At 60.4% G+C, this 45,878-nt stretch carries 43 protein-coding genes and 4 pseudogenes; 15 read left to right on the top strand and 32 right to left on the bottom strand.

The genetic code is table 11. From position 1 onward, the window contains the following. Nucleotides 1-119: 119 nt before the first annotated feature. The 3 genes and pseudogenes from AC3WKX_RS27510 to AC3WKX_RS27500 form a co-directional block, all read right to left on the bottom strand. A pseudogene (locus AC3WKX_RS27510) lies at nt 120-377 on the bottom strand (thiamine pyrophosphate-binding protein); the annotation flags it as partial. Between the two features lie 143 nt (nt 378-520). After that, the gene (locus AC3WKX_RS27505) at nt 521-1,870 is read right to left on the bottom strand and encodes an MFS transporter (protein ID WP_102606371.1); all 1,350 of its coding nucleotides are present in this window, start codon (nt 1,868-1,870) and stop codon (nt 521-523) included. Between the two features lie 69 nt (nt 1,871-1,939). After that, nucleotides 1,940-3,679 (bottom strand): IlvD/Edd family dehydratase, encoded by a 1,740-nt coding sequence (locus AC3WKX_RS27500; RefSeq protein ID WP_102606372.1) that lies wholly within the window; start codon nt 3,677-3,679, stop codon nt 1,940-1,942. A 197-nt stretch (nt 3,680-3,876) separates the two neighbouring features. Between AC3WKX_RS27500 and AC3WKX_RS27495 the strand changes: the two genes are divergently transcribed. Further along, on the top strand, nt 3,877-4,545 hold the full coding sequence (locus tag AC3WKX_RS27495; protein ID WP_102606373.1) for a GntR family transcriptional regulator: 669 nt from the start codon (nt 3,877-3,879) through the stop codon (nt 4,543-4,545). 121 nt (nt 4,546-4,666) lie between these two features. On the opposite strand, the gene AC3WKX_RS27490 is transcribed toward AC3WKX_RS27495, so the two are convergent. The 4 genes from AC3WKX_RS27490 to AC3WKX_RS27475 all read right to left on the bottom strand — a co-directional run bounded on the left by AC3WKX_RS27490 (nt 4,667) and on the right by AC3WKX_RS27475 (nt 9,708). Further along, the gene (locus AC3WKX_RS27490; protein WP_102606374.1) at nt 4,667-5,647 is read right to left on the bottom strand and encodes a nucleoside hydrolase; all 981 of its coding nucleotides are present in this window, start codon (nt 5,645-5,647) and stop codon (nt 4,667-4,669) included. A 14-nt stretch (nt 5,648-5,661) separates the two neighbouring features. Continuing rightward, nucleotides 5,662-6,651, bottom strand: a complete 990-nt coding sequence (locus AC3WKX_RS27485; RefSeq protein ID WP_256579844.1) for a LacI family DNA-binding transcriptional regulator — start codon at nt 6,649-6,651, stop codon at nt 5,662-5,664. A gap of 218 nt (nt 6,652-6,869) precedes the next feature. After that, nucleotides 6,870-8,204, bottom strand: coding sequence for an OprD family outer membrane porin (locus AC3WKX_RS27480; protein WP_102606376.1), 1,335 nt, complete (start codon nt 8,202-8,204; stop codon nt 6,870-6,872). Between the two features lie 118 nt (nt 8,205-8,322). After that, nucleotides 8,323-9,708 (bottom strand): MFS transporter, encoded by a 1,386-nt coding sequence (locus AC3WKX_RS27475; protein ID WP_102606377.1) that lies wholly within the window; start codon nt 9,706-9,708, stop codon nt 8,323-8,325. 371 nt (nt 9,709-10,079) lie between these two features. Between AC3WKX_RS27475 and AC3WKX_RS27470 the strand changes: the two genes are divergently transcribed. Next, the gene (locus AC3WKX_RS27470; protein WP_102606378.1) at nt 10,080-10,352 is read left to right on the top strand and encodes an ATP-binding cassette domain-containing protein; all 273 of its coding nucleotides are present in this window, start codon (nt 10,080-10,082) and stop codon (nt 10,350-10,352) included. A 311-nt stretch (nt 10,353-10,663) separates the two neighbouring features. Beyond that, nucleotides 10,664-11,074: an ester cyclase gene (locus AC3WKX_RS27465; protein ID WP_102606379.1), complete on the top strand. Its 411-nt coding sequence runs from the start codon at nt 10,664-10,666 to the stop codon at nt 11,072-11,074. On the opposite strand, the gene AC3WKX_RS27460 is transcribed toward AC3WKX_RS27465, so the two are convergent. Further along, nucleotides 11,066-11,551, bottom strand: coding sequence for a MarR family winged helix-turn-helix transcriptional regulator (locus tag AC3WKX_RS27460; RefSeq protein WP_158244086.1), 486 nt, complete (start codon nt 11,549-11,551; stop codon nt 11,066-11,068). The two genes, AC3WKX_RS27465 and AC3WKX_RS27460, sit on opposite strands and share 9 nt — an antisense overlap. Nucleotides 11,552-11,904: 353 nt before the next feature. On the opposite strand from AC3WKX_RS27460, the gene AC3WKX_RS27455 reads away from it, so the two are divergent. Further along, the gene (locus tag AC3WKX_RS27455; RefSeq protein WP_102606381.1) at nt 11,905-12,204 is read left to right on the top strand and encodes a hypothetical protein; all 300 of its coding nucleotides are present in this window, start codon (nt 11,905-11,907) and stop codon (nt 12,202-12,204) included. A 91-nt stretch (nt 12,205-12,295) separates the two neighbouring features. Here the strand turns inward: AC3WKX_RS27455 and AC3WKX_RS27450 are convergent. Then, nucleotides 12,296-12,406 (bottom strand): annotated as a pseudogene (locus AC3WKX_RS27450) (YeeE/YedE family protein); the annotation flags it as partial. A 328-nt stretch (nt 12,407-12,734) separates the two neighbouring features. Between AC3WKX_RS27450 and yiaY the strand changes: the two are divergent. Beyond that, nucleotides 12,735-13,883, top strand: coding sequence for an L-threonine dehydrogenase (gene yiaY, locus AC3WKX_RS27445; protein ID WP_076016933.1), 1,149 nt, complete (start codon nt 12,735-12,737; stop codon nt 13,881-13,883). 141 nt (nt 13,884-14,024) lie between these two features. Here yiaY and AC3WKX_RS27440 read toward each other — a convergent pair. From AC3WKX_RS27440 to AC3WKX_RS27400, 9 genes and pseudogenes are all read right to left on the bottom strand, one after another. Further along, nucleotides 14,025-14,822, bottom strand: a pseudogene (locus tag AC3WKX_RS27440) (methyl-accepting chemotaxis protein); the annotation flags it as partial. 283 nt (nt 14,823-15,105) lie between these two features. Further along, complete coding sequence (locus tag AC3WKX_RS27435) at nt 15,106-15,999, bottom strand: LysR family transcriptional regulator (RefSeq protein ID WP_003209726.1); 894 nt, start codon at nt 15,997-15,999, stop codon at nt 15,106-15,108. An 81-nt stretch (nt 16,000-16,080) separates the two neighbouring features. Next, on the bottom strand, nt 16,081-17,133 hold the full coding sequence (locus tag AC3WKX_RS27430) for an alpha/beta hydrolase (protein ID WP_102605910.1): 1,053 nt from the start codon (nt 17,131-17,133) through the stop codon (nt 16,081-16,083). 48 nt (nt 17,134-17,181) lie between these two features. Continuing rightward, complete coding sequence (locus AC3WKX_RS27425) at nt 17,182-18,126, bottom strand: alpha/beta hydrolase (protein WP_173406085.1); 945 nt, start codon at nt 18,124-18,126, stop codon at nt 17,182-17,184. A gap of 121 nt (nt 18,127-18,247) precedes the next feature. Continuing rightward, on the bottom strand, nt 18,248-19,021 hold the full coding sequence (locus AC3WKX_RS27420; RefSeq protein ID WP_003209734.1) for a carboxymuconolactone decarboxylase family protein: 774 nt from the start codon (nt 19,019-19,021) through the stop codon (nt 18,248-18,250). Between the two features lie 228 nt (nt 19,022-19,249). After that, nucleotides 19,250-19,717 (bottom strand): (R)-mandelonitrile lyase, encoded by a 468-nt coding sequence (locus AC3WKX_RS27415; RefSeq protein WP_102605911.1) that lies wholly within the window; start codon nt 19,715-19,717, stop codon nt 19,250-19,252. Nucleotides 19,718-19,779: 62 nt separating this feature from the next. Continuing rightward, on the bottom strand, nt 19,780-20,772 hold the full coding sequence (locus AC3WKX_RS27410; protein ID WP_008432612.1) for an aldo/keto reductase: 993 nt from the start codon (nt 20,770-20,772) through the stop codon (nt 19,780-19,782). Between the two features lie 24 nt (nt 20,773-20,796). Beyond that, nucleotides 20,797-21,387 (bottom strand): flavodoxin, encoded by a 591-nt coding sequence (locus AC3WKX_RS27405; protein ID WP_102605912.1) that lies wholly within the window; start codon nt 21,385-21,387, stop codon nt 20,797-20,799. Then, on the bottom strand, nt 21,384-22,373 hold the full coding sequence (locus tag AC3WKX_RS27400; protein WP_003209745.1) for an aldo/keto reductase: 990 nt from the start codon (nt 22,371-22,373) through the stop codon (nt 21,384-21,386). The genes AC3WKX_RS27405 and AC3WKX_RS27400 overlap by 4 nt, the downstream gene beginning before the upstream one ends. A 316-nt stretch (nt 22,374-22,689) precedes the next feature. On the opposite strand from AC3WKX_RS27400, the gene AC3WKX_RS27395 reads away from it, so the two are divergent. After that, complete coding sequence (locus tag AC3WKX_RS27395) at nt 22,690-24,003, top strand: phospholipase D family protein (RefSeq protein ID WP_102605913.1); 1,314 nt, start codon at nt 22,690-22,692, stop codon at nt 24,001-24,003. 217 nt (nt 24,004-24,220) lie between these two features. Here AC3WKX_RS27395 and AC3WKX_RS27390 read toward each other — a convergent pair. Then, a pseudogene (locus tag AC3WKX_RS27390) lies at nt 24,221-24,549 on the bottom strand (DUF6124 family protein). A gap of 358 nt (nt 24,550-24,907) precedes the next feature. Continuing rightward, entirely contained in the window at nt 24,908-26,134 is a 1,227-nt protein-coding gene (locus AC3WKX_RS27385) for an MFS transporter (RefSeq protein ID WP_003209751.1), read from the bottom strand. 319 nt (nt 26,135-26,453) lie between these two features. On the opposite strand from AC3WKX_RS27385, the gene AC3WKX_RS27380 reads away from it, so the two are divergent. Further along, nucleotides 26,454-27,713, top strand: a complete 1,260-nt coding sequence (locus AC3WKX_RS27380; RefSeq protein WP_102605914.1) for a serine hydrolase domain-containing protein — start codon at nt 26,454-26,456, stop codon at nt 27,711-27,713. Nucleotides 27,714-27,847: 134 nt separating this feature from the next. On the opposite strand, the gene AC3WKX_RS27375 is transcribed toward AC3WKX_RS27380, so the two are convergent. The 3 genes from AC3WKX_RS27375 to AC3WKX_RS27365 form a co-directional block, all read right to left on the bottom strand. Beyond that, on the bottom strand, nt 27,848-28,657 hold the full coding sequence (locus AC3WKX_RS27375; protein WP_102605915.1) for a helix-turn-helix transcriptional regulator: 810 nt from the start codon (nt 28,655-28,657) through the stop codon (nt 27,848-27,850). A 5-nt stretch (nt 28,658-28,662) separates the two neighbouring features. Next, entirely contained in the window at nt 28,663-29,202 is a 540-nt protein-coding gene (locus tag AC3WKX_RS27370) for a YbhB/YbcL family Raf kinase inhibitor-like protein (protein ID WP_087694683.1), read from the bottom strand. A 101-nt stretch (nt 29,203-29,303) separates the two neighbouring features. Next, the gene (locus AC3WKX_RS27365) at nt 29,304-30,167 is read right to left on the bottom strand and encodes a LysR family transcriptional regulator (protein ID WP_102605916.1); all 864 of its coding nucleotides are present in this window, start codon (nt 30,165-30,167) and stop codon (nt 29,304-29,306) included. Between the two features lie 114 nt (nt 30,168-30,281). Between AC3WKX_RS27365 and AC3WKX_RS27360 the strand changes: the two genes are divergently transcribed. Continuing rightward, nucleotides 30,282-30,890 carry a LysE family translocator gene (locus AC3WKX_RS27360; protein ID WP_102368770.1) on the top strand — a complete coding sequence of 203 codons (609 nt, stop codon included), beginning with the start codon at nt 30,282-30,284 and terminating at the stop codon, nt 30,888-30,890. A 16-nt stretch (nt 30,891-30,906) separates the two neighbouring features. Here AC3WKX_RS27360 and AC3WKX_RS27355 read toward each other — a convergent pair whose 3' ends face one another. Continuing rightward, on the bottom strand, nt 30,907-31,479 hold the full coding sequence (locus AC3WKX_RS27355; protein ID WP_008434733.1) for a helix-turn-helix domain-containing protein: 573 nt from the start codon (nt 31,477-31,479) through the stop codon (nt 30,907-30,909). A 309-nt stretch (nt 31,480-31,788) separates the two neighbouring features. Between AC3WKX_RS27355 and AC3WKX_RS27350 the strand changes: the two genes are divergently transcribed. Further along, nucleotides 31,789-32,652, top strand: coding sequence for a sensor domain-containing diguanylate cyclase (locus AC3WKX_RS27350; RefSeq protein ID WP_087694680.1), 864 nt, complete (start codon nt 31,789-31,791; stop codon nt 32,650-32,652). Here AC3WKX_RS27350 and AC3WKX_RS27345 read toward each other — a convergent pair. Together AC3WKX_RS27345 and AC3WKX_RS27340 are read right to left on the bottom strand one after the other, a co-directional pair. After that, entirely contained in the window at nt 32,649-33,275 is a 627-nt protein-coding gene (locus tag AC3WKX_RS27345) for a LysE family translocator (protein WP_102605918.1), read from the bottom strand. The two genes, AC3WKX_RS27350 and AC3WKX_RS27345, sit on opposite strands and share 4 nt — an antisense overlap. A 95-nt stretch (nt 33,276-33,370) precedes the next feature. Further along, entirely contained in the window at nt 33,371-33,997 is a 627-nt protein-coding gene (locus AC3WKX_RS27340) for a glutathione S-transferase family protein (protein WP_102368774.1), read from the bottom strand. Between the two features lie 145 nt (nt 33,998-34,142). Here AC3WKX_RS27340 and AC3WKX_RS27335 point away from each other — a divergent pair, with 145 nt between their 5' ends. Together AC3WKX_RS27335 and AC3WKX_RS27330 are read left to right on the top strand one after the other, a co-directional pair. Further along, complete coding sequence (locus tag AC3WKX_RS27335; RefSeq protein ID WP_008434728.1) at nt 34,143-34,304, top strand: DUF2986 domain-containing protein; 162 nt, start codon at nt 34,143-34,145, stop codon at nt 34,302-34,304. 46 nt (nt 34,305-34,350) lie between these two features. After that, nucleotides 34,351-34,881: a hypothetical protein gene (locus AC3WKX_RS27330; protein ID WP_102605919.1), complete on the top strand. Its 531-nt coding sequence runs from the start codon at nt 34,351-34,353 to the stop codon at nt 34,879-34,881. Nucleotides 34,882-34,943: 62 nt separating this feature from the next. On the opposite strand, the gene AC3WKX_RS27325 is transcribed toward AC3WKX_RS27330, so the two are convergent. The 6 genes from AC3WKX_RS27325 to AC3WKX_RS27300 all read right to left on the bottom strand — a co-directional run bounded on the left by AC3WKX_RS27325 (nt 34,944) and on the right by AC3WKX_RS27300 (nt 40,453). Further along, nucleotides 34,944-35,360 (bottom strand): addiction module antidote protein, encoded by a 417-nt coding sequence (locus tag AC3WKX_RS27325; RefSeq protein ID WP_008434724.1) that lies wholly within the window; start codon nt 35,358-35,360, stop codon nt 34,944-34,946. Between the two features lies 1 nt (nt 35,361). Continuing rightward, nucleotides 35,362-35,679, bottom strand: coding sequence for a type II toxin-antitoxin system RelE/ParE family toxin (locus tag AC3WKX_RS27320; RefSeq protein WP_008434722.1), 318 nt, complete (start codon nt 35,677-35,679; stop codon nt 35,362-35,364). A 188-nt stretch (nt 35,680-35,867) separates the two neighbouring features. Then, nucleotides 35,868-37,433, bottom strand: a complete 1,566-nt coding sequence (locus AC3WKX_RS27315; protein ID WP_102605920.1) for a DHA2 family efflux MFS transporter permease subunit — start codon at nt 37,431-37,433, stop codon at nt 35,868-35,870. Beyond that, on the bottom strand, nt 37,430-38,539 hold the full coding sequence (locus AC3WKX_RS27310) for an HlyD family secretion protein (RefSeq protein ID WP_008434719.1): 1,110 nt from the start codon (nt 38,537-38,539) through the stop codon (nt 37,430-37,432). The genes AC3WKX_RS27315 and AC3WKX_RS27310 overlap by 4 nt, the downstream gene beginning before the upstream one ends. Before the next feature lie 22 nt (nt 38,540-38,561). Next, nucleotides 38,562-39,083 carry a winged helix-turn-helix transcriptional regulator gene (locus tag AC3WKX_RS27305; protein ID WP_102605921.1) on the bottom strand — a complete coding sequence of 174 codons (522 nt, stop codon included), beginning with the start codon at nt 39,081-39,083 and terminating at the stop codon, nt 38,562-38,564. Nucleotides 39,084-39,268: 185 nt separating this feature from the next. Continuing rightward, the gene (locus AC3WKX_RS27300; RefSeq protein ID WP_003215607.1) at nt 39,269-40,453 is read right to left on the bottom strand and encodes an MFS transporter; all 1,185 of its coding nucleotides are present in this window, start codon (nt 40,451-40,453) and stop codon (nt 39,269-39,271) included. Nucleotides 40,454-40,547: 94 nt separating this feature from the next. Here AC3WKX_RS27300 and AC3WKX_RS27295 point away from each other — a divergent pair, with 94 nt between their 5' ends. The 4 genes from AC3WKX_RS27295 to AC3WKX_RS27280 all read left to right on the top strand — a co-directional run bounded on the left by AC3WKX_RS27295 (nt 40,548) and on the right by AC3WKX_RS27280 (nt 45,760). After that, entirely contained in the window at nt 40,548-41,441 is an 894-nt protein-coding gene (locus tag AC3WKX_RS27295) for a LysR family transcriptional regulator (protein WP_023658741.1), read from the top strand. 250 nt (nt 41,442-41,691) lie between these two features. Further along, nucleotides 41,692-42,147, top strand: a complete 456-nt coding sequence (locus tag AC3WKX_RS27290) for a (2Fe-2S)-binding protein (protein ID WP_008434715.1) — start codon at nt 41,692-41,694, stop codon at nt 42,145-42,147. Beyond that, on the top strand, nt 42,147-44,399 hold the full coding sequence (locus tag AC3WKX_RS27285) for a xanthine dehydrogenase family protein molybdopterin-binding subunit (RefSeq protein ID WP_008434712.1): 2,253 nt from the start codon (nt 42,147-42,149) through the stop codon (nt 44,397-44,399). Before AC3WKX_RS27290 ends, AC3WKX_RS27285 begins: the two co-directional genes overlap by 1 nt. 17 nt (nt 44,400-44,416) lie before the next feature. After that, on the top strand, nt 44,417-45,760 hold the full coding sequence (locus tag AC3WKX_RS27280) for a c-type cytochrome (RefSeq protein WP_102605922.1): 1,344 nt from the start codon (nt 44,417-44,419) through the stop codon (nt 45,758-45,760). Nucleotides 45,761-45,878 lie beyond the last annotated feature (118 nt).

Genomic DNA, 45,878 nt, shown 5'->3' with positions numbered 1-45,878 from the left:
GTGGTAGGAGGTTATCGGCGGTGTTGGGTGGGGCTTTAGGGGGATAAGCCAGAAGCTGCTTGTTACGAGGGGCTGCAATCGGCCAAAAGCAGTCATTCGAAAACGTTTTTATTAGGCTAGGCGTAGGCACCGGCGGTTACGAGGCTGGTGGCTCCGGGGCCGAGGGTAGACAGACTGACACCGGTCTCGCCAGTGAGGCGGCCGTAGGTGGAGGCCATGAAGCCGGCGGACTGCTCGTGGCGAGTCAGTACCAGCTTGATAGACGATTTGCGTAGGGATTCCAGCAGGTCGAGGTTTTCCTCACCGGGAATACCGAACACATACTCGACACCTTCGTTTTCCAGGCATTGCACAACTACATCAGCGGCCTTGGCCATCTTGCTTGTTACCTCAAAACTGAAATTGGGATAGGAGTTCCGGGCTGCTGCACGGCACTTCAAAGGCAGGGCCGCTGCGCCAGTGTTCCACTCGATTCAAGAGAGCGAAGCATCTGTCGCAGCGGCTTTCCTGCGATTGAATGTCAGCTTGATGCGCGACTTGATAGCGCTGGGGTTGGATCGTCTTGCTTGAGATCCATGCGTTGAATCTTCCCGACCACTACCAAGTAGCAGAACATAGCGACCACCGCATTTGCGGCCACGAACATCAGTGCGATGTCGAACGACCCGGTGGCTTGGAGGATCAAGCCGATGATGATTGGCGTGGTGATGCCCGCAGTGTTGCCAAAGGCGTTGAATACGCCCCCGCACAGCCCGGCAATCGGCTTCGGCGCGGTATCTGCAACCACTGCCCAGCCAATCGCGCCGAAACCTTTGCCGAAGTAGGCCAGTGCCATGATTGCCACGATCATCCACTCGGTATCGACATAGTTGCAGGCGACCATGGTGGTGGACATCAACATCCCCAGTACTAGGGGGGCTTTTCGGGCGAACGTGAGCGACCTACCGTTACGAATCAATGCATCGGAAATAATGCCTCCCAGTACACCCCCGAGGAACCCGCAGACGGCGGGAATCGATGCGATGAAGCCCGCCTTGAGAATCGACATTCCACGCTCCTGAACCAGGTACACGGGAAACCAGGTCAGGAAAAAGTAGGACAATGTGTTGATGCAGTACTGACCGATGAATACTCCCATCATCATGCGGTTGGTGAGCAATTGCTTGAAGTTCGTCCAACTTGGCTTGGGCGCATCATTCCTCACACCGACCTGATCCATATCGATCAGGCCACCGCCGTCTGCAATGTGGCGCAACTCGGCTTCGTTGATACGAGGATGCTGTTTCGGCGAGTAGACCGTCTTCAACCAAACGCCGGTCATGATGACACCCAAGCCACCCATCACTACAAATACGTAGTGCCAACCGAACGTGTACACGATCCAGCCCATGATCGGCGCGAACAATACCGTGGCGAAGTACTGCGCGGAAGTGAAAATGCCGGCGGCTGTACCACGCTCTGCTGAAGGGAACCAGGCCGCTGCCAAGCGGCTGTTCCCCGGGAAGGAAGGCGACTCCGCAAGCCCCACCATGAAGCGCAATACAAACATCACGACGATCGCTACCGATACGCTGTACCAGCCGACGGTAGCTTGAAGAATCGTGAAGGCAGACCACAGGAAGATGCTCCAGGCGTAGACACGCTTTGTCCCGTAGCGGTCAAGCAGCCACCCGCCTGGAATCTGACCCAATACATAGGCCCAAGCGAAAGCAGAGAACAGCAGGCCCATTTGCACGGGAGTAATGCCCAGTTCCTTCTGCATTGAGGAACCAACAATCGAGAGAATTGCCCTGTCGGCATAGTTGAGCGTTGTTACCAAAAACAACAAAAGCAGGATGACATAACGAATACGAGTGGGTTGCGCAGTCATAGCGAAGACCTCTTGTTATTGTATGACTGGCAGCGTTCATCCGCTGCCAGTTAGGTCAGATCAAATGGCTTACTTGGCGGGGACTCGGGCGATCATTTGAGGGGGGCGCAAGAATTCGAAGTCGCACCCCTTGTCTGCCTGAGTCATCTGCTCATAGAAAAGCTTGCGGTAGCCACGTTCAGCATCCACAGGTTTGGGCAGTTGGAGATCACGACGGCGTGCTTGCAGCACTTCTTCATTCACCAGCAGTTCGATGCTTCGCTGCTCAACGCTCAGGCGAATCCGATCACCGCTACGCACAAGAGCCAACGGGCCACCGAGTGCGGCTTCCGGTGTGACGTGCAAGACAATGGTGCCCGCGGCTGTGCCACTCATGCGCCCGTCGGAAATACGCACCATGTCTTTGACGCCAGCCCTGGCCAACTTCTTCGGGATAGGCAAATAACCCGCCTCGGGCATACCCGGTGCACCAATAGGCCCAATGTTTTTAAGCACCAGTACGTCGTCTGCGTTGACGTCCAGATCCGGGTCATCAATGCGCTTGGCCATGTCTTCGGAGTTCTCGAACACCACGGCGCGACCTTCGTGCTCCATCAACTGAGGATTGGCAGCCGATTGCTTGATGATCGCGCCATTCGGAGCCAGGTTGCCTTTGAGAAAAGCGATGCCGCCCGCTGGATAAACCGGATTGGAGAAGCTTCGCACGACGTCTTGTTTGTACTCAGGGAAGTCCTCCAACTCTTCACCTAAGGTTCGACCGCTGACCGTCAGGGTATCCAGGTGCAGTTGGGGTTTGAGTTCACGGAGTACGGACTGCAATCCACCGGCACGATGCAGATCTTCCATGTAATGCTGTCCCGACGGCTTGAGGTCCACCAGCACCGGCGTCTCCCGACTCATTCGGTCGAAAGCTTCAAGATCGATTTCAAAGCCCATGCGGCCAGCGATTGCAGTCAGGTGAATGATGCCGTTAGTGGAGCCGCCAATCGCCAGCAATACGCGCAGGGCATTCTCGAAGGCCTTTTCGGTGAGGATCTTGTCCGGGGTCAGGCCCGTGCGGGCCATGATTACGGCGCGACGTCCGCTTTCCTCCGCAACGCGAATGCGGTCGCTGGTGACCGCAGGAGGTGTGGCCCCGCCCGGCAGTACGATGCCCAGTGCCTCGCCGACACAAGCCATGGTGCTTGCAGTCCCCATGACGGAGCAGGTGCCGATGCTGGCCACCAGTTTGTTGTTCACCTCGTTGATCTCTTGCTCGTCAATTTCATCGGCACGGTATCGCCCCCAGAAACGACGGCAATCCGTACACGCGCCAACGCGCTCGCCGCGGTGTCCACCGGTCAGCATCGAGCCAGTGACCAGTTGGATCATCGGCACATTGGCCGACGCAGCCCCCATTAGCTGAGCCGGAACCGTCTTATCGCAGCCACCGATCAGGACCACGGCATCCATCGGTTGAGCACGGATCATTTCCTCCGTGTCGATAGCCATAAGGTTGCGCAGGTACATGCTGGTGGGTTGGGAGAAGCTTTCAGCGATGGAAATGGTTGGAAAGTCGATGGCCAGCCCACCCTCCATCATGACTCCACGCTTGACCGCCTCAATCAGCTGGGGCGCGTTGCCGTGGCAAGGGTTGTAGCCACTTCCGGTGTTGGCTATACCAATGATGGTGCGGTCCAGAGCATCGTCGCTGTAGCCGGCGCCCTTGATGAATGCCTTGCGCAGGAACAGCGCGAAGCCGGTGTCACCGTAGTTGGTCAACCCCTTGCGGATACCGGTTGGCTTGATGACTGGAGATTTATCAGGCATGGGAATCACCACTGACTATTATTGGATTTATCATCGACTATATTATTGATAATCAGACAGGGTGCATGAAATCACGATAAGAGACGTCGTGCAAGGACCCTTTATCGCTCGACCTCCAGGCTGGCCCCTGCTGCGAACGCAGAGAATTTGTGGCAGTCTCACCACTTAATTAACGCGCAGTGCCAAGGCATCAACCCATGCAATTCGCTGAAAATGAAACTTCCGTAGACCTGGATCAGGTTGTCCGCATACTTGAGGAAGAAATCGTCTTGGGTTTCCTGCACCCTCGTGAACGGTTGGTGGAGGACGATCTCTTAGAGCGCTTTGGTCTCAAGCGGCATGTGGTGCGCCAGGTGCTGGTAGAGCTGGAGCGGATGGGGTTGGTCGAGCGCAAGCGAAATATCGGAGCGCTGGTCAAGGCGTACACGGCCAAGGAGGTCGAAGATCTCTACGCAGTCCGTGAGTTGCTGGAGTGCCAGTGTGTGCGCCTGATCTGGTTTCCGGTTCCTCAAAGTGCAATAGATGCGCTGACTGCAACGCAGAAACTTCACGACGAAATGGTACAGTCCGGCAATCTGCGCGGGGCCTTCAGGGCTAACATGCGCTTTCACGAATTGCTGTTCGGGCTTTCTGACAACCCGGTCCTGGTGGCGGCGATTAAGGACCATGCGCAGCGAGCACATTCGGTACGCTCATCTTCATTAGTGGTTGCTGACCAACTGGAAAGAGCCCGTCGCGAGCACTGGTCAATCATCGAGGCCTTGCAAAATCAGGATACGGAAAAGCTGGCTCAGCTATGTGGCGATCACCTCAAGCCCTCCCGTGACAACTACATCGCCGCCTACCATCGTCGAACCGGCCAGTAAAAGCAGATCGTTGCTGATTTGAGTCATATGCGAGGGTCAGCTTTGGGTCGGTGTCAGCCGGTCGCGACGGGCAGCGATCGGCCAGAAGCGGTCGCTCAATATCTAAGAAACCCGGGGCGACTCAAGTAGTCGATAAATACTTTTCTATGATTTCGAGCAATAATCGGTTGTCGACGCTCTGCAATACGTCCACCAGGCCACTGGTAGGCGCTGTGATGCCAACGTCAAGCCGCAGTGGCTGCTTATAGCGCCAGGTTTTGCCGCGCGTACGGCCGGCGCGCAGTTCTACTTCCGTGTAGTAGTGCGTGGCGGTGGCGACGCGTGGATCCAGCAACCAGGCAATCACCAGGGCGTCATGGACCCAGCAACCGGCCAGGCTGCGGGTGGCCATTGAATAATCGATCCAGGGCCTGAACGTCTCACAGATAAAATTGGCGAGGGGCGTATCGAGTTGCTGGATACGGTCCAGGTCCTGGTGAGTCATCAAGGTTTGCGTGGTGACATCCAGGGGCACCAGGGTGATATTCGCACCGCAACTGAGGACAAGATCGGCCGCTTCCGGATCGAAGCCGAAGTTGGTGTCCTTGATGAAGTCATCCAGGGCAAAAACACCGCCCATGATCACGATTTGCCTGGCTGCCTTGATCATGTCCGGGTAGCGTTCAATCGCCAGCGCCACGTTGGTCAGCGGCCCAATCGCCACCAGGGTGATTTCCCCGGGGTTTGCGCAAATCAACTGGCCTATGGCGTCGGCCGCTTCCTGGGCCGGAGCCTCGAAATCAAGGGGAGGGCGCACGCCATTCCATAAATGCGCGAGTTGGCGCTTGTGGACGGTGTTGTCCAGCGCATCGCGCCAGGGGCCGCCGGGTTCCTGCAGTGCCTGGTTGCTGCCCCTGACCACGGGTAGCGAGCGGCCGGTTCTGGCCATCAGGTCTTTAGCGACGTTGTACCCCACGGCGCTGGGCGTGTTGCCTGCCACAGTGGTGACCAGTTCAAGCGACAGCTCGGGTGCCGCCAGTGCCAGCGCCAATGCCAGACCGTCGTCAACGTTGGCGCCTGCAATCCCGTTTCCGGGATCGCAATCAATAATTAAACGTTTCATTTCACCTTCTTTTTTTAGACTCGCGGTGTTTGCACAGCGCCGCATCCGCAGGACTCACCAATGACCAGGCGGTGAGAAAACTCTTGCAGCTTCACCTCGCCATTCCAGGCCAGCAGCATCGCAATGGCGGCCTTGGCCATGTCTCCGACCGGCTGACACACGGTGGTCAGTGACGGTGCATAAAACGCCGACTCCTCGGTACCGTTGAAGCACACCAGCGCGACCTGTTCGGGGACTTTTATGCCGTGTTCCGCCAGGGCCCGAATGCAGCCGATGGCTTGCGCTTCATTGGAGCAGAACAGCGCGCGGGCGGGGGGGCCGTCGGCCAACATGCGCTGTGTTGCGTCATATCCGCCTTGCCGCGTGTAGCTGGCGGGCAATATCCATTCGGCGCGTTCCTCAATCCCGTGGTCAGCCAGTGCGTCACGCCAGCCGTTCAAGCGGTCCTGGGCGTTGAGCATTTCCAGGGGGCCACAAATGATGCCTACTTCGCGGTAACCATGGCTCAACAAATGGGTGGTGACTTGACGTGCTGCGCCGCGCTCGTCGACCCGCAGCATATTGACGGCCAGGCTGGGGCTGACCCGGTCGAGCATCACGAAAGGCGTGCCGCTGGCCTGGATCAGCTCGATATGCGGGTGGCGGTCGACACTGGTGTAGAACAGGCCATCGACCCGCTGGCTCAGGAGGTTGTTGATCAGGTTCAGTTCACGCTTGCGGCAGTCACCGGAATCGCCCAGCAGGATGACCAGGCCGTTGTCCAATGCTTCCTGTTGCAGTGCATGGGCGAAGGAGGCGATGAAGGTGTTCGAGATATTCGGCACAACCAGCCCATAGGTGCGGGTTTTGCCCGAGGCCAGTGCCTGGGCGACGCCATTGGGCCGGTAACCGGTGTGTTTTATGGCATCCAGGACACGCTGGCGCGTCGCCTTGGCGACGGGCCTTGGGCCGTCGTTGATCACATAGCTGACGACCGCGACCGAGGTTCCTGCTTCGCGGGCCACATCATCGCGTGTGGCCCGGGTGGGATACTGTTTTGTCAAAGCGACCTGCCATTTCCTGTGAGTCGATGGACACGCGGGCGGTACCCGGTAACAGGTCTACCCGCGTAGATGTTTACGGCAAGAGAAGGGGCTGAGATGGGCGGCATTATCACTGCTGGTGTATTTCAGTTTGATGACCTGTGTACGGCTTCGCTTAGACACCCGCAGCCCCTTCAGGGTCAGAAGATCGCGTAGGTGTAGCTGAAGATCACACGCGCCTGGTCCACCGCACCCACGTTGGGAATGCCGCTGCGGAAACTGCCTTCGCGCAACGAGGTGCCAAACCCTTTCAACGGACCGCTCTGCACCACGTAGTCGATGCGCATGTCACGTTCCCACTCCGAGTAGCGGCTGGCGCCGTCGACCGAGCGGATGTTGTCGCCATGCAGGTACAGCGCCGAGGCCGAGAGACCGGGCACGCCCAGCGCGGCGAAATCGTAGGAGTACTGGGCAAAGTTGGTGTTTTCGCCTGCACGGATGAACGAGTTATCCATCACGTCGGTAATCAGGTAGACGCTGGCGCCGCCGTTGCCTTCGCTGTTGCCGGCGCCGCCCACTATGTTGCCCTGGTTCAAGTACACGGTGCCGCCGGAGTCAGACACCTGCTGGCGGCCGAGCATGAACGCGTTGCCGCCCAGGTAGTAGGTGAATGCCGCACTCCAGGTGGTGTTATCCACTTTGCCCGGTTCGCTGGCGTAGCCGCCGTTGTTGTTGAAGAGGTAGCCGGTGGTGCCGTTTTTACCCTGGGATTTGCTGTTGAAGTAGCGTAGGTCGGTTTTAAAGCGGGAGTTTTCACCCAGCGGCGTGGTGTTCAACAGGCCAAGGAAATCCTGGGTGTAATAGTCCTTCAGGTCGGCGCGGTAGTACTGCAGGGTGGTGGTGGGGGTGATTTTCCAGTCGGCGCCGGCGTAGGTGAATGAGTTGCTGTCCTGGGTGCCACCGGCAATGGCCAACCCTGTGGAGTTGGACGACGCACGCCCCGTGGAGCGGTTGAGTTGCCCGGCATTGATCGTCAGGTTATCGATGTCTTTGGACGTTACCGTCACGCCTTCAAAGGTTTGCGGCAGCAACCGGCCGTCGTTGGCCACCAGGATCGGCAGGTTAGGCTGCAGCGCGCTGCCGGCATGGAACTCGGTCTTGGACACGCGAAGCTTGGCGTTGGCCCCGAGGCGGCTCCAGCTGTCCACCGGCGTGCCGTCCGAATCGACCGGTGCGAGTGAGTTCGAGGTGCTGGCGCTAGGGTGTTGGGTACCCCCGGAAAGGTTGAACGCCTGCATGGCTTGAACGTCGAGGCCGAGACCGACAGTGCCCTGGGTAAACCCGGAGAGATAGTCGAGTTTGAAACCCTGGGTCAGTTCGTTCTGATCAACACCCGGGGTGTTGGGGTTATCACTGCGAAGGTAAAAAGTACGCGCGCTGACCGACGCCGTGCTGTCGTCGATAAAGCCTGCGGCCAGCGCTTGTTGCGCAAGGATCGTAGTGGTGACTGCCAGTGCAAGGGTGGACCGTTTCATGTAAATGCTCCGATGGATTTGCCGATTTACAGGCATGGCTTCGCCCGATCTGTGGTTAAACAGTCGTGCGGGTTTGCGCCTTTCTACGAGGCGTCAGTGGTTTTTCAGGGGGATGAAACTAGATGGCATCTTCCAGCGCGTTGAGGTCGCGCCCACGGGTTTCCGGGGCGACAAAGGTCGTCACGAAACCGATCCCGGCCATGGCGACAAAGTACCCGGCAATCGCCCACCAGTGGCCGGTCCAGGTCAGCAGCGCTGCAGCCACCAGCGGCGCGGTACCGCCCGAGAGGATTGAGCCCAGTTCCTTGGCCAGGGCCAACTTGGTGTAGCGGTTTTTTACGCCGAATATTTCAACGCTCCAGGCCGCCTGTACGCCAAAGATGCCGAGTGAAGCGAGACCCATGCCGACCACGATAGTCGCCATGACAATCGCCGGGTCACGGGAATCCAGCAGCATGAACGCCGGGAAGGCGTAGAGCATCAGCAGCAGGCAGAAACAGCGGTACACGATGCGTCGACCAAACCGGTCAGACAGCCAGCCCGCCAAGGGGATGATCAAAAAGCCGAGAATTGACGCGATCAACACGGACTGGGTCGCGACAGATTTATCCACCGCAAGCACTTTCACCACATAGCCGACGATAAAACCCTGGGCCAGGTAGGAAGGGCCGTTCTCGCCAATGCGCAAACCGACCATGGTGAGAAACGCCCGGCTGCCTTTCCAGAAGCCTGCGGGCTGCGCAGGGGCGGTGAGGGCGTGATTGCGTTGGGCCTGCAATTCGGCCTTTCGACGTTCAAACACCGGCGTTTCCCTCAGGTTGCGCCGCAGCCACAGGGCAGCCAGGGCTATCAGCGAACTGCAGAGGAACGGAATGCGCCATCCCCAATCCTGCAATTGCTGTTGATCCATTTGCACCACGGCAAGCCAAACCAATGAAGCCAGCAGGGTCCCGCTGTTGGAGCCCAAGGCAACTACCGAAGACATCAGGCCGCGTTGTTTGGCGGGTGCAAACTCGCCGAGCATCACCGTGCCTGCGGCCAATTCGGCGCCTGCACCGAAGCCTTGGGTAAAACGCAGCAGTACCAGGCATGCCGGAGCCCAGATACCGATCGATGCATAACTGGGGATCAAGCCGATCAACGTGGTGGAAGCGCCCATCAACACGACGGTCGAGACCATGACCACTTTGCGGCCCTTGCGATCACCCAGCCACCCGAAGAACAGCGCACCGATCGGCCGCGCCACAAACCCCACCGACCAGGTCGCGAAGGTGGAAAGCAACGCCATCGCGGGTGACACGTTCGGGAAAAACACATCGCCGAAGATAAGGCCCGCAGCTAGGCCATACAGGGCAAAGTCTGCATATTCCATTGCCGTGCCAAGCCAACAGGCGAGGGTGGCGCGATACAACTCCCGGCGTCCTTGCGGGGTTATCAAATTTTCATCCGCTGCGCCCCACGCGATAGGCGTTTCGGGTTGAACAGCACTTGCAACTGTCGACATCAACAAACTCCTGATACAAGGACGGCCCACACAGGACCATTTTGGGGGGCTGCGTTAGTGTCGACACCCACGTGATCTCTTTTTCTACTGCTATCTACGCGCGTAGATAGCGATCCTTGAAAATCGGCCCGAGGTAAACCTCAAAGGCCGATGCTGGAAATCAATGGCGCGACATTCAGTCAGCACTCAACACTTTCGCGTCAAGCAGGAGGCGATCGTAGGCAGCCTCGTATCGGGATCTTAGACGTGGTTGTATTGCATTCGAATGACAGGAACGTTGTGGCATTCACCTGACTTCGTAGCAATCGCAGGGACGGCTGTTCAATGACTAGGTGGCGCAACGATTAGCTACAAGGTACCGCGGCGCAGATTTGCGTGTTGACCAGTTGGCGGGACGCGTAGCGACGCCGTTCCAGACGTCCGAACAGCAGATTTTTCATGACTCGGTGGAGGCCGAAGTAACGTTTGGACTCACGCACATCGAGCTTGATCGTACCCAGGTCTGGCAGCGTATGGAAGATGCCTTGAGGCGTACGGGCCTGCTTGAACAGACGCACCGTCAACCATTGGATCTGGACCGCGCTTCGCGACGGATGGTCGCCATCGCCAGACTGCTGGCCCGCAAGCCGCGGGGCATTTTGTAGTCACTCGCCAGTGGCTGTTGGTCCCAACGGATGTCTTATCCCAGCGAGTCCGAATCGCCTTTAGACAGCCAATGCTCTCTCGCGCAATTCATCATTGAGGATAAGTGGCAGTACAGGCTCGACCGACCGCTTGTGGCCGATTGCTGCCTGTCAAGAAGGGCAGCAGTCGACCCAAAGCAGCCAGTCGCGATTGGCAGCAATATATCGTTGCCTTGCCGATCTCATCGGGCAGCGCATCACTGATGCTCTGGATATATACAGTCCAACTGTATATATTTTGGTTTCTAGGTATTCAGGCGCCAGGGGGAGTTATGTCAGTAGTGAACAAAGCTATCGTCCGTCGTTTCAATCAAAAGGTTATTGAGAACTGCAACCGCCACGAATTTGAAATGCTCGTTGCGCAAGATTTCATCAACCATTCAGCAGTGGCGGGGCAAGACGGCGGTCGGGAAGGTCTCTGGCATACCTTTCACAATGTTCTGCATCCGGGTTTGTCCGACCTCCAGGTCGAGGTGCTGGACCAGGTTGCTGAAGACGACAAGGTGACGACCCGAAAGCGCATTACCGGCCGACACTCCGGCGTGATTGCCGGTATACCGGCAACGGGACGTGCAGTGTCCATTGATATCATCGACATCGTTCGCATCCGCAATGGCCAATATGTCGAGCACTGGGGGATCAATTCGTTGCCCAGTGTGCTAGCGGCTTTGCGCTCAGGTTGATTGACCGTTTGGGGCTGCGGCAATCAATTGCTCCAGGATTCTGACCGCAGCTTCGAGTGTTTGCAGCTGTGAGGCGGTGGTTTTTTCCTTAAGCTGGCGAGCCAACCAGTCACTGCGCTGATGACGGCTGTGTTCAAGCGCAGCTCGACCTTGGTGCGTCAGCTCGAAGAGCTGCTTTCTGGCATCGCTCGGATCAGGACCTCGTGTAACCCGCTGCTGCTGCTCCAACTGGGCGATAACCAGGCGCATGCTTTGATGCTTGACGTGACGATGTGCAGCAATCGCGCTTATGCTCAAGGGGCCATGACGCTCAAGCAAACCTAGAGTTTCAGTCTGTGCCGAGGATGGCGTGTCCGCCCCACTGCGCACTTCTCGGACAAGATTGCCGACGACTCTTCGCAGATCTTCGGCCAACTGTTCAGCTATTTCTTCAAAAGAAGCAGAGTGATGACTGGAAGATTCCGAAGGGGGAGACAATGGGCTTTCTCTGATGTGGTTGCACGGGACAAGCATACATGAGTTCGAATGACCGCTTCTGGCCGATAGCAGCCGGTCGTTCCGTAGGCTGCACGCCATCTGTGAGCTGGCAGTATCGGCCCGAGGAGGGGAGATCAAAGTTGATCCAGACGCGGCCATTTGCATGTGGAACAGCAGGATCAGTCATGTGATTGCCCTTCTCGGCTCGTACTGTCCGCCTTCAATCGTCAATTGTCCTGGTTCTAACCGGGACGTGCTTAACCACCATTAGCACGGTTGAACTGCCAACGCGTGGAACGACCCGCTATGCCGGCAAGTCTACCTGTATCTACTCATGGGTAAGGTACAGCGCAATGGATAAGACAATCACCGTCGATCAACTAGAGACAACCGACCTTCGATCAATCAACGAAATATGGCTTGGCGAGACGCATACCCAGCTATGCCTATGGCGTGGCGAACAGGTCTTCACCCACGAGATGATGAGCGAGGGCACCCACGATCAGAATGTCCAACGCCTGTGCTTGCAGTTGGTCAACCCTGACGATCAAACCGCCGTAGCCAGCGTCGAGGTAATTGTGCGCGAACGGCTGAAAAAAATGGGGAAGGAGGGCGAGTTTTATCCCGCAGAGGAGGCTGATACTCATCAATAAGAAGAGGAGTATCGGCCATTTATGGGGAGTCAATCCAAGGCCTGTGCTAGATGAGCAAGCCCCGCGCTACAACACTGGCGATGAAGACCTACCCCCGCAGCAATGGCGCAATCACCAGGCCAAGCAGAAACAACGCTTTCTCGCCCCAGCCCTCACTGCCAAACCGCATCACGCTGCCCAGCAAGCCGCTGATACCTGCGACAACTTGATCCAATCAATGCTCATTCTGCAGTTCCTGCACAGGAGAGTGGGTGAGGGCTGTTGATCAGCGAACCATCATAACCATCCGGGCGGGTCGGGGTCTGCGCAAGTCAGATTTTGCTGCCGCCCCCCATGGAATGGGTGAAGCCCTGCTTCCAGTACTAAAGGAGGTGTCAATGCCCGCTAAAGGACCATTTCGGTCTGACGCCATAGGTTTAGGCTCAGCTTTGTGATCGTCAACGATGACAACAAGACGCGCCGCATCACCTGCGAGATGAGTAGAAAACCTCACTGACTCCCGTGTCTCCATAATAAAAAGAGGATTTATCATGAGTAGCACCTTCTTCATTCCTTCCGTGAACATGATGGGCATTGGCAGCCTCGACGAGGCGATGCTCGCAATCCGCAAGTACGGGTTCCGCAAAGCCTTGATCGTCACCGATGCCGGCCTGGCCAAAGCCGGCGTGGCGGCCAAGGTCGCCGGCCTGTTGGCCCAGCAAGACATCGACTCCACCCTGTTTGATGGCGCCAAACCGAATCCGACCGTCAGCAACGTGGAAAAGGGCCTTGAGCTGCTGGCCCGCAGCGACTGTGATTTCATTATTTCCCTGGGCGGCGGTTCACCCCATGACTGCGCCAAAGGCATTGCCCTGTGCGCCGCCAACGGTGGGCACATCAGCGACTACGAAGGCGTCGACCAATCCGCCAAGCCACAAATGCCACTGATCGCCATCAACACCACCGCCGGCACGGCGAGTGAAATGACCCGTTTCTGCATCATCACCGACGAAGTCCGCCACGTGAAAATGGCCATCGTCGACCGCAACGTCACCCCCCTGTTATCCGTCAACGACCCCTCGCTGATGGCCGCCATGCCCAAAGGCCTGACCGCCGCCACCGGCATGGACGCACTGACCCACGCCGTCGAAGCCTACGTGTCGACGGCGGCCACACCGATCACTGATGCCTGCGCACTCAAAGCCATCGAATTGATCTCGGCCAACCTGCGCACCGCCGTTGCCCAGGGTGACAACATGACCGCCCGGGAAAACATGGCCTACGCGCAATTTCTTGCCGGCATGGCCTTCAACAATGCTTCGCTGGGTTACGTGCACGCCATGGCGCACCAACTGGGCGGTTTCTACGACCTGCCTCACGGCGTGTGCAACGCGATCCTGCTGCCCCATGTGTCGAGCTTCAACGCCAGCGTATGTCCGGCCCGGTTTAAGGATATCGCTCATGCGATGGGGGTTGAGACTCAGCAACTGGATGCGGAGAAGGGCGCTGCGGCGGCTATCACGGCCATCCGTAAACTGTCTGCGGATGTGGGGATTCCGAGTGGGCTTGTTGAGCTGGGTGTGAAGGCTGACGATATTCCGACCCTGGCAACCAATGCCATGAAAGATGCCTGCGGCTTTACCAATCCGCGTCCTGCCAATCAGGATGAGATTGAGCAGATTTTTCATACGGCGATGTGATTGATGTGAAGTGATGCTGGAGAGAACGCCCCGCCTTTGGTTGAAGTGCGGGGTGTTTTGGTTTTGTTCGCCGATAGGGTTGGAGTGACTCACTGGCTTGGCTGGAAGTGGTCTGTCATGAGCGGCTACTGTCGGCCATTAGTCCATGCGCTGCATGGAACCGGTCATCTGGGCGATTTCCGCCAGTTGGTGGCGCGCGCCTTTTTTGAAGGTGCCGCTGGCGTGAGCCAGCTCCTGACCCAGTTGGCCGAGGCCGTGGGAGTCGCGGGCGACGCCGTCGATCAGGCCGGTGATCTGGGTCAGAAAGTGATCGAAACGGGTGGCAAGGGAGACATGCACTTTTTCCGGACTGCCCTTGACGGCCTCACCGCTGAACTGCGTGGTGACGGCGAGCATTTTTTCGAGCATTTCCTGGCTTTCTACCGCTTCTGTCTGGCTGTGCACCGCGAGGTAGAGCAGGGCGACCGTCTCCATCACCACGTAGAACGCGTGGACGAAAATCATGCTCCAGCCGCCGTGATGCTCCATCACAAACACCGGGAAACCCTGGTGCTGCAAGGCATGAAACACCACGTGGTGTACCGCGATGGTGACAGCGGCCACCAGGATAGGCAGCCAGTCGCGGTAGAACGTCAGCACCGCCAGCAGCGCGAAGATACCGAAGTGCGATTCGATGACACCCTGGGCCTGGTTGATGTGCAACGCCGCCATGACCATCAGGCCGACGCCAAGGGCGCAACGCATCAGGCGGGTGCCGCCGATGACGCGATAGGCCAGGGTCAGCACCACGCTGGTGCCGCCGCCTATGAAGAGCGCTTGAAGCAGCGTGTCGTGCCAGAACGCCAGGCCGAGGGAGAAGAGGGTCATCAGCCAGATCAGGGCGAGCATGATGCGGTCGGCTTTGCGGTAGTGCTCGATGAAACGGGCTTGGGCAGGCATTCACTCGTACTCCATGTGGACGGGCCGGGGTGAGGCAAGCTTGCGACGTGCCATACGAGCATGCGGGGAGCGAATCGGGTGTAGGGGAGCGGGGGTTGATTGATGGTAGGAGGTTATCGGCGTTTTTGGGTGGGGCTTTAGGGGGGATAAGCCAGAAGCTGCTTGTTACGAGGGGCAGCAATCGGCTTGCAGCCGGTCGCGCCCGACGCAGTCGATCAAAATCATCTGCTCATTCACGGTTTGAGGGGGCGGGAAAAATTCAGACGCCTTGAAGGTCGATGACTCAGCTCTTGTAGAGTAACGCCTCAACTACAACGCCAAACGCTGACGAATGTTCACGGCGATTGGGGTAGTAGAGATGGTAACCGGCAAAGGGTTGGCACCAATCTTCCAACACCCGCACAAGGCTACCGTCGGCAAGCTCCTTCGCCACCATGTCCTCTGGCAGGAAAGCCAAGCCACATCCCGCCACGGCCGCACGCAGAATGGGCACGCTGCTGTTGAATGTCCATTGGCCTTCGACGCGGGCCTTGAGTTCGTGGCCATCCTTTTCGAAATCCCATTGCATCAGGCTGCCGTGAGTCGGCAGGCGCAGGTTGATGCAGTTGTGCGCCGCCAGATCTCTCGGTTCCATCGGGTAAGGCCGCTGCTGGAAATACTGCGGTGAGCCGACAACGGCGATGCGTAACGATGGCCCGATCGGCACGGCGATCATGTCCTTGGCCACCTGGTCACCCAGTCGAACACCAGCGTCATAGCGCTGCGCGACGATGTCGGCGAGGGCGTAATCGACGGTGATTTCGACCTTGATGTCCGGGTAGTCGGGCAGCACCTTCAGCAGCTTCGGCCAGAGAATATTGTTCGCCGCATGCTCGGACGCCTGAATCCGTACATTGCCGGCGGGGGTGTCGCGAAACTCGCTGACGGCAGCCAGTTCCAGTTCAATTTCTTCAAAGCGCGGCGCCATCGCTTGATACAGGCGTTGGCCCGCCTCCGTTGGTGAAACACTGCGCGTAGTCCGCGTCAGCAAGCGCACGCCCAGCCGGGTTTCCAGTGCCCGCAGAGTGTGGCTCAGCGCTGACTGCGAAACGCCCAGTTGCGCGGCAGCACGGGTAAAACTGCCTTCGCGGGTGATGACCACGAAGGCTTGCAGGTCGTTGAGATTGGGGCGGGACATTGATGAGAACCTCTCATGAGGAGCGCGTGATTATTCCATGAAAGCAGGTCGCGCACGGATGTGCGACCCTTGGCGCGCTGATCACAAGGTGCGTGCGTAAAAATCCGTCAGTTTGCCGATCGCCGCATCGACATAACGCGGCACCCAGTAGGTTTCAATGTGGGTGGCGCCATCGATGATGAACACTTCCTTGTCGGTGGTGCCGGCGGCTTTGGGAAACGCATCCTGAGTCATGTACAGGCTGTCGGCCTTGCTGCCGGCGATCATCAGCAACGGTTGATTGATCAACTCGATATGGTCGGTGGCGTCGAAACGCATCAGGTCAATAAGGCTGCTGGTGGTGTATTTGAAGGTCGAGTTCGGGTGCGCGTGGGTTTTCCAGTAGTACTCATAGCCTTGGCGATACAGTTCGAAAGGCAGTTTGGCAGTCTGCTCATCGGTGAGGTTGGCATCCCCCGTATACAGCACCGCGCCCCCCGCTGCTTCTTGCGCGCGGGCTGCTGATGCCTGTTGCAAACGTTGCTGGATGCTGTCCAGTTGCGAGTCGCTGTAGCCGTTGCGGCGTACTCGACCCGAGTTGAACATGCTCACCGTTGCCAGGGATTTGAAGCGTTTGTCGGTTTGCGCCGCCGCCAACGAATAACCACCGCCGCCACAAATGCCGAGCAGGCCCAGACGATTGTCATCCACGCCAGCGAACTGGCTGATGAAATCGGCCATGCCGTGAATGTCTTCGATGCGATACGCCGGTTTATCGATGCTGCGCGGCTGACCACCGCTGGCGCCCTGATAGGCCGCATCGGCCGTGATGGTGATGTAGCCCTGTTCGGCGAGGCGCTGGGCATACAGACCGGCGACTTGCTCCTTTACGCCGCCATTTGGATGCGCAACCACCACGGTCGGGTAGGTCTTCTTCGCGTGGTAGTTGGCAGGCGTGTAGACGTTGGCGGCGATGTCCAGACCGTTGAGCTTATAGCTGACCGGGTGGATGTTGACCCTGCCCGGTTCGTTGCGGGTGATCGCGCCGTCGTAGGCGAGGGTGAATGGGTTCTTCTTGTAGTCGGCGGCCAAGGCTTCGCCTGCCGAGAGGCCGACCAATGCCGACATGAACGTGGCTTTGAGGGTGTTCTTCACGTGAAGCTCCTGAGCAAAAAAAGGACGGCAGTTGCGAAAGTATTTGGGTCAGTCCAGCTGTTTTTCTTTGAGGAACTGCGCGACCAGGTCAGCGATCTGCACGTTGTTCAGATCCGACATGGGGAAATGGGTATTGCCGTGAATGCCAATCTCCGGCAGGTGTATCAGTCGCACATCACCGCCATGGCGATTGACCGCGTCACGCCAGAGCCGGGCCATTTTCAGGCGTGCGCGCCAACTGTCCTGAGCGGGCAGATCGACTGCCTGTTCCGGGATGTTGTCGCCGTACAGGATCAGAATCGGAATGCGCGTCAGTGCCATGAATTGCTCCATCGGCACCGCTGCGCCTTGCACCGTGTCGAACGCGCTGGGGATCGGCGCCGGCACTTCACCGTCAGCAAACACGAAACTGCTGCCCGGTTCGAACGCCACGATGGCTTTGACCTTGTCGTTCTTGATCGCCGTCAACCAGCCCGGCCCGCCGCCCTGAGAATGGGTAAACAGGATGCCGGGGCCGATTTTGTCGAACAGCGCCGACACACCATCGGAGACCACGCCCATGTCAAACGGCCCGGTGTTCGGTGTCATAGCCCTGAAAAACTGCTCGCGGGTCTGGGCGTCCTGTGCCACTTGCACGCCGTTGAAGTAGCGGGGCCAAAGGCCGATACGGAACTGGTTGAACCACAGTTGTTCGTCCGGCACAGGCTTGATGGTAGTCTCGACCATGCTGCGCCCGGCATCACCACGCCGGGGTTGATCGATCAGATAGACGCCGTAGTGGCGGCGCAGAAAGATGTTCTGAAAACCCTCGCGACCATCGGCGGTGGTTTCCCAGGTCTTGGAAAACTGACCTGCGCCGTGCCACATGACGATGGGCAGTTTTCGCGCGTCCACCGGGATTTGATAGAAGGCGTAGGCGTGGTCACCGTGGTAGGTCTGACCGTTGGGCGTCATCGGTTGGCGCGGGTTGAAGGTGCCCGGTGCCGTGGTCATCGTTCCGCCGGCGGCGAAGCTGCCTTGTTTCTGGATCAGCAGCGGGCCTTCGGAGTGGTTTGCGCAGGCCGCCAACAGGCTCAACAGCATGACGCTCAGCAGACGTTTTGCAGTTCTCATGTCACTTCCTCGACGCCGCGAGGGCTTGGACCAGCGCTGCGTTGGCCCGCTCGGCAGTCTGTGCATCGCCATGCTTTTTCAGCAGTTCGGTGACTAGGTGCAACTGTGCTGCGCTGAGCCCGACGCGCAGGCTCGCCGCCATGTGCGAGCGCAACTGAGGCTCGACCCCCGGCGTCGCTGCCAGCGCTCCGACAGTCGCCAATTCGCGACTTTGCCAGTCGAGGTTGTCGCGCTCGAAGATGTCGCCGAACAGGTGCGTTTGCAGGAACTGGTTGATCACTGGGGCGAACTCGAACACCGGGCCTTTGACCGGGGCGCCGGAGATTTTCGTTTGATTCGCCGTACCCGCTGCCAATAGCTCATCCCCCACCGGTATCACCCGGCTCGGCTCACGCCCCGGCGCATCGTCAAGGCCGCGTTGTTTGCGCGCCTGCACCACGGTCATCAATTCATTCAAGGCGTTGAGGCTGCGCGGGAAGCCGACGTAGGCGTAGAGCTGCACGAGGACTTCGCGGGTTTCGCTAATGGTCAGGCCGGCATCAAGCCCTTGGTTGAGCGCCGTGTTGAGGTTGGGCATGTCGCTGGTCGCCATGAACGCCGCGATCAGTGGAATGGCTTGTTGCTGGCTCGACAAGCGGGCTGCGCTGGCGGGTGTGCTGGTCATGGTGGGCGAAGCCTCGGCTGCTTGAGTGGTGACGCTGAACATCGCCCCGACGCTCAGGCAGAGCGCCATGAGTGTGGGGAGGGCAGTGCGGTTGCGGGTGTCAGTGATCATCGTGAAGGGCTCCATCCATTGCGGGGCGCTGCGGTGTTGCTGGATCGTAAGGAGGATGGTTGTGGCGATTAACCCCGAAATAGCGCATGGACTCATGAGCAGAACTCATGAGTCGACGTGCGATAACCGCTGGAATCCCGGTGCGGGCAGGTTGTTACGGGGCATTGAGGTTACGTGGCGGTTCGCCGCGAACGTGCCGGTCGAGCAGCTTCGACACATTCCGTAACTTTATTGGCCGGCGTATTGCGCCTCCGAGACCTGCTCCGCCCAGGTGATGGTCTTGCCATCCTCGGCTTCAGCGATGGCGATGTGGGTCATGCCGTTGCTGGCCGTGGCGCCGTGCCAGTGACGGGTGTTCGGTGGAATCCAGACAGTGTCGCCCGGATGGATCTCCTGACGCGCGCCACCCTCTTGCTGCACATAGCCGACGCCGGCAGTGACGATCAGCGTTTGTCCCAGCGGATGGGTGTGCCACGCCGTGCGTGCGCCGGGTTCGAAGGTCACCGTGCCGCCACCGATGCGCGCGGGCGCTTCACCTTTGAACAGGCCATCGACGCGTACAGAGCCGGTAAAGTTTTCCGCTGCGCCCTTGATCGAAGGCTGGGATCCGTTCGGCGTAACGCGGATTTCGCTGGCGGCCTGGGACTCTGCCGCCATCAGTGACAAAGCAACGAGTGGCGCAATCAATCGGTTCATCGGATGAGTTCTCCGGTCAGACAGAGAAAGCGACGCCGCACATGGCGCCGCGTCGGGCAGACTCAGAGTCCGGTCATTTTCAGTGCCGACTCCGGCAGACGTTCGCCGTGCACCCGAATCTGTGCCATCTGTTCGTTGATCACGCGCAGATCGTCGCCGTTCAATTGCAGCTCGACCGCGCCCAGGTTTTCTTCCAGGCGATGCTGTTTGGTCGTGCCCGGTATCGGCACAATCCACGGTTTCTGTGCGAGCAACCAGGCCAGTGCCACTTGCGCCGGCGTGGCGTGTTTGCGTTGCGCGACGGCTTTCACCACATCGACCAACGCCAGATTGGCCCTGCGCGCTTCAGGGGAAAAGCGCGGGACGAAATTGCGGAAATCGCTCGCGTCGAACTGCGTGTTCTCGTCGATCTGACCGGTGAGGAAACCGGCGCCCAGCGGGCTGAACGGTACGAAGCCGATCCGCAGTTCTTCCAGCACGGCTAGCAGTTCCAGCTCCGGGCCACGCCAGAACAGCGAATATTCGCTTTGCACCGCCGTGACCGGTTGCACCGCGTGGGCCCGGCGAATGGTTTCCACACCCGCTTCAGAAAGGCCGAAATGCTTGACCTTGCCCTCGGCGATCAGATCCTTGACGGTGCCGGCCACGTCTTCGATGGGCACCTGGGGATCAACGCGGTGCTGATAAAACAGGTCGATGCAATCGGTGCGCAGACGCTTCAACGCCGCTTCGGCCACGGCGCGTATATGCTCCGGGCGGCTGTTGGTGCCGCCGCCACGTGCGCCGGTGATCAGGTCGATATCGAAACCGAACTTGGTGGCGATGACGACCTGCTCGCGGATCGGCTGCAAGGCCTCCCCCAGCAGCTCTTCATTGGCGAACGGGCCATACGCTTCGGCGGTGTCGAACAAGGTGACGCCTTGCTCGTGGGCCGAACGAATCAGCTTGATCATGCTGGCTTGGTCGGCTGCCGGCCCGTAGGCCGACGTCATGCTCATGCAGCCAAGACCCAAGGCGGACACTTCCAGGCCATTACCCAACGTGCGGATTTTCATGGAGTTACTCCGTACAGAATTCGATTAGTGCGTGAGAGGGTGATCTTTCAGCCAGCCGTTCACGCGTTCCATGGTCTTGCGCTCCTGCTCACCCTCCATCACAAAACCTTCCAGCACTTTGGCCTTCGGCGCATGCTTGACCAGCACACGGCGGCTGTTGCCCAGGCCATATCCACCATGGGTGTTGAAGGGGATGAGGGTCTTGCCGGTCAGATCGTGGGCGCTGAGGAATGCGCGCACGATCGGCGGGGCGGTTTCACCCCAGATCGGAAAGCCGAGATAGATCGTGTCGTAGTCGCTGAGGGCGTGAACCGTGTTTTGCAGCTCGGGTTCGAAGCCACTGTCACGTTCCTGGCGCGCCTGTTCCACGGTTTGCAGATAGTCCTCGGGGTAGGCGTGGGCGGGGCGAATCTCGAACAGATCGGCACCCAGTCCACGCTGGATCAGCCCGGCGACCACGCGGGTATTGCCCGAGCGCGAGAAATACGCGACCAGAATCCGCGAGCCCGAACGCGGTGTTTCACTGGCGCCTTGCGCGTCGGCGAGCGACAGCAGCGGGGCGCTGGCCAGTGCGGCGATGACCGTGCGCCGCAGCGGATCGTGATCGGTACTCATCGACCGACGCGCGCCTTGAGAGCCTCGGGATAGCGCTCGCCTTCGATGCGGATCTGCGCCAGCGCGGTATCAATGGCCTTGAGTTCGGCAGCGTCGAGGGTGATGTTCGCGCCGCCGAGGTTTTCTTCCAGGCGATGCAGTTTGGTCGTGCCCGGAATCGGCACAATCCACGGTGCCTGCGCGAGCAGCCAGGCCAGCGCGATCTGGGCCGGTGTCGCTTGTTTCTGCGCAGCAATCTGACGGATCAACACCACCAGACCCTGATTTGCCTGCAGCGCCGACTGGCTGAAACGCGGGACGATGCTGCGGAAGTCGTCACTGCCATAAGTGGAATCGGCCGACACCGTGCCGGTGAGAAAGCCTTTACCCAATGGACTGAACGGTACGAAGCCGATGCCCAGCTCCCAAAGGGTCGGCAGGATTTCCAGCTCAGGCTCGCGCCACCACAGCGAGTATTCGCTTTGCAGCGCCGTGACCGGCTGTACCGCATGGGCGCGACGAATGGTTTGCGCGCCTGCCTCCGACAGGCCGAAGTGCTTGACCTTTCCTTCGCTAATCAGGTCTTTCACCGCCCCGGCAACGTCCTCAATCGGCACGTCCGGATCGACGCGGTGTTGGTAGAGCAAATCGATGTAATCGGTCTTCAGTCGACGCAACGAACCCTCGACGGCTATTCGAATACGTTCGGGCCGGCTGTCCAGAGCCTGTTTTGTATTGTCGGTGCCGACGGCGAAGCCGAATTTTGTAGCGATCACAACTTGGTCGCGAACTGGCGCCAGCGCCTCGCCGACTACTTGCTCATTGATATAGGGGCCGTAGAATTCGGCGGTATCGAAGAACGTGACGCCTCGTTCAACGGCTGAGCGGATCAGTGCGATGGCTTGCTCGGTATCCGTGGCCGGGCCATAGCCATGGCTCAGACCCATGCAGCCGAGGCCGAGGGCGGATACTTCGAGTGAACTGTTGCCGAGTGTGCGTTTGTGCATGTTGATCTCCCGTTGGGCGTGGGGAGACAGTAAGCGCGCTAACGACTGAGGACTAGACGGGTAAATCGGCAAGGCTTCATGAGGTTTGCTCATCAGTCCCGGAAGAGGGGCGGTGGCGACTGTCGAATGAAGGCTTGCCTCACGGTAGGCCATCACCGCTCGTACACAAAAAATCTGACACTCTCTTGATCGTTCGCTTTTGGCTGTTCTCTGCCGATCAAGGTTACAGCCTGTGATGGTCAGCTGCGCCGGCGGTATACTGGAGGGATTGCAATATACCCCGCGCCTCGCGCCCAGGCAGACCAGGGACGGTTGAATGATCCGCATCAGAACCAATTTGGCTCCTCGATGGAATCGGCAGATCCGAGAAGCCACCACGCCTCTGACAGTGCTGTCCCCCTACATCACAGAAAACAGCACGCTTAAGCTCTTGGCCAACAAGCAAGCAACGTTTTACACACGGTTCGAGGTAAGGGACTTCGTCTGTATGGCGTCAACAATCGCTGCCTTCAAGCTGTTGCTCATCAACAAGTGCACGATTTACGAGGTGAAGGACCTTCATGCGAAAGTCATCATGGACGAGGCTGACTTCGTCACACTTGGCAGCCAGAACCTTACCTTCAGGGGGGCCTCGAAAAATAAGGAGTTGAGTGTTTGTTTCGATAACAGTAAAGCCAATTCTTGTGAGCGAGTTCGGAGCGTGGTCAATGATTGGATTGACGACCCGGATCTGGAATTGATCGACTGGGCCAGGGTGTTGCGGATGGAGAAGGATGTTCGCTTAGCCAAAAAGGCTTTCGAAGAATTCAACGAAGCAATGTCCAAGATTCAGGGTAAAGCCGATACCTACCAAGCCAAGCGAGTCCAGGTTGCTCGGGATCAGCAGGAACAAGAGAGAGCTGCACGAAAGGCTAAGAACCTAGCTGCAATTGGTGCTGCCGTTCGGTCTGGCGCACCTTCCGGCACGAAATACACCGGAACAGTAAAGCCATCTGAGGGCTCTGCACGACTGAAATTTGATGCGAAGGTTGACCTGCTCCAGTGGACCAGGAAGAACGGCATCGTGCTCCCCCGGATGATTAAGTCGAGCCGTTGCCTATGCGTGCTCAATCAACAGAAGGTCGGCTGGGCAAGGCTTGCGAGCCAACAAATCACGAAATTCGCTCAAAGCATGACCATTGGTGGGATTCTGCCTAAACCGTTCGATCGGGTGGATGTGACACTCTCCGTCACCCCAAAAGATCTTGCTCGGGCGCCTTCCGACACGACTCTTGTTGCCATCTTGAAGAACGAGAACGGGACCGAACTGTGCATGGTCCCGGTTCTCTACTCAATCGACGAGATCAGCGTTCTCGACACGCTAGGACCCAAGCGAAAGCCGTCGGGTAAAAAGCTCAAGCCAATCGAGCAGCTCAGAACCGATCTGAAGAGGTGGATTGATAGCAATAGGGCTGACTTTGAAAGCCTACTGAGCCGCCACATCACCAGTACTACCCCTCTGAAGAAACGGCTCGATGGGGTCAACGCGGATGTGTTTTTTGAGGGAATGGATACGGTGGTCGATGTGACAATGGTCTTTAAAGGGCGCAACGGTACAAAGCCCATTCTTGTCGCGACCACCAGAAGCTGAAATCCCACACCTGCCTGACATCAGTGGAGTGTCCGTTTGGAGTCGAAAACGGCGTTTCGTAATGGCGGCAAATGGCCTGAAACCGCTATTGAGCGCAGCATGAGCGGCGACTTACTCAACTAAAGCGGCATCGTCGTCGCTGAGCCGCCGTAGATGCCTACAGCGCCTCGGCGATCAGTCGATTGAGCTAGTTGAGTAGCCTGGACAGCGTCCGGCTTCAGCTAGACGGCACCTCCCGATCCATCAACTTACCCATCAACAGAACCCCAACTCACTGAGTTGATGAATAGCCAACGCCACATCACGGTCTTTCCCGCTCAGCTCGTCCGACAGATCAAGCAGCAACGCGCTGACCGAGGCAAAGGTTTCATAGCTATTGGTAATCAGACTTTCACTGCTGGCATCAGCAGCCACACTGAACAGCGCACCCGACGGCGGGGCGGTTTTGGCGGAGGAGGGATTGAGATAGTGATCCAAGGCACGTTGCGCGGCTTGGTTGAGTTTCAAATCGGGAGATCCCGGAGGATTCGGCGTTACCTTGAACATTGTTAAGTTCCTTGCTCGGGCTTCCACCCCGTTGCTACTAAACGAGGGGGTGGCAGCTGTACGCAGGTTAGTAGACCGGGGGAACCTAACAAAAACCGGCGCGCCCGAGGGCGCCCTACGCACAGCCACCATCAAGCACAGACAAGGACGTCCGACAGATGAAGCTCATGCACACGTTAGGTTGAACCTCGGGCTACTAAACCCGATCACTGAGGTTTCAGCGACCGAGCAACCTTAGAGACCCCAACCCAGGTGCACAAGCCGGCGGATTCTGACGCAACTGTAGGCAATGGAGCAAGGCGCCGTGCTCACTGCCTCAAGCCACGGGACTGAAATCAATCAGCCCCGTTTTCCTTTCTCAGGCCGGCTGGGCCGCCAAGCTATTACTCACCTTGCGCCCCAACACCAGCACCGTCACAAACCCGGCGCCCACCAACGCGGTCGCCAAACTCAACAGCACCGACGTCCCCATCTTGTCGACGATCTGCCCGCCAAAGAACGAGCCCACGGCAATGATCACCTGGAACAACGCCACGAACAGCGGCATGCCACGCTCCACATCCTTGGGCGCAACCACGAACATCCAGATACTCGCGCACGCCGGGAAGGCACCGAAAGCAAAGCCCCACAGGGCGATCAGCATCACGGCGCCGCTCATGCCGGTGGCGAAGTAGGGGAACAGGGCGGTGCTGGTGCCGATCATCAGGGCCACCAGCAGCAGGGTGTGGCGCACGCTGCGGTTGGCGGCGAAGCCGGCGAAGACGTTGCCCATTACGCCGGCCACGCCGTAGAGCAGCAGCAGGGAGCCGATGGTCGGGCCGTCGAAGCCGGAGCTGTTTTTGAAGAACGGCGCGACGTAGGTGTACGCGGCAAAGTGTGCAAGGCCGATCAGCAGCACGGCGATCAAGCCGACCCGGGCTTGTGGGTTGATGAACAGGGCCGGCAGGTCGGCGATGCGAATGGCTTTTTCCGGTTCGAGACGGGGCAGCAGGAACATCTGTGCCAGCAGTACCGGTATGCCCACCAGTGCGGTGACGAGGAAGGTCATGCGCCAGCCCATCAGGCCGCTCAGCCAGGTGCCGACGGGTACGCCGAGCACGGTGGCCAGGGTCACGCCCATCATGATGATCGAGGTGGCCTTCGCTACGCCCACGCCCTTGGGCGCCAGGCGGCCGCTGAGGGCGATGGCGGTGGCCCAGAAGCCGCCGATGCTGATGCCCAGCAGGACGCGGCCGAACAGCAGCAGGCTGAAGTCGCTGGCGTAGGCCACCACCATGTTGGCGATGATCATGATCAGGGTCAGGCCGATCAGCAGGTAGCGACGGTCCATGGCGCCAATGCCCACCGACAGCAACGGAGCGGCGAGGGCGGCCATGATGCCGGGCAGGGTGACCATCAGGCCGGCGTGGCCGGCGCTGATGCCGAGGTCGGCGGCGACGTCGTTGAGTACGCCTACCGGCAGGAACTCGCTGGTGACCAGGGCGAAGGCGCCCACGGCCACCGAGAGAATCGCCAGCCACTGCTGCAGGACGGTTTGTTGATTATGTTCGGGGAGGCCGCTAGGGGCCCGGCTTGCGCTTGGCATGGTGTTGGGTTCCGGGAGGAGATTTCGCCTGCGGGCAGACGGGAGGGAGAAAGTGGAGGCGATTATAGGAATGGGTTTTGGTAAGCCAATAGGCGACCGGTTCGATAGTAATCATCAGTCTCGTTGATAAGACTGCCTGCGTAGAGCGTTCTCTTCCGTGTAGACCCTCGCGATTGCCCATGGCCCGACTCCGCGCGTAATCCGGCCCGATCCCGCGCGCCAGAAAAAATCCCCCGCTGCATCCTGAGCCTCGGCATGTCGGTTTTGCTGACGTGCCGAAGCGTTTCAAGGCCGATCAAACAATAATAAAGAGGTGCTTATGCCCGTGCTTCATCGCCCTTCATCCCCGGTTGAACGCAGCGCGCTTCATGTGTTGGTGTGTGCGTCGACACTTGCGCTGTCGTTGACCGCCTGCGCGGCCACCCCGGATCCCGCGAAGCCTTATCCCCATGCACAGGAACCGATCGGCGACGTGCAGGCCATCTATGACGGCAGGCTCAGCGAGGACTTGGCGGTCACTACCTTCCGTAATACCGACCGGTTGTTCCCGACGCGCACGATCAAGGCGGGCGGCCATCCGTTCCCGTTACCCCGTAGCAGCCAGCCACTTGGGCCGGTTGCCTTTGACTACAAAGGCAAGCATTACAGCCTCGATGACTACGTGGCGATCAACCGGGTAACCGGGCTGTTGGTGCTCAAGGACGGCAAGATCGTTGATGAGCGTTATGAAAAAGGCAACACCGCCGACACCCGGTGGATGTCGATGTCGGTGGCCAAGTCCATCACCTCGACGCTGGTGGGCGCGGCGCTGCAGGACGGCGCCATCAAGAGCCTGGATGACAAGGTCACCCGTTATTTACCCGCGTTGGCCGGTAGCGGTTACGACCAGGTCACCGTGCGCCAGATCCTGTCCATGCGCTCCGGGATCAAGTGGAACGAGCAATACACGGACCCTACCTCGGACGAGCGCCACTTGATCAAACTGCGCAGCGAGCAAGTACCGGGGTCGCTCCTGAAATTCATGGCCAGCCTGCAAACGGCGGCGCCGCCTGGTACGCGCACCAACTACAGCACCGGTGAAACTCAAGTGTTGGGGCAACTGGTGAGCGCTGCGGTGGGCAAGCCACTGACGCAATACCTGAGCGAGAAGATCTGGGCGCCTTACGGCATGCAAACCGATGCCAAGTGGTGGCTCGACGGCCTCAATGGCAATGAAGTGGGCGGCAGCGGTATCAGCGCGACGCTTGAGGATTACGGGCGTTTTGGGCAGTTCGTGCTTAGCGGAGGCAAGGCCGGTGGGCAGCCAGTGTTGCCTGAAGGCTGGTTGAGTTTTGCCAGCGCGACTACGGGTTCAGATGCGGCGTACGGTGACTTTGCGTCCATGTGGTGGCCAGGTTGGACCGACGCCTCCAAAGCGGATAAAGCCTTTACGGCGGCCGGTACGTTTGGTCAGTACCTCTACATCAATCCGACCAGGAATGTGGTGATTGTGGTGTGGCAGGCGCAGACCAAACCCACGGGTGGCAAGGTGATCGACGATATGTTTGCCTTTGATGCGGTTGCCAAAGCGCTTCAATAACCGCGAAGTACCTGTGGCGAGGGAGCTTGCTCCCGCTGGACTGCGCAGCAGGCCCATTTTTTGGGGCCGCTGCGCGGCCCAGCGGGAGCAAGCTCCCTCGCCACAGGTTATGGGCTACTCAGGTAGTGTGTACCTCACATCGCCGCCCGCAACGACCGCGGTGAAAGCCCATAATGTGACTTGAACCTCACCGCAAACCGCGACGCCGACGCATACCCGCACGCACTGGAAATCTCCCCGATGGAATCCCTGGAGGTTTGCAGCTGTTGCAACGCCGCCCCCAGCCGAACATTTTCCAGGATGGCCCTGAAGCTCGCATCCTCATTGGCCAACTGCCGACGCAACGTCGATTCCCCCAGATTCAGCTGCTGCGCAACCGTGGCAACGGTCCAGTCCCTGGACAGGTTGCTGCCGATCAACCGCTGCACGCGTTCACTCAAGGGGTCGTTGCGATCCATCAGCAACGGTCCCGCCTGGCCGGCCAGGCACAGGCAGAGCAACACGGCCTCGCCATAGTGGGTGCACAGGGCCGCCGGGGCGCCGGTGCTCAGTGCGGTCAGCAGTTGGTCCCAGGCTTGTCGGGTCTGTTTGTCCAGGCGTACGCACAGGTCGGCATGCATGCTGCCCTTGAACTGCGCGCCATACCGGGCAACGAAGTTACGCAACACCGTCACCGGAAACGACACCACATCAGCGATGTAGTCACCCTGGGCACCGGGAAAATTGGTCACCCCAAGCTCGCGGCCCGCCGGCAGTAAAATCAGGTGCTGGGGGCCGGCGCGCATTTCGCGCTCATCCCACTGCATCAGTTTTTGCCCTTGGCGCACGCGGCACAGGGCGGTCATGAAGATCGGCACACGTTGCAGGGTATGGTGTTGCCGGGCCCTGATCACGCAGCTTTCGATGATGCTTTCCCTGTGCCGCAGACCTTCGTGAACATCCATCGTGACTAGCGTCCGTAAGGGGCCGTGATTGTGGCCTTGGCCAGGCTGTTGGCATTGAGCATGTAGCCGACCAGGGCGCCGCTGGATTGATTGTCGATCGGCAGGGTGGCGACTTTCAACGCCCACACGGTGAATTGATAGCGATGCGGTTTATCACCCACGGGCGGGCAAGCGCCGCCGAAGCCGGGTTGGCCGTAGTCCGTGCGGCCTTGCACTGCCCCGGCCGGCAGGTGGGTGCCGACATTGCTCGGCAGGCTGGAGACGGTGACGGGCAGGTTCACCACCGTCCAGTGCCACCAGCCGCTGCCGGTCGGGGCGTCGGGATCGTAGACGGTGATGGCGAAGCTTTTGGTACCCGCCGGGGCGTTGGCCCAGGACAGGGCAGGGGAGGTGTTGCCGCCGCTGCAGCCGAAGCCGTTGAATTCCTGCAGGTGCGTCAGCGGGCGTTGGTCGGCAATGTCCGGGCTGTTGAGTGAGAAGCTGGCGGCGTGTCCGCTGGCGGCCATGATCAGGGTGATCGCGGGGGCAAGTGCTTTGAGTTTCATTGCGGTGATGTCCAGGCGTGGTTTGAGCCTTGATCCTAAACAGCGCAGGGGCACTGCACTGCGCCGAAGCGCTCGATGATTGTGCCGAAACGCTCTGCCCACTAAGGCTGAACCCTCAGCGCCCGGATGATGAACGCATGCAGGCTATTGACCGCCTTGGACCCGCGGGACGCCCGGCTACGCAGAATCGAAACCTCCATGGGCTCAATGCTGCCCAAACCGTGCTCGTCACCGAGTACCTGAAGCGAATCCTGCACGGTGCATTGAGTGATCGCGGCAATCGCGAGCCCGCCCTCGACGGCGGCCACCTGGCCGGCAAGGCTGGAGCTGTTGTACACCACCTTGAATTCGCGGCCTTGCTGGGTGAGTGCGTTCACCGCATACCGCCGGGCGAGGCTTGCGCTTTCGTAGACGGCGATGGGGATCGGGTCGCGCCGCCACAGTTCGAACTGCGGTGAACCTACCCATACCATGGGCTCCTTGAACAGGAAGGTGCCGCTTTGGGGCGAGTCCCGAGACACCAGCGCCAGGTCAAGATCGCCGCTGCGCAACTGCGGGATCAGCGTGGTCGACTGTTCACAGGTCAGTTCGATTTCCACACCGGCGTAGCGCGGCGAATAGCGCTTGAGCAGCGGCGTGAGGTACCGGGCCGCGTAGTCTTCGGCAACGCCAAGGCGGATGCGCCCGGTCAGCTCTTCACCGTGAAACGCCGCCTGGGTTTCAGCGTGCAGGGCGAGCATGCGCCGGGCGTAGCTCAGCAGCGTCTGGCCATCGGCAGTCAGTTGCAGGTGCCTCGGGCCGCGACTCAAGAGCTGTCGCCCAAGGGCGGCTTCGAGTTTCTTCATCTGCATGCTGACGGCGGACTGCGAGCGGTTGACCTCGTGGGCGGCGCCAGACAACGAGCCGGCATCCACCACGGCCACAAAGCATTTGAGCCAATCGAGTTGCAAATCGCTGGCGGGCATCGCGCTGACCTCTATTCGTTAATCGAATGGCTAAGGCCTGAATTATGCGCTTTTCATGGACGCTTGTTCACCCGCAACATTCTGCCTTGAACCAACACCTTCTGGATCGGATCCATGCCCTTTGATACCTGGTTGCTTTACCTGGTTACCTGCTTCGGCATCGCGGTGGTGCCAGGGCCCAATGCGTTATTGGCGCTGACCCACGGTGCGCTTCACGGCAGCCGCAAAACGCTGTTCACCATCAGCGGCGGCGTGCTCGGTTTTGCGATTGTGCTGGCGCTGTGTGCGTTGGGGTTGGGTGCGCTGATCCAGGCATCGGCCAGTTTGTTCACGGCCTTGAAGGTGGCGGGTGGGCTGTACCTGATCTGGCTGGGCTTCGGGCTGTGGCGGGCGGCACCGGTCAGCCTTGAGGCGACCGGCACTACCAGCTCGCGGAGCTGGCCGCTGTTCCGCCAGGGGCTGGTATCGGCGATCTCAAACCCCAAGGCCTTGCTGTTGTTCACCGCGTTTATTCCACCGTTCCTGGACCCGCACCGGAGCATCATCGCGCAGACGCTCACCATCGCCCTGACCTACGCCGTGGTGGAGTTCATCGTCGAGTACCTGGTGGCCAGCGCCGCGCACCGGGTACGGCCCTGGCTGGCGCGAACCGGGCGCCGATTCAATAAAGTCTGCGGCGGTTTTTTTGTGCTGTTCGGGTTGGCCCTGCCTATCCATGCCTGAGGGCACATCCCGCGGCTTAGGGATGTTCGATCACCATCACCGCCGTGGTATCCGCCTCAAGTGCTTCGAACACATGGGGCGCATTCGCCAGGTAGCTGATGTAGTCGCCGGCGTGCAGCAGCACAGGCGCACCGGCCGGGCCGATATTCGCGCTGCCGCTGCACAGCAGCACGTGCTCGACGGTGCCGGCAGGGTGGGGCTGAGACAGGCGCGCTTCGCCCGGCTGTACCTTTAGCCGGTAGATATCGCGACGCACGCCCGCCGGGCAATCCGCAAGCAGTGTGGCCGCGTAGTGGCCGGTTTCGGTATAGGTGGTCAGGCCCTCGTTGGCGCGAATTACCCGCAGGTGTTGCTGGGGTTGTTCGAAGAACCGGGTCACCTGCAAGCCCATCGCCGTGGCCAACGACCACAGGGTCTCGATGCTGGGGTTGCCGATGCCGGACTCCAGCTGGGACAAGGTCGACTTCGCCACGCCTGCGCGTTTTGCCAGTTCAGTCAATGAAAGCCCCGCAGCCTGGCGTTCGCGCTTGATCGACAGGGCCAGCAGGTCGATTCGGCTTGGATTGAGATTGTTCGTTATGTCGGTCATTTGTTCTTCAAATCATCCATAAATGGGTTGACGCTTTGTTGCCGGGTGTTCAGCATAGCAATCATTCGTTCATTATAAAAACCGAGTGTCGAATGATCTGGTGCGTGTTCCACCTCTGCGACTATTGGCCGTGGCTGCTCTGGCGGGCGCTCTCCTACGACCTTGAAGGGTGGCGCAGCCTGCTGGTGGCGACGCAGTTGGCGCAGCAACATTGCCGGGGGCTATTCTGCGGGCCGCTATGATTCCTTTTCGCCATCCTTCGGGATCGGGCTATGATCGCCCAATCCGAACCAGACGCTCCCCAGACCTATGCCCGTTGACCTGCAAGCCCTCTATCCCAAACTGATCCACTTGATGCTGGATACGGTGTTCGTGGTCGACAGTGAAAACCAGATCGTGTTTGTGAGTGATGCCTGCGAAGCGCTGCTGGGGTACCGCGCCGAGGAGCTGACCGGCACCCTGATCACCCACTACATGCACCCTGAAGACCTGGCCCGCACCCGGGCGTCGATTGTGCGGGTCATGAATGGCAAGCCCCACGTCGACTTCCGCAACCGCTATATCCGCAAGGATGGCAGTGTGGTGCACATTCTGTGGGCGGCCTTCTGGTCCGAGGAAGTGGGGGCGCGGATCGGTGTTGCGCGGGACGTAACCGCCCTGACGCAGGCGGAAGAGGAGCTGCGTTTCCTCGCCCATCACGACCCGTTGACGGCCCTCACCAATCGCTCGCTGTTCAATGACCGGTTGGACGAGGCCCTGCAAGCCGCTCACCACCACAAAAGTCCTCTGGCCTTGCTGTTTCTGGACGTGAATGACTTCAAGGCCATCAATGATGTGTACGGGCATGCCGTGGGCGACCGCGTGCTTTGCGTGATTGCACGACGGTTGGAAGGGTGTGTGCGTGAGAGCGACCTGGTGGCCCGGATGGGCGGGGATGAATTCACCGTGCTGCTGACGGATATTCAGTCACCGGAAGCCGTGTCGGCCAAAGTGCAGCAGATAGTTGCGGTGATGACCCAGCCCCTGAGCGCTGAGTTTGGCGCGGTCAAGATGCCGTCCTGCAGTATCGGCGTAGCGTTTTACCCGGCGGATGGGGCAGATGCCGACAGCCTGCTCAGCCACGCGGATGGTGAGATGTACCGGGTTAAAAGGCAGCGGTTTGCAACCGATTAACGCTGCTGGAAAGCAATCTTCAGCCCCAATCCCATGAACAACGTCCCAATGATCTTTCCCTCCCAACGGCGCAGCCTTGAAAGGCCCACCATCCATTGGCTCAACGGACGAATCGCCACCGAAATCAGCGTGGTGTACACCGCACTGAGCCCCGAGAAGATCAACCCCAACACCGCGAACTGCGCCAGGGAAGAACCCGATTCCGGGTGAATAAACTGCGGCAGGAAGGCCAGGAAGAAAATCGCGGTTTTCGGGTTCAGCACTTCGGCACCCACCGCCTGGAAATACGCCTGGGTGGAGGTCACGGTGGGCAGGTCTTTGCGCGTGGTTGCGCCAGGCTTGGCCATGAAGGCGCGTACGCCCAGGTAGATCAGGTAACAGGCGCCGACGATTTTGACCACGTTAAACGCCACGGCCGAGGTCATCAGGATGGCCGACAGGCCGAGCGCCGCGCACAGCGTATGGATCAGGTCGCCCGAGGCCACCCCCAGCCCGGTGGCAATCCCGACCTTGCGCCCACCCTGGAGGGTGCGGGTGATCACCAGCAGCACGGCTGGGCCGGGAATCAGGAAAAGGCCGATGACCACGGCGACATACGTCAGGATGGGGGCGAGTTCGAACATGCTGTGTTATCTCAATGCCGGATGCGTCCTACAGTAATCCTCATCCCGGGGATTAACGCAATACAGATGAACACCCGCCGGAACCGCCTGGCCTTTTACTTCGCGAACGCGTATGCGCCACCCTGTTCCAGCGCCTTGCGATACGCCGGCCGTTCCTGAAAGCGTTGCACCCACGCCGCCACATTCGGGTAGGCCTGCAGCTTGCCCTGAGCCCGGGCGATTTCGCCGATGAAGCTCATCTGGATATCCGCGCCGGTCAATTCGTCACCCACCAGGTACGGCGTGAGCCCCAGTGCGTTGTCCAGATAACCCAGGTAGTTCGCCACCTCGGATTCGATACGCGGATGCAACGGCGCACCCGCGTCACCCAGGCGCCCGACGTACAGGTTGAGCATCAGTGGCAGCATGGCCGAACCTTCGGCGAAGTGCAGCCATTGCACGTATTCGTCATAGGTTGCAGTGGCCGGATCCGGTTGCAGGCGGCCGTTGCCATGGCGGCGAATCAGGTAGTCGATGATGGCGCCGGATTCGATTACCACGTGGGGACCGTCTTGAATCACCGGTGATTTGCCCAGGGCATTGATCGCCTTGAGTTCAGGGGGCGCGAGGTTGGTTTTCGGGTCGCGCTGGTAGCGCTTGAGCTCGTAGGGCAGGCCGAGTTCTTCGAGCAGCCACAGGATGCGTTGCGAACGGGAGTTGTTGAGGTGGTGGACAATGATCATGGTGGCTCCGCTGGGCGAGAATAGAGGCGTATAGGGACAGACCGCGGTGGCGCTGTGGAGTGCCGTGAATTAAATCTGCTTCGATAAAGGCATGAAAGATGGATAATCACGCCGGCAAGCACTGATTACACACCGGATAGAAAACATGAATCGTCAAAAAAAACTACAGCAGCTGTTCAAGGCCAAGGCCAAAAAGGCCAGCGCCAAATTGGCACCGGCAAAAAAGGATAAATACATCAGCAAGGCAGACCGATTGAAGCTGGCTGCCGAGTCCGGTGATGAGCCTGTTGTTACCTCTGAGAGCTGATCCAGAAGGCCTAAGCATTACTTGATAGGGAATCGACGGAAAAACCATGAACACTGCTCAACTCGCGATTCAGCACTACATACTCGCCAAGGACGGCAACCGCCCGCATTTGCTCAGCCGGGCGTTTGTTCCCGAGGCAATCCTGGACATGGTGGTGCGCACCGGGTCCATCTCGTTTCCGCCCCACGTCGAAGGGGTGGGCGGCATTGGCGATGTGCTGGTGAGGCGGTTCGGGCAGACCTTTGAAAACGTCTATACGTTTTGCCTGGGGCAGCCACCCGAAGCGGGGGCCAAAACCTATCAGTGCAAATGGCTGGTGGGGATGTCCGACAAAAACTCCGGCGAAGCCCGGGTTGGGTGTGGGGTGTATGAGTGGCAGTTCAGTGTTGAGTCGGGGCTTGTTGAAAAGCTCACCATCACTATCGAGCATATGAAGACGCTGCCCGCTGCGGATTTGGGGAGCGTCATGAAGTGGGTGTCAGGTCTGAGTTACCCATGGTGCAACTCGGAAGCAGCAGTGAGCGATGCTCCCGATATTGACGCGATGGGCGAGGTGATCCAGTACCTCACTGTCTGACGGCGACTCAATGCGCATCAACGGCACCAGCAACACGGCCACAACAAAACACACAGTGATGATCACGAGCGCGTCTTCGCTGCAGGCTTGGCGGCTGAAACGGGCTTGCCAGCCCTTGGATCAACGGGTTTTGAAGTGACAGCCAGCGCTGTTACCGGTTGTACGGTGAGTTCGACACCGATTGCGGTCATCAGCTTCCTTATGGTCTCAAATCGCGTTTTCGAGCCGGCTTTCAGCACCTTATAAAGGCTTTCACGATTGACCCCCGCATCCTTGGCGACCTTATTTACGCCTTTGGCTTTTGCGACCTCGGCCAACGCATGAATAAGGCCCTCGGTATCACCGGTTTTCAGACTTTCAGCCAAATAGGCCGCCATTGCTTCCGGGCTATCGAGAAAGCGCGAGGCTTCGTAATGAGTCGTACCCGTCGTGTCGAGGCTGAGGATTGGCATCTCCTCGGGATTGAATTTATCGCTCATATCATTTACCTCTCAGGCCAGCGAGTATTGCTTTAGCTTTTTGTATGCCCCGTTTTTGATCCGTTTTATCGCTCCCGCTGAGCATCAAGTACTCTGCGATTCCCGAGCGCACATAGTAAATTCTGTAGCCCGGGCCAACAAAAACACGCATTTCGCTCATCCCATCGCCAACCGATTCGCAATCACCAAAGTTGCCCGCTCCGGCACGATCCAGTCGGGTCAGAATTGCCGCTTTTCCCTGAGTGTCCTTCATACGTTTAAGCCAGCTCTCGAACTCGGGTGTTTGGTGGATCTCGTATATTTTTTTCTTGTTGATCATAGTTCCATTTGTAGCTAGATGGCTACATCTTGTCGACGCGAGGTTGAGTACAGGTAAAGGGGTATTCAGCGCCTGGGCAACCTTAGAGAGGTGCCTCCCAGATGCACAAGCTGGCAAATTCCGACGCGACTGTAGGCAATGGAGCCGGGTGCTGTACTCACAGCCTCAAACGTTGTGACAAGTCCTCTCTAATGCGCATCCGCCGTCGGCTGCTTCGGCGGTTGCACCTTGCGCATCAACGGCACCAGCAACACGGCGACGACGAAGCACACCATGATCATCAGGAATGCGTCCGCATAGGTCAGCGTTTGCGCCTCGCGCCAGGTCAGCGCCCACAGCTGACTCAGCGCGAACTGGCTCGAATCCAGGCTGTTTTGCCCCAGCAACTGGGCATTCCCTGAAAGCTGGTCAAGCCAGACATTCATCGACTCGTTCCGGATGTTCAGGTGCTCGGCCAGGCGCAGGAAGTGCAGGTTGGTGCGGTCATTGAGCACCGTGGCGCAGGCGGCGATGCCGATGGCGCCGCCGAGGTTGCGCATCAGGTTGAACAGGCCCGAGGCGAGCTTCAGGCGGTCGGGGGCCAGTGCGCCGAGGGTCAGGGTGACCACCGGCGGCACTGCCATTTGTTGAGCAAACCCGCGTATGGCCTGGGGCAGCAGCAGCTCCTTGGCGCCCCAGTCGTGGGTGATGGGGGAGAAGTCCCACATCGACAGGGCGAACAGCGATAACCCGAACATCAAAATCCAGCGCAGGTCGAAACGATTGGCCAGCAAGGCGTACACCGGGATCGCCAGCAACTGGAACACCCCCGTGGAAAACACCGCCAGGCCGATATCCAGCGAGCCGTACCCGCGCACCCGCCCGAGAAACAGCGGCGTGAGGTAGATGGTGGCGAAAATGCCGATGCCGGTGATAAATGAAAACAGGCAGCCCAGGGCGAAGTTCCTGTCCCGAAGCGCGCGCAGGTCGACGATCGGCTCCTTGATTTGCAGGCAGCGCCAGATAAACAGCCCGCCGCTGATGGCGGCTATCCAGGCCGTGGTCGAGATGGTGCTGTCGCTGAACCAGTTCCAGCGCGGGCCCTCTTCAAGGGTGTATTCCAGGCAGCCGAGAAACACCGCCATCAACGCCATGCCGATATAGTCGGCGCCCTTGAGCAATGACGGGTTGGGGCGGTCGACCTTGACCAGCATCGGCACCGCAAAGGTCACGAACAGGCCGGGCAGCAGGTTGATGTAGAACAGCCAGTGCCAGGAGGAAATGTCGGTGATCCAACCGCCCACGGCCGGGCCCAATGTGGGTGCCAGGGACGCGATGGCGCCGATGGTGGAGGCGGCGATCACCCGCTGCTTGCCGTTGAAGTACATGAACGCGGTGGTGAACACCAACGGAATCATCGAGCCCCCCAGGAACCCCTGCAAGGCGCGAAACGCGATCATGCTCTGGATGTTCCAGGCCATCGCGCACAGCAGGCTGGTCAAGGTGAACCCGGCCGCCGACGCCGCGAACAGCCAGCGCGTGCTCATCACCCGGGAGAGCCAGCCTGACATGGGGATCACGATGATTTCCGCGATCAGGTAGGCGGTCTGCACCCACGCCGTATCGTCCGCGCCGGCAGACAACCCGCCGCCGATGTCCTTGAGGGAGGCGGAGACGATCTGGATGTCGATCAAGGCGATGAACATGCCCACGCACATGGTGGCGAAGGCCGCGACTTTTTGTGCGGTGCTGAGGGCGGGCAACGGGCTGTTCATAGCTGGGCCTTGAGGGCGCTGGCCTGGTCCTCGAACGCCTCATCGGTGTTGACCTTCGCCATCACCGACAGGCCCGGACGCAGGGCGCCGAAGTCGGCATCGTTGCTGTCGAGGCGCACGCGCACCGGCACTCGCTGCACGATCTTGGTGAAGTTGCCGGTGGCGTTTTCCGGCGGCAGCACACTGAATTGCGCCCCGGTGGCAGGGGCCAGGCTCTCGATGTGCCCGTGGAATTCACGGCCGGGGAGGATGTCGGCGCGGATGCTCACGCTTTGCCCGACCTGCAGGCGCCCCAATTGGTCTTCCTTGAAGTTGGCATCCACCCACAATCCTTTCGCGGGCACCACCGAGATCAGTTGGCTGCCGGCCGCGGCGTAGGCACCGACCCGGGCGCGGCGGTTGCCCACGTAACCATCCACCGGCGCCCGCAGTTCGGTATAGCTGATGTTCAATTGCGCCTGGTCGCGTTCGGCCTGCGCCTGTTGCAACGCGGCACGCGCCTGGCCGCGCTGGGTTTCAATCACGTCGATTTGCCGGCGAGCCGCCATCAACCCGGCCTGTGCCCGGGAGTGGTCGGCGCGGGCGGTCTTCCAGACGGCGCTGACCCGCTGTGCGCTTTCAACCGATACGGCCTGGCTGCGCACCAGGTTCTGGTAACGCGTTTGATCGTCGCCGGCCCGTTGTGCTTCGGCATCGGTGGCGTCGATCTGCGCCTTGGCCTGGTTGATCACCGCCAGTTGCAGTTGTTCGGTGGCGTCGAGGTTGGCGAGCGAGGCCTGTTGCGCGGCCACGGCGCCGTCGGCCTTGGCCAGGGCCGTGCGGTAGTCGCGCACATCGATGCGCGCCAGCACGTCGCCTGCCCTTACGAACTGGTTGTCCTGCACCGTCACTTCGCTGATATAGCCCGGCACTTTGGCGCTGATCACCGTCACATCCGCCCCGACATAGGCGTCGTCGGTGTCTTCGATAAACCGGCTGACCAGCCACCAGTGGCTGGCGTACCACACGCCGCCCGCCACGGCCAGGGTCAGCAGCCCCAGGCGCAAAACCTGTTTGCGCCGGGATGGTTGGGTGGGTTCGGGCACAGCGCTGACTGGAGCGTCCATGACGAAATGACCTCGTTGAGTATTAGTGGGGGAAGGGGCTGACCAGCTGGTCTTTTTCGGCGTAGGCCCGGCCGGTTCGTGCGCGCCACAGGGTCAGCGGTTCGGCATCGGCGCTGACATGTACGCGGTGGCCCGCACGGGTGATGGGTTTGCCGGTGTTGGCATCCATCAACGCCAGCACCACCGGGCGCCCGGTGGACTCATCGGCGAGAAACACCTTGGTCGAGCCCTCGGCATGCCGCGCGCCCCAGGCCATCAGCGTGAGGATGACCTGGCGCAAGTCCCGGCCCGCTTCGGTGAGGTGGTACTCATGGCGCGGCGGGTTGTCCTGGTACGGGCGCCGTTCCAGCAAGCCGCCGGCCACCAACGCATTCAGGCGGCGGGTCAGGGTGTTCGAGGCGATCCCGAGGCTCTGCAGGAACTCGTCGAAACGGCGCAGCCCGTAGAACGCATCACGCAGGATCAACAGGCTCCAACCATCACCGATGTGCTCCAGGGCACGGGCGACCGGGCAGGACATGGGTTGGAAGCTGGCTTTCTTCATGAGGGACTCCGGGATCTGTTGCTAAATATTACGCAAGTAATATTGCACAGTGGATTTCATAATGAAAGTCACTAGTTGAAATTTTTTGCAGCGCTGGATGGCGGCCAGGCAGACGCAAAAAAGCCCCGGGATTCGGGGCTTTTCAGAGGGGAGGGTGCAGGGGGGCCGTTTGAGCGCGGCTGTCCTTATGCCTGCGCCGGTTCCTGGCAGATACGTGAACCTGTGCGCCGCGAGCGCCAGCCGAGGCCCAGCACCATCAGCAAACCCAGGGCCGCCATGATCGCACCAGCCAGCGAAATGGCCGGGTAGCCCAGCCCTGCGTTGATCACTGCTCCCCCCAGCGCCGCGCCAATGGCGTTACCGAAGTTGAACGCACCGATGTTCATCGCCGAGGCCAGGTTGGGTGCATCCTTGGCGGCTTCCATCACGCGCATTTGCAGGGGAGGTACCAGCGCAAAGCTGGCGGCGCCCCACAGCAGGATCGACAAGGCGGCGGGCAGCGGCCATTGCATGAGCACAGAGAAGGCCAGCAGCACGGCAATCAGGACCACGAGCGACGTTATCAGGGTGCGGTCCACCGAACGGTCCGCAGACTTGCCGCCCCAGACGTTGCCGAGGGTCAGGCCGATCCCGAACAGCACGAGCATTGCAGTGACGAAGTTGGTCGAGGCGTGGGTGACATCCCGCAGAATCGGCGCGATATAGGTAAACACCGTGAACATGGCGCTGGACCCCACCACGGTCAACGCCAGCGCTGCCAGTACCGGCCCGCGGCCCAGTACGCGGATTTCGGCCATCAGGCTTCCCCCTTTTGGAGCGGGCGTATTCGGTAGCGCCCACCACAGGGCCACCATCACGAACGCCCCGAGCCCGCTGATGCCCCAGAACGCCGTACGCCAGCCGAAGTTCTCGCCGAACCAGGTTGCCAGGGGCACGCCACCGATGGTCGCCAGGGTCAGCCCGAGGAACATCGCGGCGACGGCCCCCGCGCGTTTGTCGGGCGCCACCACACTCGCTGCCACGATGGAGCCGATGCCGAAGAATGCCCCGTGATTCAGCGATGTCACCAACCGGGCGACCATCAGGGTCTGGTAGTCGGTGGCCAGGGCTGACAGCAGATTACCCAGGGTGAAAATGGCCATCAGGCCCACCAGCAGATAACGGCGCGCCACCCTGGCTGTCGCGAGGGTCATGATCGGGGCGCCGATCAGCACGCCCATGGCATAGGCGCTGACCAGCAGCCCGGCGGCGGGAATGGAAACACCGAGGTCGGCGGCGATCCCGGGCAACATGCCCATGGGGGCAAACTCGGTGACCCCGATGCCGAAGGCGCCGATGGACAGTGCTACAAGGGGTGGGTTGATACGCATAGGTGACTCCTCATCTTTGTATCAAATGCTACAATCACGACTTTTCAGGCGGTAGCCATCGGCGGGGCACTACAGCTTTGCGTGGAGATCACAAGTGGACATAGGCGGTCGGTCGGGGGAGATGGCGGTGTTCGCCATGGTCGCGGAGCAGGGCAGCCTCTCGGGGGCGGCTCGGGTGCTGGGCCTCACACCGTCATCCATCAGCCGCATCATCACCCGCATCGAGGGGCGCATAGGCACCCGCCTGCTGCTGCGCACCACCCGGGCGATCACGCTCACCGCCGAAGGCGAAGCGTATTTGCGCGGCGCCCGGCGGATCCTGGCGGACATGGCCGAAGTCGAGGATGCGATCACCGACCAGGGCGCGCCACGGGGGCGGCTGAGGGTCAGCGCGGCGCTCGCACACGGGCGGCTGTCGATCGTGCCGCTGGTTGCCGCGTTCAGCGCGCGCTACCCGGCCATCGTGGTTGAGTTGCGGCTGGAGGATGAGGTGGTGGATATCCTGGGCGGGCAAGCGGACGTTGCAATCCGCTTCGGTCAATTGGCCGACAGCCCCTTGACCGCTCGCCTTATCGGCTCCATCGGCGAGGTCATAGTCGCTTCCCCGGACTACCTGGCGCGTCATGGCACACCGCAGGTGCCGCAGGATTTGCTCAACCACAACTGCCTGCGTTTCAACTTCCGCCGGGCAGCGCCCGACTGGCCGTTTCGCGTGGACGGGCGCGATTTTTCGCTGCAGGTGTCGGGTACGATCGAGGGTAACAGCGGGGAGGTATTGTCCCAGTTGGCCAAGCTGGGTGCCGGCATCGCGCGCATTGGCGCATTCAGCGTGGCAGATGACCTGGCCAGCGGTGATCTGGTGCCGTTGCTTGAAGCGTACAACCCCGGAGACCAGGAGCCGATTCACGCGGTGTTCGTCGGCGGCGCGGCGATGCCTGCGCGGGTCAGGGCATTTGTCGACTTTCTGGTGGAACACCACCCGGCGTGACCGCCACTGACACCACAGGCCGCTCCTCCTGACGCAATCCTCTTGAATACTTGCCTAATCCTGCGATCTTGCCCACCCCTGCATAGCGCCTTGATGAACCAGGGTCTAAAGTCATTCCCATCGCCCGCTAGACTAGTCAAACCACGCGCGCGCGAACCAGACGGGCCATCGATGCCCAGCGGCGAGGCCCCGTCTTGCCGTCTAAAAATACTAAAAAATGCAACACCAACCGATGATCAGCGGGTGAGCCATGGAATTACGAATTAACCAGCAGACCCACCAAGTCGACGCCGAACCCGACACGCCCCTGCTCTGGGTCATCCGCGACAACCTGGACATGACCGGCACCAAATACGGCTGCGGCCTGGCGCAATGCGGTGCGTGTTCGGTGCTTGTGGACGGCAATGTCGTGCGTTCCTGCGTCACGCCCGTTTCCGGCGTGGTCGGCCGAGAAATCACCACCATCGAAGCCATCGAGTCCGATGACGTCGGCAAGCGGGTCGTCGCCACCTGGGTCGAATACCAGGTCGCCCAATGTGGCTACTGCCAATCCGGCCAGGTAATGGCGGCCACCGCGCTGCTCAAGCACACGCCCAAGCCCAGTGATGCGCAGATCGAGGCCGCCATGGTCAACCTCTGTCGCTGTGGCACCTATAACGCCATTCATGCCGCCGTGCATGACCTTGCGCAGAAGGGAGAGGCCTGATGAACATTCGCATTGATCCCACTGCGCTGCCCTTGGTCGCGGCGCTGACTGACCCGGTGAACCTGTCCCGCCGTCGCTTCCTGGCCAGTACGGCCGTGGGCGCGCTGGTGATCGGTTTTGGCCTGCCGCTGGGGTCTGGCCGAGTGCAGGCGGCCACCGCCGCGGCCACGGCCGAACGCGGTACGCAGGTGCCGGCCTTCCTGGAGATTCGCCCGGACAACACGATTCGTTTGCTCAGCCCGTTTATCGAAGGCGGCCAGGGCACGTTCACCGCGATGGCGCAGATTGTCGGCGAGGAGTTGGACGCCGACCCGGCCACGTTCCTGGTTGAGTGTGCCCCGCCCGGTGAAGCCTTTGTGGTGATGGAGAACGGCATGCGCATCACCGGCGGCAGTATGTCGGTGCGGATGAGTTACCCCACGATGCGCCGGCTGGGTGCGCTGGCCCGGGCGATGTTGCTGGAGGCCGGGGCGCAGGCGCTGAAGGTACCGGTGAGCGAGCTGTCGACCGAGCCGGGCAAGGTGGTACACGCGGCGTCCGGGCGTTCCCTTGCGTATGGCGAGTTGGCCGGGCGGGCGATGGACCTGCCGGTACCGGATGTGTCCAGTGTGAAGCTGCGCGACCCAAGCCAGTTCCGTTGGATCGGCAAGCCGGTGAAGCGTCTTGATGCGTATGACAAGTCCACCGGCAAGGCGCTGTACAGCATTGATATGAAGGTCGACGGCATGCTCCATGCCGCCGTGCAGCATGCGCCCCGGCTCGGCATGACCGTGGGCAGCCTGCGCAACGAAGACCAGGTCAAGGCCATGCCGGGCGTGCATTCGGTGCATCGCCTGCCCGGTGCGGTGGCGGTGGTGGCCGAGCGTTGGTGGCATGCCAAGCGTGCGGTGGAGTCGATTCAGGTCGACTGGCTGGAGCCGACGGCTGATTCCAAGGTGCGCGGGATGCCGAAGGACTTTTCCAGCGACGAGCATTTCAAGCGCCTGGCCGCAGAAACCGGCCCGGCCCGTGATGATGAGAACGAGGGCGACGTGGCCGGCACGCTGGCCAATGCCAAGACCAGGGTCGAGGCCACTTACCACAACCAGTACCTGCACCATGCCCAGTTGGAGCCGCCTTCGGCGCTGGCGCGCTTCAACCCTGACGGTTCGCTGGAGATCTGGCTGCCGAATCAGGCGCAGGACATGTTCCTGGCCGATATCGCCAAGCGCACCGGCCTGGCCCCGGAGCGGATTACCCTGCATTCGCCGTTGTTGGGTGGTTTTTTCGGGCGGCACTTCCTGTATGACTCGGCCAGTCCTTACCCGCAGGCCATCGAGTTGGCCAAGGCGGTGGGGCGCCCGGTGAAGTTGATCTGGAGCCGCGAAGAAGAATTCCTGCGGGATGTGCTGCGCCCGGTCGCAGCGGTGAATTTCCGTGGGGCGCTGGACAGCGACGGCTGGCCGGTGGCGATTGAAGCGGTGAGCGCCACGGAGGGACCGACCGAGGCCCTGGCGGGCAAGCAGGGCGAGAAGCTCGACCCGACGGCCCTTGAGGGACTGTCCGGCAAGTCCTATGCGATTCCCAACAAGCGTATCGCGCAGATCTATGTGAAGGGCCCGGTGATGCTGGGCTACTGGCGTTCGGTGGGCAATTCGCTGAATGACTTTTTCTACGAATCCTTCCTGGATGAACTGGCCGACAAGGGGGGCAAGGACCCGTTCGAGTTGCGCCTGCATCTGTTGCGGGATAACCAGCGGCTGACCACTCTGCTGAAGGCGGTGGGCGAGTTGTCGGGTGGCTGGAAACGTGGGCCGTTTGTTGCCGAGGACGGCAGCAAGCGCGCACGAGGGGTGGCGATGGCGTCACCGTTCGGCACCCAGACGGCGGTGATTGCCGAGGTGTCGATCGAGAACGGCCAGGTCAAGGTGCATGACATCTGGCAGGCAATCGACCCGGGCAGCATCGTCAACCCGGCGATTGTCGAGGCGCAGGTGAATGGGGCAGTGTCGCTGGGCTTGTCCCAGGTGCTGTTGGAGGAAGCGGTGTATGTGGACGGCTTGCCTCGGGCGCGTAACTACGATTTGTACCCGGTGCTGCCGCCTTCGCGGATGGCCCGGGTGCACGTGCGCGTGATCGAGAGCGGGGAAAAAATGGGCGGTATTGGCGAACCGCCGCTGCCCGCCGTGGCGCCTGCCGTGGCCAACGCCGTCGCGGCGTTGACCGGGCAGCGTGTTCGCAGCATGCCGTTAAGCCGCCACTCCTTCACCTGACCGGGGCCTGAGCACTTATGAACAACCGTCGATTCGCAAGAACCGTTGGCTGGCTGGCGCTGCCGTGCCTGGTCGCCGCAGGCCTGCTGGCCTGGTATGTCACCCGCGAGCCTGTCTCGCCGCTGGGGGCCGAGCCCGTCGCCACGGACCCGGCGCTGGTCGCCCGAGGCGAGTATGTCGCCCGGCTCAGCGACTGTGTGGCGTGCCACAGCGTGCCCAACGGCAAGCCCTTTGCCGGTGGCCTGGAGATGGCCACGCCGCTGGGGGCGATCCACGCCACCAACGTCACGCCAGACCCGGAAACCGGTATTGGCAGCTACAGCCTCGCCGACTTCGACCGCGCGGTGCGCCAGGGTGTCGCGCCGGGTGGGCGCCGCCTGTATCCGGCGATGCCGTACCCGTCCTATGCCAAGCTCAGCGACGATGATGTGCGCGCCCTGTACGCGTTCTTCATGAAGGGCGTGGCGCCGGTGCAGCAGACCAATATCAAGAGTTCGATCCCGTGGCCATTGAATATGCGGTGGCCGATCGCGCTGTGGAATGGCGTGTTTACCGACAGCAAGCCGTATGTCGCGAAGGCCGGGAAGGATGAACTGTGGAACCGGGGCGCCTACATCGTGCAGGGCCCGGGGCATTGCGGCAGTTGCCATACGCCACGGGGCCTGGCCTTCAACGAGAAGGCACTGGATGAAAGTGGCAAGCCGTACCTGGCCGGTGGCTTGCTCGACGGCTGGTACGCACCGAGCCTGCGGGATGATCCCAACACCGGCCTGGGGCGCTGGAGCGAGCCGGAAGTGGTGCAGTTCCTCAAGACCGGTCGCAACAAACATGCGGTGGTTTATGGCTCGATGACCGAGGCGTTCAACAACTCCACGCAGTTCATGAGCGACGATGACCTGGCGGCGATTGCACGCTATCTGCGGTCATTGCCGGGCGACGAGCAGCGCGACGGTGCGGCCTGGCAGTATCAGGCGGTGTCGGCTGCGCAACGCCTGGATGCGCCGGGTGCGCATACCTATGTGACCCGCTGCGCCTCGTGCCACGGGCTGGAAGGCAAAGGGCAACCGGACTGGATGCCGCCGCTGGCCGGCGCCACCTCCGCACTGGCCAAGGAGGACGCCTCGGCGATCAACATCACCCTCAATGGCTCGCAGCGCGTAGTGGCGGCCAATGTGGCGGACGCTTATCGCATGCCGGCGTTCCGTGAGCAGTTGTCGGACCAGGAGATTGCTGAAGTGCTGACGTTTGTGCGCGGCACCTGGGGCAATCAGGGTGGGGCGGTGGATGCCAAGGCGGTGGGCAAGTTGCGTGAGCACACGGGCCCGGCGAGCAGTAGCCCGATCATTCTGCAAATGCGCTGAGGGAAATGCGCCTTGTGAGGGAGGCGCTTTGTGTAGGAACTGCTTTATGTGGGAGCGGGCTTGCTCGCGAAGGCGGTGTGTCAGTGAAGAACTTGCTGACTGACACACCGCCTTCGCG

It is taken from the genome of Pseudomonas sp. GP01-A4 (genome assembly GCF_058780865.1).
This window is presented reverse-complemented; position numbering and strand designations above follow the sequence as displayed.

Excerpts from the sequence above, each read along its gene's own strand:
- AC3WKX_RS27505 (WP_102606371.1), bottom strand. The coding sequence starts at position 1,870 with ATGACTGCGCAACCCACTCGTATTCGTTATGTCATCCTGCTTTTGTTG.
- AC3WKX_RS27500 (WP_102606372.1), bottom strand. The coding sequence starts at position 3,679 with ATGCCTGATAAATCTCCAGTCATCAAGCCAACCGGTATCCGCAAGGGG.
- AC3WKX_RS27495 (WP_102606373.1), top strand. The coding sequence starts at position 3,877 with ATGCAATTCGCTGAAAATGAAACTTCCGTAGACCTGGATCAGGTTGTC.
- AC3WKX_RS27490 (WP_102606374.1), bottom strand. The coding sequence starts at position 5,647 with ATGAAACGTTTAATTATTGATTGCGATCCCGGAAACGGGATTGCAGGC.
- AC3WKX_RS27480 (WP_102606376.1), bottom strand. The coding sequence starts at position 8,204 with ATGAAACGGTCCACCCTTGCACTGGCAGTCACCACTACGATCCTTGCG.
- AC3WKX_RS27475 (WP_102606377.1), bottom strand. The coding sequence starts at position 9,708 with ATGTCGACAGTTGCAAGTGCTGTTCAACCCGAAACGCCTATCGCGTGG.
- AC3WKX_RS27465 (WP_102606379.1), top strand. The coding sequence starts at position 10,664 with ATGTCAGTAGTGAACAAAGCTATCGTCCGTCGTTTCAATCAAAAGGTT.
- AC3WKX_RS27455 (WP_102606381.1), top strand. The coding sequence starts at position 11,905 with ATGGATAAGACAATCACCGTCGATCAACTAGAGACAACCGACCTTCGA.
- yiaY (WP_076016933.1), top strand. The coding sequence starts at position 12,735 with ATGAGTAGCACCTTCTTCATTCCTTCCGTGAACATGATGGGCATTGGC.
- AC3WKX_RS27435 (WP_003209726.1), bottom strand. The coding sequence starts at position 15,999 with ATGTCCCGCCCCAATCTCAACGACCTGCAAGCCTTCGTGGTCATCACC.
- AC3WKX_RS27425 (WP_173406085.1), bottom strand. The coding sequence starts at position 18,126 with ATGACCACGGCACCGGGCACCTTCAACCCGCGCCAACCGATGACGCCC.
- AC3WKX_RS27420 (WP_003209734.1), bottom strand. The coding sequence starts at position 19,021 with ATGATCACTGACACCCGCAACCGCACTGCCCTCCCCACACTCATGGCG.
- AC3WKX_RS27415 (WP_102605911.1), bottom strand. The coding sequence starts at position 19,717 with ATGAACCGATTGATTGCGCCACTCGTTGCTTTGTCACTGATGGCGGCA.
- AC3WKX_RS27410 (WP_008432612.1), bottom strand. The coding sequence starts at position 20,772 with ATGAAAATCCGCACGTTGGGTAATGGCCTGGAAGTGTCCGCCTTGGGT.
- AC3WKX_RS27405 (WP_102605912.1), bottom strand. The coding sequence starts at position 21,387 with ATGAGTACCGATCACGATCCGCTGCGGCGCACGGTCATCGCCGCACTG.
- AC3WKX_RS27400 (WP_003209745.1), bottom strand. The coding sequence starts at position 22,373 with ATGCACAAACGCACACTCGGCAACAGTTCACTCGAAGTATCCGCCCTC.
- AC3WKX_RS27395 (WP_102605913.1), top strand. The coding sequence starts at position 22,690 with ATGATCCGCATCAGAACCAATTTGGCTCCTCGATGGAATCGGCAGATC.
- AC3WKX_RS27385 (WP_003209751.1), bottom strand. The coding sequence starts at position 26,134 with ATGCCAAGCGCAAGCCGGGCCCCTAGCGGCCTCCCCGAACATAATCAA.
- AC3WKX_RS27380 (WP_102605914.1), top strand. The coding sequence starts at position 26,454 with ATGCCCGTGCTTCATCGCCCTTCATCCCCGGTTGAACGCAGCGCGCTT.
- AC3WKX_RS27375 (WP_102605915.1), bottom strand. The coding sequence starts at position 28,657 with ATGGATGTTCACGAAGGTCTGCGGCACAGGGAAAGCATCATCGAAAGC.
- AC3WKX_RS27370 (WP_087694683.1), bottom strand. The coding sequence starts at position 29,202 with ATGAAACTCAAAGCACTTGCCCCCGCGATCACCCTGATCATGGCCGCC.
- AC3WKX_RS27365 (WP_102605916.1), bottom strand. The coding sequence starts at position 30,167 with ATGCCCGCCAGCGATTTGCAACTCGATTGGCTCAAATGCTTTGTGGCC.
- AC3WKX_RS27360 (WP_102368770.1), top strand. The coding sequence starts at position 30,282 with ATGCCCTTTGATACCTGGTTGCTTTACCTGGTTACCTGCTTCGGCATC.
- AC3WKX_RS27355 (WP_008434733.1), bottom strand. The coding sequence starts at position 31,479 with ATGACCGACATAACGAACAATCTCAATCCAAGCCGAATCGACCTGCTG.
- AC3WKX_RS27350 (WP_087694680.1), top strand. The coding sequence starts at position 31,789 with ATGCCCGTTGACCTGCAAGCCCTCTATCCCAAACTGATCCACTTGATG.
- AC3WKX_RS27345 (WP_102605918.1), bottom strand. The coding sequence starts at position 33,275 with ATGTTCGAACTCGCCCCCATCCTGACGTATGTCGCCGTGGTCATCGGC.
- AC3WKX_RS27340 (WP_102368774.1), bottom strand. The coding sequence starts at position 33,997 with ATGATCATTGTCCACCACCTCAACAACTCCCGTTCGCAACGCATCCTG.
- AC3WKX_RS27335 (WP_008434728.1), top strand. The coding sequence starts at position 34,143 with ATGAATCGTCAAAAAAAACTACAGCAGCTGTTCAAGGCCAAGGCCAAA.
- AC3WKX_RS27330 (WP_102605919.1), top strand. The coding sequence starts at position 34,351 with ATGAACACTGCTCAACTCGCGATTCAGCACTACATACTCGCCAAGGAC.
- AC3WKX_RS27325 (WP_008434724.1), bottom strand. The coding sequence starts at position 35,360 with ATGAGCGATAAATTCAATCCCGAGGAGATGCCAATCCTCAGCCTCGAC.
- AC3WKX_RS27320 (WP_008434722.1), bottom strand. The coding sequence starts at position 35,679 with ATGATCAACAAGAAAAAAATATACGAGATCCACCAAACACCCGAGTTC.
- AC3WKX_RS27315 (WP_102605920.1), bottom strand. The coding sequence starts at position 37,433 with ATGAACAGCCCGTTGCCCGCCCTCAGCACCGCACAAAAAGTCGCGGCC.
- AC3WKX_RS27310 (WP_008434719.1), bottom strand. The coding sequence starts at position 38,539 with ATGGACGCTCCAGTCAGCGCTGTGCCCGAACCCACCCAACCATCCCGG.
- AC3WKX_RS27305 (WP_102605921.1), bottom strand. The coding sequence starts at position 39,083 with ATGAAGAAAGCCAGCTTCCAACCCATGTCCTGCCCGGTCGCCCGTGCC.
- AC3WKX_RS27300 (WP_003215607.1), bottom strand. The coding sequence starts at position 40,453 with ATGCGTATCAACCCACCCCTTGTAGCACTGTCCATCGGCGCCTTCGGC.
- AC3WKX_RS27290 (WP_008434715.1), top strand. The coding sequence starts at position 41,692 with ATGGAATTACGAATTAACCAGCAGACCCACCAAGTCGACGCCGAACCC.
- AC3WKX_RS27285 (WP_008434712.1), top strand. The coding sequence starts at position 42,147 with ATGAACATTCGCATTGATCCCACTGCGCTGCCCTTGGTCGCGGCGCTG.
- AC3WKX_RS27280 (WP_102605922.1), top strand. The coding sequence starts at position 44,417 with ATGAACAACCGTCGATTCGCAAGAACCGTTGGCTGGCTGGCGCTGCCG.